This window comes from Streptomyces barkulensis, from assembly GCF_002843305.1.
In the GTDB taxonomy this organism is placed as follows: Bacteria; Actinomycetota; Actinomycetes; order Streptomycetales; family Streptomycetaceae; genus Streptomyces; species Streptomyces barkulensis.
This window is the reverse complement of the sequence record NZ_PGSG01000117.1, coordinates 1-49,951: the sequence shown is the minus strand read 5'-3', so window position 1 is coordinate 49,951 and position 49,951 is coordinate 1. Positions and strand designations below refer to the sequence as shown.

General features: G+C 73.5%; 47 protein-coding genes. 22 read left to right on the top strand and 25 right to left on the bottom strand.

The features are described from left to right. The 5 genes from CUT83_RS27650 to CUT83_RS27625 form a co-directional block, all read left to right on the top strand. Nucleotides 1–1,295: acyl-CoA carboxylase subunit beta (locus CUT83_RS27650; RefSeq protein WP_241524832.1), on the top strand; the 1,295-nt coding region annotated here is incomplete at its 5' end. Between the two features lie 11 nt (nucleotides 1,296–1,306). Then, nucleotides 1,307–1,576 (top strand): acyl-CoA carboxylase subunit epsilon, encoded by a 270-nt coding sequence (locus tag CUT83_RS27645; RefSeq protein ID WP_158239062.1) that lies wholly within the window; start codon nucleotides 1,307–1,309, stop codon nucleotides 1,574–1,576. Next, on the top strand, nucleotides 1,573–2,283 hold the full coding sequence (locus CUT83_RS30175; RefSeq protein WP_158239061.1) for a nuclear transport factor 2 family protein: 711 nt from the start codon (nucleotides 1,573–1,575) through the stop codon (nucleotides 2,281–2,283). The genes CUT83_RS27645 and CUT83_RS30175 overlap by 4 nt, the downstream gene beginning before the upstream one ends. Before the next feature lie 156 nt (nucleotides 2,284–2,439). Next, complete coding sequence (locus tag CUT83_RS27630; protein WP_101258540.1) at nucleotides 2,440–3,519, top strand: alpha/beta fold hydrolase; 1,080 nt, start codon at nucleotides 2,440–2,442, stop codon at nucleotides 3,517–3,519. Further along, nucleotides 3,452–3,697, top strand: a complete 246-nt coding sequence (locus CUT83_RS27625) for a hypothetical protein (RefSeq protein ID WP_101258539.1) — start codon at nucleotides 3,452–3,454, stop codon at nucleotides 3,695–3,697. Before CUT83_RS27630 ends, CUT83_RS27625 begins: the two co-directional genes overlap by 68 nt. A 56-nt stretch (nucleotides 3,698–3,753) precedes the next feature. Here CUT83_RS27625 and CUT83_RS27620 read toward each other — a convergent pair whose 3' ends face one another. Further along, nucleotides 3,754–4,392, bottom strand: coding sequence for a TetR/AcrR family transcriptional regulator (locus tag CUT83_RS27620; protein WP_101258538.1), 639 nt, complete (start codon nucleotides 4,390–4,392; stop codon nucleotides 3,754–3,756). A gap of 172 nt (nucleotides 4,393–4,564) precedes the next feature. On the opposite strand from CUT83_RS27620, the gene CUT83_RS27615 reads away from it, so the two are divergent. Then, nucleotides 4,565–4,903 carry a VOC family protein gene (locus CUT83_RS27615; protein ID WP_158239060.1) on the top strand — a complete coding sequence of 113 codons (339 nt, stop codon included), beginning with the start codon at nucleotides 4,565–4,567 and terminating at the stop codon, nucleotides 4,901–4,903. A 61-nt stretch (nucleotides 4,904–4,964) separates the two neighbouring features. Here the strand turns inward: CUT83_RS27615 and CUT83_RS27610 are convergent, their stop codons facing one another. The 3 genes from CUT83_RS27610 to CUT83_RS27600 form a co-directional block, all read right to left on the bottom strand. Then, a complete protein-coding gene (locus CUT83_RS27610) occupies nucleotides 4,965–6,002 on the bottom strand; it encodes an LLM class flavin-dependent oxidoreductase (protein ID WP_101258536.1) in 1,038 nt (345 codons plus the stop codon). Between the two features lie 146 nt (nucleotides 6,003–6,148). Continuing rightward, entirely contained in the window at nucleotides 6,149–6,469 is a 321-nt protein-coding gene (locus tag CUT83_RS27605) for a VOC family protein (RefSeq protein WP_093852318.1), read from the bottom strand. A 155-nt stretch (nucleotides 6,470–6,624) separates the two neighbouring features. Next, nucleotides 6,625–7,218: an NADPH-dependent FMN reductase gene (locus CUT83_RS27600; protein WP_093852317.1), complete on the bottom strand. Its 594-nt coding sequence runs from the start codon at nucleotides 7,216–7,218 to the stop codon at nucleotides 6,625–6,627. An 84-nt stretch (nucleotides 7,219–7,302) separates the two neighbouring features. Here CUT83_RS27600 and soxR point away from each other — a divergent pair, with 84 nt between their 5' ends. Then, on the top strand, nucleotides 7,303–7,758 hold the full coding sequence (gene soxR / locus CUT83_RS27595) for a redox-sensitive transcriptional activator SoxR (RefSeq protein WP_093852316.1): 456 nt from the start codon (nucleotides 7,303–7,305) through the stop codon (nucleotides 7,756–7,758). Nucleotides 7,759–7,839: 81 nt separating this feature from the next. Here the strand turns inward: soxR and CUT83_RS27590 are convergent, their stop codons facing one another. The 12 genes from CUT83_RS27590 to CUT83_RS27535 form a co-directional block, all read right to left on the bottom strand. Further along, nucleotides 7,840–8,430, bottom strand: a complete 591-nt coding sequence (locus tag CUT83_RS27590; RefSeq protein WP_101258535.1) for a DsbA family oxidoreductase — start codon at nucleotides 8,428–8,430, stop codon at nucleotides 7,840–7,842. Next, entirely contained in the window at nucleotides 8,427–9,452 is a 1,026-nt protein-coding gene (locus CUT83_RS27585) for a Gfo/Idh/MocA family protein (RefSeq protein WP_101258534.1), read from the bottom strand. The genes CUT83_RS27590 and CUT83_RS27585 overlap by 4 nt, the downstream gene beginning before the upstream one ends. Further along, complete coding sequence (locus CUT83_RS27580) at nucleotides 9,449–10,873, bottom strand: NDP-hexose 2,3-dehydratase family protein (protein WP_240957958.1); 1,425 nt, start codon at nucleotides 10,871–10,873, stop codon at nucleotides 9,449–9,451. Before CUT83_RS27580 ends, CUT83_RS27585 begins: the two co-directional genes overlap by 4 nt. After that, complete coding sequence (gene rfbH / locus CUT83_RS27575) at nucleotides 10,870–12,174, bottom strand: lipopolysaccharide biosynthesis protein RfbH (protein ID WP_101258533.1); 1,305 nt, start codon at nucleotides 12,172–12,174, stop codon at nucleotides 10,870–10,872. The genes CUT83_RS27580 and rfbH overlap by 4 nt, the downstream gene beginning before the upstream one ends. 7 nt (nucleotides 12,175–12,181) lie before the next feature. Then, nucleotides 12,182–13,192 carry a dTDP-glucose 4,6-dehydratase gene (gene rfbB / locus CUT83_RS27570; RefSeq protein WP_101258532.1) on the bottom strand — a complete coding sequence of 337 codons (1,011 nt, stop codon included), beginning with the start codon at nucleotides 13,190–13,192 and terminating at the stop codon, nucleotides 12,182–12,184. Further along, entirely contained in the window at nucleotides 13,189–14,244 is a 1,056-nt protein-coding gene (locus CUT83_RS27565) for a glucose-1-phosphate thymidylyltransferase (protein ID WP_101258531.1), read from the bottom strand. Before CUT83_RS27565 ends, rfbB begins: the two co-directional genes overlap by 4 nt. 13 nt (nucleotides 14,245–14,257) lie before the next feature. Continuing rightward, nucleotides 14,258–14,851, bottom strand: a complete 594-nt coding sequence (locus CUT83_RS27560) for a dTDP-4-dehydrorhamnose 3,5-epimerase family protein (RefSeq protein ID WP_101258530.1) — start codon at nucleotides 14,849–14,851, stop codon at nucleotides 14,258–14,260. Between the two features lie 2 nt (nucleotides 14,852–14,853). Continuing rightward, entirely contained in the window at nucleotides 14,854–16,011 is a 1,158-nt protein-coding gene (locus CUT83_RS27555) for a DegT/DnrJ/EryC1/StrS family aminotransferase (protein ID WP_101258529.1), read from the bottom strand. Between the two features lie 236 nt (nucleotides 16,012–16,247). Then, the gene (locus tag CUT83_RS27550) at nucleotides 16,248–17,180 is read right to left on the bottom strand and encodes a hypothetical protein (protein WP_101258528.1); all 933 of its coding nucleotides are present in this window, start codon (nucleotides 17,178–17,180) and stop codon (nucleotides 16,248–16,250) included. 129 nt (nucleotides 17,181–17,309) lie between these two features. Continuing rightward, entirely contained in the window at nucleotides 17,310–18,446 is a 1,137-nt protein-coding gene (locus CUT83_RS27545; protein WP_101258527.1) for a nucleotide disphospho-sugar-binding domain-containing protein, read from the bottom strand. Nucleotides 18,447–18,492: 46 nt separating this feature from the next. Further along, the gene (locus tag CUT83_RS27540) at nucleotides 18,493–19,743 is read right to left on the bottom strand and encodes an MFS transporter (protein WP_101258526.1); all 1,251 of its coding nucleotides are present in this window, start codon (nucleotides 19,741–19,743) and stop codon (nucleotides 18,493–18,495) included. A gap of 241 nt (nucleotides 19,744–19,984) precedes the next feature. Beyond that, nucleotides 19,985–20,578: an NADPH-dependent FMN reductase gene (locus CUT83_RS27535; RefSeq protein WP_101258525.1), complete on the bottom strand. Its 594-nt coding sequence runs from the start codon at nucleotides 20,576–20,578 to the stop codon at nucleotides 19,985–19,987. A 767-nt stretch (nucleotides 20,579–21,345) separates the two neighbouring features. Here CUT83_RS27535 and CUT83_RS27530 point away from each other — a divergent pair. Beyond that, nucleotides 21,346–22,044: a YczE/YyaS/YitT family protein gene (locus CUT83_RS27530; RefSeq protein ID WP_101258524.1), complete on the top strand. Its 699-nt coding sequence runs from the start codon at nucleotides 21,346–21,348 to the stop codon at nucleotides 22,042–22,044. Between the two features lie 65 nt (nucleotides 22,045–22,109). On the opposite strand, the gene CUT83_RS27525 is transcribed toward CUT83_RS27530, so the two are convergent. From CUT83_RS27525 to CUT83_RS27505, 5 genes are all read right to left on the bottom strand, one after another. Further along, nucleotides 22,110–22,868 carry an SDR family NAD(P)-dependent oxidoreductase gene (locus CUT83_RS27525; RefSeq protein WP_101258523.1) on the bottom strand — a complete coding sequence of 253 codons (759 nt, stop codon included), beginning with the start codon at nucleotides 22,866–22,868 and terminating at the stop codon, nucleotides 22,110–22,112. 198 nt (nucleotides 22,869–23,066) lie between these two features. Beyond that, the gene (locus CUT83_RS27520) at nucleotides 23,067–24,179 is read right to left on the bottom strand and encodes a winged helix DNA-binding domain-containing protein (protein WP_101258522.1); all 1,113 of its coding nucleotides are present in this window, start codon (nucleotides 24,177–24,179) and stop codon (nucleotides 23,067–23,069) included. 138 nt (nucleotides 24,180–24,317) lie between these two features. Beyond that, nucleotides 24,318–25,355, bottom strand: coding sequence for an MDR family NADP-dependent oxidoreductase (locus tag CUT83_RS27515; protein ID WP_101258521.1), 1,038 nt, complete (start codon nucleotides 25,353–25,355; stop codon nucleotides 24,318–24,320). Further along, nucleotides 25,352–26,644, bottom strand: a complete 1,293-nt coding sequence (locus tag CUT83_RS27510) for a cytochrome P450 (protein WP_277347718.1) — start codon at nucleotides 26,642–26,644, stop codon at nucleotides 25,352–25,354. Before CUT83_RS27510 ends, CUT83_RS27515 begins: the two co-directional genes overlap by 4 nt. Nucleotides 26,645–26,743: 99 nt before the next feature. Next, complete coding sequence (locus tag CUT83_RS27505) at nucleotides 26,744–27,865, bottom strand: epoxide hydrolase family protein (RefSeq protein WP_093852299.1); 1,122 nt, start codon at nucleotides 27,863–27,865, stop codon at nucleotides 26,744–26,746. Between the two features lie 250 nt (nucleotides 27,866–28,115). On the opposite strand from CUT83_RS27505, the gene CUT83_RS27500 reads away from it, so the two are divergent. From CUT83_RS27500 to CUT83_RS27445, 12 genes are all read left to right on the top strand, one after another. Beyond that, complete coding sequence (locus tag CUT83_RS27500; RefSeq protein WP_101258520.1) at nucleotides 28,116–29,339, top strand: cytochrome P450; 1,224 nt, start codon at nucleotides 28,116–28,118, stop codon at nucleotides 29,337–29,339. A 7-nt stretch (nucleotides 29,340–29,346) separates the two neighbouring features. Next, complete coding sequence (locus CUT83_RS27495) at nucleotides 29,347–30,558, top strand: CaiB/BaiF CoA transferase family protein (protein ID WP_101258519.1); 1,212 nt, start codon at nucleotides 29,347–29,349, stop codon at nucleotides 30,556–30,558. Continuing rightward, nucleotides 30,440–32,242 carry an MFS transporter gene (locus tag CUT83_RS31250; RefSeq protein WP_241524834.1) on the top strand — a complete coding sequence of 601 codons (1,803 nt, stop codon included), beginning with the start codon at nucleotides 30,440–30,442 and terminating at the stop codon, nucleotides 32,240–32,242. The genes CUT83_RS27495 and CUT83_RS31250 overlap by 119 nt, the downstream gene beginning before the upstream one ends. A gap of 228 nt (nucleotides 32,243–32,470) precedes the next feature. Further along, nucleotides 32,471–34,108, top strand: a complete 1,638-nt coding sequence (gene cimA, locus CUT83_RS27485; RefSeq protein ID WP_093852291.1) for a citramalate synthase — start codon at nucleotides 32,471–32,473, stop codon at nucleotides 34,106–34,108. 53 nt (nucleotides 34,109–34,161) lie between these two features. Next, nucleotides 34,162–35,199 carry a ketoacyl-ACP synthase III family protein gene (locus CUT83_RS27480; protein ID WP_101258517.1) on the top strand — a complete coding sequence of 346 codons (1,038 nt, stop codon included), beginning with the start codon at nucleotides 34,162–34,164 and terminating at the stop codon, nucleotides 35,197–35,199. A 312-nt stretch (nucleotides 35,200–35,511) separates the two neighbouring features. Continuing rightward, nucleotides 35,512–36,576 (top strand): aromatase/cyclase, encoded by a 1,065-nt coding sequence (locus CUT83_RS27475; RefSeq protein ID WP_101258516.1) that lies wholly within the window; start codon nucleotides 35,512–35,514, stop codon nucleotides 36,574–36,576. Continuing rightward, complete coding sequence (locus CUT83_RS27470) at nucleotides 36,563–37,195, top strand: antibiotic biosynthesis monooxygenase family protein (RefSeq protein WP_101258515.1); 633 nt, start codon at nucleotides 36,563–36,565, stop codon at nucleotides 37,193–37,195. Before CUT83_RS27475 ends, CUT83_RS27470 begins: the two co-directional genes overlap by 14 nt. A gap of 109 nt (nucleotides 37,196–37,304) precedes the next feature. After that, entirely contained in the window at nucleotides 37,305–37,550 is a 246-nt protein-coding gene (locus CUT83_RS27465) for an acyl-CoA carboxylase subunit epsilon (RefSeq protein ID WP_101258514.1), read from the top strand. A gap of 146 nt (nucleotides 37,551–37,696) precedes the next feature. Further along, nucleotides 37,697–39,451 (top strand): fatty acyl-AMP ligase, encoded by a 1,755-nt coding sequence (locus CUT83_RS27460; protein WP_101258513.1) that lies wholly within the window; start codon nucleotides 37,697–37,699, stop codon nucleotides 39,449–39,451. After that, on the top strand, nucleotides 39,451–41,178 hold the full coding sequence (locus CUT83_RS27455; protein WP_101258512.1) for an acyl-CoA dehydrogenase family protein: 1,728 nt from the start codon (nucleotides 39,451–39,453) through the stop codon (nucleotides 41,176–41,178). Before CUT83_RS27460 ends, CUT83_RS27455 begins: the two co-directional genes overlap by 1 nt. Before the next feature lie 47 nt (nucleotides 41,179–41,225). Continuing rightward, nucleotides 41,226–42,467, top strand: a complete 1,242-nt coding sequence (locus CUT83_RS30590; protein ID WP_093852284.1) for an acyltransferase domain-containing protein — start codon at nucleotides 41,226–41,228, stop codon at nucleotides 42,465–42,467. Between the two features lie 61 nt (nucleotides 42,468–42,528). Next, the gene (locus CUT83_RS27445; protein ID WP_206282629.1) at nucleotides 42,529–43,392 is read left to right on the top strand and encodes a 4'-phosphopantetheinyl transferase family protein; all 864 of its coding nucleotides are present in this window, start codon (nucleotides 42,529–42,531) and stop codon (nucleotides 43,390–43,392) included. A gap of 86 nt (nucleotides 43,393–43,478) precedes the next feature. Here the strand turns inward: CUT83_RS27445 and CUT83_RS27440 are convergent, their stop codons facing one another. The 4 genes from CUT83_RS27440 to CUT83_RS27425 all read right to left on the bottom strand — a co-directional run bounded on the left by CUT83_RS27440 (nucleotide 43,479) and on the right by CUT83_RS27425 (nucleotide 48,259). Beyond that, the gene (locus CUT83_RS27440) at nucleotides 43,479–44,093 is read right to left on the bottom strand and encodes a response regulator transcription factor (RefSeq protein WP_101258509.1); all 615 of its coding nucleotides are present in this window, start codon (nucleotides 44,091–44,093) and stop codon (nucleotides 43,479–43,481) included. Nucleotides 44,094–44,143: 50 nt separating this feature from the next. Next, nucleotides 44,144–45,409 (bottom strand): sensor histidine kinase, encoded by a 1,266-nt coding sequence (locus CUT83_RS27435; protein ID WP_101258508.1) that lies wholly within the window; start codon nucleotides 45,407–45,409, stop codon nucleotides 44,144–44,146. A gap of 103 nt (nucleotides 45,410–45,512) precedes the next feature. After that, nucleotides 45,513–47,894: a TOMM precursor leader peptide-binding protein gene (locus tag CUT83_RS27430; protein ID WP_143688635.1), complete on the bottom strand. Its 2,382-nt coding sequence runs from the start codon at nucleotides 47,892–47,894 to the stop codon at nucleotides 45,513–45,515. Then, nucleotides 47,891–48,259, bottom strand: coding sequence for a hypothetical protein (locus tag CUT83_RS27425; protein WP_093852281.1), 369 nt, complete (start codon nucleotides 48,257–48,259; stop codon nucleotides 47,891–47,893). The genes CUT83_RS27430 and CUT83_RS27425 overlap by 4 nt, the downstream gene beginning before the upstream one ends. Before the next feature lie 239 nt (nucleotides 48,260–48,498). Here CUT83_RS27425 and CUT83_RS27420 point away from each other — a divergent pair, with 239 nt between their 5' ends. Next, the gene (locus CUT83_RS27420; protein WP_101258507.1) at nucleotides 48,499–49,293 is read left to right on the top strand and encodes an AfsR/SARP family transcriptional regulator; all 795 of its coding nucleotides are present in this window, start codon (nucleotides 48,499–48,501) and stop codon (nucleotides 49,291–49,293) included. Between the two features lie 117 nt (nucleotides 49,294–49,410). Beyond that, the coding region (locus CUT83_RS27415; protein ID WP_277622948.1) for a carboxyl transferase domain-containing protein at nucleotides 49,411–49,951 on the top strand (541 nt) is incomplete at its 3' end.

The following is a 49,951-nucleotide window of genomic DNA, read 5'->3' as shown; positions in this document are numbered from 1 at the left end:
GCACCGTCTTCGTCTACGCCCACGACTTCCGGATCTTCGGCGGGGCGCTGGGCGAGGCCCACGCGCAGAAGATCCACAAGATCATGGACCTGGCCGAGGCCGCGGGCGCGCCGCTGGTCTCCCTCAACGACGGGGCCGGCGCCCGCATCCAGGAGGGCGTGACCGCCCTGGCCGGCTACGGCGGCATCTTCCGCCGCAACACCAGGGCTTCCGGGGTGATCCCGCAGATCTCGGTGATGCTGGGCCCGTGCGCGGGCGGGGCGGCCTACTCCCCGGCGCTGACCGACTTCGTGTTCATGGTCCGCGACACCTCGCAGATGTTCATCACCGGACCCGACGTGGTCAAGGCGGTCACCGGCGAGGAGATCACCCACAACGGGCTGGGCGGCGCCGACGTCCACGCCGCGACCTCCGGAGTGGCGCACTTCGCCTACGACGACGAGGAGAGCTGTCTGGAGGACGTGCGCCACCTGCTGTCGCTGCTGCCGTCCAACAACCGCGAACTCGCCCCCGTCGAGCCCTCCGACGACCCGGCCGACCGGCTCACCGAGGCCCTGCTCGACCTGGTGCCGACCGAGGCGGGCCGCGCCTACGACGTGCGGGCGGTGATCGAGGAGATCGTCGACGACGGCGACTGCTTCGAGGTGCACCCGGCGTGGGCCCCCAACATCGTCTGCGCGCTGGCCCGGCTGGACGGGCATGTGGTGGGCGTGGTCGCCAACCAGCCCTCCGCCATGGCGGGGGTGCTGGACATCGAGGCCTCCGAGAAGGGCGCGCGGTTCGTGCAGTTCTGCGACGCCTTCAACATCCCGCTGGTCACCCTCGTCGACGTGCCCGGCTTCCTGCCCGGCGTGGACCAGGAGCACGACGGGATCATCCGGCACGGCGCCAAGCTGCTGTACGCGTACTGCAACGCCACCGTGCCGCGGATCTCGCTGGTGCTGCGCAAGGCCTACGGCGGCGCGTACATCGTCATGGACTCGCGCTCGATCGGCGCGGACCTCGCCCTGGCCTGGCCGACCAACGAGATCGCGGTGATGGGCGCCGAGGGAGCGGCGAACGTCGTCTTCCGGCGCGAGATCAACGAGGCCGACGACCCGGAGGCGGTGCGCCGGCAGCGCATCAAGGAGTACCGGGCCGAGCTGATGCACCCCTACTACGCGGCCGAGCGCGGCCTGGTCGACGACGTCATCGACCCCCGCGAGACCCGCTCGGTCCTGGTGCGCTCCCTGGAGATGCTGCGCTCCAAGCACGCCGACCTGCCGTCGCGCAAGCACGGCAACCCGCCGCAGTGAGGAGGAACCCCGTGACCGCACATGCCGACCCTTCCCCGCCGGACACCGGACCGCGGGCCCTCGTGCGGGTCGAGAGGGGGACGCCGACGGACGACGAACTGGCCGCGCTGGTCGTCGCCCTCATGGCCCGCGCCTCCCGCGCGGAGCCGGCGGAGGGGGAGGAGGAGCGCCGCCACCGGGCGCGCTGGCGGCGTCCGGAGCGCGTCACGGGCCACCGCGCTCCGCGCAGCTGGAGGGACGAGACGCACCGCGCCGTCCCGGCCGCGGGAGGCCGCCGATGAGGAGACGCGGCCTCGGGGTCGTCCGTGCCGTCGCGGCGGCGGCGGCCGCGGCCCGGCTGCCGGTCCCGGCCGCCGGACCGGGCGGGGCCCCGCGGGCCCCCGGCGGCCCGGACCACCGGTGCACGGACCACCGGTGCACGGACCACCGGTGCCCGGGCCACCAGTGCACGGACCACCGGTGCACGGCCGGGCCGGGGGAGCTGTGGGCCGAGGTGGAGTCGCTGCGGCGCCGGGTCCGCGAGCTCGGCGACCGGATGGAGATCCAGGCGCTGATCGACCGCTACGTCACGCTCCTGGACACCCAGGACGAGGACGGGTTCGACGAGTCCTGGCCCGCCACGGTCTTCACCGACGACGTGCGGCTGCGCTTCCCCATCGGGAGCCACCGGGGCCTGGAGGGCGTGGCCGGTTTCCACCACCGGGCCAAGGCGAGGTTCGACCGGACCCTGCACACCGCGTCCAACTACGCGGTCCGGCTCGACGGCGACCGGGCCCGGGTACGGCTCCACATGACCGCGACCCATGTGCACGGGGACAAGCCGACGGGGCCGTTCTTCGGCATCGGCGGACCCTGCGGCGGGCTGGCGGTGCGCACGGAGCGGGGCTGGCGCCTCGCGGAGTGGGAGTACGACCTGACCTGGGCGTCGGGACCCGGCCCGAACGGCACCCCGCTGGTGTGGCGGGGGACCCACTACACCCCGTCCTGACACCCCGTCCGGGCGCCCCGTCCTGACACCCCGTCCGGGCGCCCCGTCCCGGCACCCGGCCGGGTACCCCGTTCCGGCGCTCCCTTCCGGGGGTGCCGGAGCTGGGCGCCCGGACCGGGGCCGTCCCTTCCGCGTGCTCCGAGGAGGACTGATCACATGCCCGATTCACCGGACACCGGTGTTCCGGATGTCCGCGAGACCGTTCTCGACGCCGCGGGCGTCCCGCTGTCGGCCCTGGTCGCCGAACCGGCGGAGCGACCGCCCAGGGCCGTGCTGGTCGCCTTCCACGGGGGCGGGATGAGCGCCGGCTACTTCGACAGCCGGGCCCGTCCCGGGCTCTCGCTGCTGGAACTGGGCGCCCGGCTGGGGTACACGGTGCTGGCGGTGGACCGCCCCGGCTACGGCCTGTCCGCCCCCCACCTGCCCGAGGGGCAGCGTGTGGCGGACCAGGCGGAGACCGTGCACACCGCGCTGGCCGGGTACGCGGCCGCCCACGACACCGGCGCGGGCTTCTTCGTGGTCGCCCACTCCAACGGCGGCAAACTGGCGCTGGCGCTGGCGGCCCGCTCCGCCGGCGGTGACGGGCCGATCGGCCTGGACGTCTCGGGCCTCGGCTGCAGCCTCGCCGTCGAACCGCACCGGATCCCCGGCCCCGGCGGGCACGGCGACTGGCGCCGCCACTGGGGGGCGCTGCGGCTGTACCCGCCGGACGCGTTCCGCCTGGGCGGCGGGCTGGTCAGGCCGGTGCCCGCGCTGGAGGCCCGGGAAGGACCGCTGTGGCCGCGGATGTACCCGCGGATCGCGTCACGTGTCACGGTGCCCGTCCGCTTCACCTTCGCCGAGCAGGAGCAGTGGTGGCGCTGCGACGAGGAGGCTCTGGCAGCGCTCAGGGCCCCGCTGACCGCCGCCCCGAGGGTGCGCGTCGACTTCCAGCCCGACGCGGGGCACAACATCGGCCTCGGCTGGGCGGCCCGCACCTACCACCTGCGGGTCCTGGGCTTCCTGGAGGAGTGCCTCCTCGCCCGGGACGCCGCCCCCGCCGGCCGGCCCCGGCCCGCGACCGCCCGCGGCACGGGACCCGGCACGGGACCCGGCACAGGTCACGGCACGGAATCCGGCACGGGACCCGGCACGGAGAAGAGTCCGTCCACAGGAGAGGAAGAACGGGATGTCCCTGAGCGTCGAGGAGGCGGGCCGGACCGCGCAGAGGCCCCGGCCGCCCGGCTCACGCGGTGAGGCGGCCCGCCGCGGCGGTCTCGCGGAGGCGGACGCGGTCGGGCCGGACCGCACGGCGGCCGGCGCCCGGGCCCGGGAGGGGTGCGGCTGCCGGGAGGCCGAGGCGCAGCGGCCCGCGCTGCTGGCGGGGGAGGAGGGGGAGTATCCCGACCCCCATGTCTTCCGCGGCCTCGACTGAGCGGCCTCCCCCCACGTCCGGCCCGCCGTCGCGCCGCCCGCCCTCACCGCCCGCCCTCACCGCCCGCCGTAGAGGCGGAGGAACGTCTCCACGCCGGAGGAGATGAGCGCCTCCGCCTCCTGCCGGGGCAGGGGGCGGGCGCCGTGGAAGGACCGCTCGTACACCTCCATGGTGACGAGTTGGACGAAGTGGGTCGCGGCGAGCCCGGGGTCGGGCGCGTGGATCCGGCCGGCGGCCGTCCACGCGGCGAAGTGCTCGCCGAGCCGGGCCCGGGTGTACTGCGGCCCCTGTGAGCGCCAGTCGGCGAGGACCTCGTCCGGCAGCCGGGAGGCCTCGGTGAAGATGATGCGGACGAGGGCGAAGTGCTCCCCGAAGCCCTCCCGGGGCGTGGTGAGGTCGTGTCCCAGGCCCTCGAGCGCGGCACGGACGTCGTCGGGGTCGGTGAGGTGGCGGTCGACGAGCGCCCGCTGGTACTCGGCCACCGCGCGGGTGCTCTCCCCCAGCACGGCGAGGAAGAGCCGCTCCTTGTCCTGGTGGTGGTTGTAGATGGTGCGCTTGGACACCCCGGCCTCCGCCGCGATGGCGTCGACGCTGGCGCCGGTGTAGCCCTCACGGCCGAAGACGGTGCGCGCCGCGGCGTCGATGGCGGCTCTCTTGGCCGGGCGTCCGGTACGGGTGACCGTGTCCGACGGCATGGCCGGCTCCTCTCGCTGATGGCCCGGTTCACATTTTGCTATGCACGGTGTAGTTTACTTTTTGTGGACGGGGCGGCGGAGGAACGAGTCCCCCGCTGTTCCGCCGTGCCCCGTCCATCATGGCGAGTCGCCGTGCTCTGAACCGGATGGGGGCGTGGAAAGGAACCACGGCATGTTCGGCAAACTGACGGTCACCAAGATCTTCTGCGAGGACCTGGACGCCATGGTCGCGTTCTACCGCGACCGGCTCGGTCTGGCCGTGCGCGAGGAGTACCCCGGCACGGCCGTCGTCCTCGACACCGGTCACGGAGGCGAGCTGATCCTGGCCAGGGGGGACCGGCCCGCCGAGGGGGACCGGCCCATCAGCATCGCCTTCACCGAGGTGGACATCCCCGCGGCGCGGGAGGCGCTGGCGGACCTCGGCGCCACCGGCATCGTCCCGCACAAGACGGGCCGGCGCTTCGAGGTCCGCGACCCGGAGGGCAACAACGTCATCTTCGTCGACGCCTGACCGGCCGCGCCGGGCCGCCGTCCCCTCCTCCTCCCCGGAGCGGGCGGCGGCCCGGCGTGCCTCAGTCGGTGAGCGCCAGCTCCACGTCCGGTATCACCGGAGCGTCCAAGGCGGCCGGAGCGTCCGGGGCCGCCGCGTCCCGGCCGGAGCCGAGCAGCGCGGGCAGCACCTCGGCGCACAGCTCCATGTGCCGGACCACGATGTCGTCCGGCATCCCGGCGATGCTCGCGAAGAGGATGACGTGCTCCACCGGGAGCCCCCGGGCGAGGTCCCCGATGTGCCGCGCCGCCTGCTCCGGTGTGAGCACCCGGTGCAGCTCCCGCAGCTCGTCCTCGTCCCGGTCGGGGTCGAGCAGCTCCGGCTCCGGCTCGTCGCGGCCCTCCGCCCAGCCCAGCCGGTAGCTGTTGCGCTGGTGGACGATGTGCGGCACCAGGCGCGGCCACACCGCCTCGGGGTCGTCGGCCAGGGTGAGGAACAGTACGCCGCCCGCACGGGCGGCGTTCACGTCGTGACCGCCCTCGGCCAGTCCCGCGCGGTAGTGCTCGAACATGGGCCGGGACAGGTTCAGGTACCCCATCCCCGCGCGTCCGGCCATCCGGGCTCCCCTGGGGCCGTAGAAACCGCCCCACACGGGCACCGGACTCTGCAGCGGTCCCGGGGTGACGGCGCGCTCCTCCCACAGCCGGCGCACCTCCCCGACGGCCTGCCCGGCGCGGGAGACGCGGCGCTCGTAGGGGACGCCGAAGAGCTGGAACTCCGGCTTCCGGTAGCCGGCGCCGACGCCGAGCTCCAGCCGGCCCCCGCTGATGAGGTCGACCAGCGCCGCCTCCTCCGCCAGATGGGCGGGTTCGCGCAGCGCGGGGAGGACGACCGAGGTGCCGATGCGGGCGTGCCGGGTGCGGGCGGCGGCCGCGGCGGCCATGGTCAGGGGCTGCGGCAGATAGCCGTCCTCGAAGCGGTGGTGCTCGGTGAACCACAGACCGCCGATGCCGCGCCGGTCGGCCTCCTCGCAGAACTCCAGGGTGCGCGCGTAGTGGTCCGCCCACGGGCGTTCCCACCGCACGGGGTTGCGCATGTCGAAAAGCAGGCCGATCTTCATGCCGACTCCGTCTCAGGATTTCGGAAGAGCGAGAGAAGCGAGAGAAGCAAAACGAAGACACCCAGGACCGGTGGTCCTGGGTGTCTTCTGTGCCCGCGGGGGCGCCGGGGCCGTTCTCCGCGGCTCCCCGGCGCCCCCGCGGAGATTCAGTTGCTGGTGAACTCCACCACGTTGCCCTCGGGGTCCTTCATGTGGAACTCGTAGCCGTCCGGGTGCCTGGTGATCTCACCGGGGCCCAGGTCGCCCAGCGCCGCGTGCGCCGCCTCGATGTCGGTGTGGGTGAAGGCGTAGGTGACGGCGGGCTTCTCCGCCTGCTGGAGGATGAGGCGGGTCCCGGCCTCGGTGACCAGCACCTGCTCGCCCTCCTTCTCGGCGAGGGTCTTCATACCGACGCGGTCCCTGTAGAACTCCGTCATGGCCTTGAGGTCACGGCAGTAGATGACCGTCAGGGAATTGTTCGCGTACATGGTGGACTCCCTTGTGGGAAGTGGAAGTGGAATTCCCCGTCGCGAATACGGTAGGGGGCGGAATCTGAATTCTTCGTCCGGGCGGCGTCAAATCTTCGCAGGTACCGGACGGACGCCGGGCAGACACCGGGCGGGCGCTGCACGGGCCGCCCGGATCACCCCTCGTAGGGGCGCTCGGCGCGGCCGCTCCGGAGGGTGGTGCCCCACCAGTCGAGCTGCTCCAGCATCCGCTTGGCCGCGGAGGCGGCCGCCTCCTGGTCCTTGGGCAGACCGTCCTCGCCGAAGACGTCCCAGGCGTTGTGGAAGCTCAGGGCGTCCCGGACGGTGACCGTGTGCATCTCGGCGAACACCTGGCGGAGCTGCTCGGCGGCCCGGACGCCGCCGGCCTGCCCGCCGTAGGAGATCAGTCCGGCCGGCTTGGCCTGCCACTCCTCACGGAACCAGTCGATCGCGTTCTTCAGCGACGCGGGGAAGCTGTGGTTGTACTCGGGGGTGACCACCACGAAGGCGTCGGCGGCGGCCAGGCGCCGCGACAGCTCCTGCTCGTGGGGGGCGGCGGCCGGGTCGGTCTCCTCGCCCCAGCCGGGCATCACCAGGGGGAGCGGCACGTCGGCGAGGTCGATCACGTCCACCTCGTACCGGCCGTGGGCCCGGGCCTCCTCGGCGAACCAGTTCGCCACCGTCGGCCCGAAGCGGCCCCGGCGGACGCTGCCGATGATCACGGCGAGGCGCAGCGGCATGTCGGTCATCACGGTCTCCTCGGTCGGTTGGCTCTCGCGATGACCCAACGTTCCAACTTGAACCTAAGGTGAAGTCAAGTCAGTCTGGTGTGTATGACGTCCCTCTCCTGGAAGACGCAGGAACTGACCGTCGGTGAGCTGTCCGCGCGCAGCGGCGTGTCCGGCTCGGCGCTGCGCTTCTACGAGCGCAACGGCCTCATCCACAGCCGCCGCACCACCGGAAACCAGCGCCGCTTCAGCAGGGACACCCTGCGCCGCGTCGCGTTCATCCGGGCGTCCCAGCGGGTCGGGATCCCGCTGGAGCGCATCCGCGAGGTGCTCGGGATACTCCCGCAGAACCGCACGCCCGACCGCGAGGACTGGGCGCGGGTGTCGGAGTGCTGGCGCAAGGACCTCAACGAGAGGATCCTCCAGCTGGAGGAGATCCGCGACGACCTCGACGACTGCATAGGGTGCGGCTGCCTGTCCATGGAACGCTGCGGCCTGGTCAACCCGATGGACATCGCCGGCGAGGAGGGGCCGGGGCCCCGGCGGCGCCTCAACCACTGATCGACCGCTGAACGGGTCCGGGCCCGCGCCCCGGAAGGCGCGGGCCCGGGTGTGCGGGCGCGGGCGTGCGGGCGCGGGCGCTCAGGCCGCCCGGAGCGCCGCGGCGAAGGCCTCCTCGGACTGCTCCCCCGTCAGGGTGGGCCCGCCCTCGAACTCGAAGACCGGGACCGCGCGCACGCCCAGCGCGCGCACGCTCTCCAGCTCCTGCCGCAGTTCGGCCTCGCCCCCTTCGGACACGGTCACCCCGGCCTCCTCGGCCAGCCGGGCGAGGACCCCGGGGTCGCCGAGGTACAGCCCGTCGGTGAAGTGGGCCCTGAACAGCCGCTCGACCATCTCCTCCGCCCGCCCCTGGGCCGCCGCCTGGGCGATCAGCCGGTGCGCGTGGAAGGTGTTGGCCCCCACGGCCCGCTCGTAGCGCAGGTCCAGGCCCTCCCGCGCGGCGGCCTGGGCGATCCGCCGCGCGCTCTCCAGCGCGCCCGGTCCGAACGCCTCCCGCAGGGCGTCGAGCAGCGGCTCGGGCTCGTCGGGGGCGTCGGGGGCGAGCTGGAAGGGCCGGAACTCCAGCTCCGCCGTGCCGCCGCCCTCACGGTGCCGCCGCAGCACCCGGGCCAGCCGGGTGTACGCGATGTAGGAGTGGGCGCAGACGACGTCGAGAACCATGGTGATCTTCATCGGTCCACCTCTCTGTTGGCTGCCATCATCGTCAAAGGGGCCGACATCACCGGCTGGTTCACGCCACTTCCGGCCGCCCGGACGGCCTCCAGCAGTTCGGCCTCCCGCAGGCACTCCGGCCCGGCCACCACCTCGCCCGCGCGCACCGCGGCGGCGAAGGCGTCGAGGGTGCGGACGACCTGGTCCTCGGGCGGCAGCCGCGGCTCCTCGCGCTCCGTGCCCCGCTCCACGAGCACGGCGGGAGCCTGGTCGGGGCCGGGGGTGAAGGCCCGGTCGACACGGATACGGCCGCGCGAGCCGACCAGTTCGTAGCAGGAGCGGTAGCCGTGGTCCAGGCCGAACAGCAGCTGCGCGGTGACCCCGCCGGGCGTGCGCAGCAGCGCGGCGCCGGAGACGTCCACACCGTGGCGCGGATGCGTCTCCAGGTGCGCGCCGAGCACCGACAGCTCGTGGCCGAGGAAGTGCAGCGCGGCCCGCACGGGGTAGACGCCGGTGTCCCACAGGGCGCCGCCGCCCAGCTCCGGGCTGTGGCGGATGTCGCCCTCGGGCCGGGCCGGCACCGTGAACTCGGCTCGGAAGGAACGCAGTTCGCCGATGGCGCCGCCGCGGACCAGCTCGCCGACCGCCCGGTGCTGGCCGTGGTGGACGAACATGACGTTCTCCATCAGCGCCAGCCCCCGGGCGCGGGCCAGGGAGAGGAGCGCGGCCGTGCGGTCCCGCCCGGTGGTCAGCGGCTTCTCCGCCAGCACGTGCTTGCCCGCCCGCAGCGCGGCCTCGACCCAGCGGGCGTGCAGTGCGGCCGGGAGCGGCACGTACACGGCGTCGATCTCCGGGTCGGCCAGCAGTTCCAGGTATCCCGTCGCCCGGCAGCCGTAGGGCCGCGCGGTCTCCTCGGCGCGCCGGGGGTCCCGGGCCGCGACGGCGGCCGGCCGGACGTGGGGGGAGGCCGCCATGGCGGGGAGCATCCGGCGCCGGGCGATGTCCGCGCAGCCCAGCACGCCGATCCGGACCGGTTCCGTCACAGCTCCACCGCCCCCGTGTTGACGCAGGCGAGCAGCGTGCGCGCCTGGACGTTGACGTAGTGGCCGTGCCGCACCAGGGCGTTGAGCTGGTCGACGCTGACCCAGCGGTAGCCGGGCGGCGGCGCCGTGCCGGCCCCGTGCCCGGCCCCGGCTCCGCCCTCGTCCCCGCCCCCGTCCTCGTCCTCGTCCGACACCACCAGGTAGCGGGACTCGGCGTTGAGGAACCGGCCGCCCTCCTCGGAGTGGACCGCCTCGTACAGGACGCTCTCCGGCCGGGCTTGCAGCACCCGGTCCAGAAAGGCCGGCCGGTCGGCCCCGGCGAGGTGCGCGTAGTTGTCCGGCGTGTACTGGACGGTCGGGCCGAGCTCGACGGTGTCCAGGAAGCCGCCCTCGACGCGCGCGTGGACCAGCACGTGCGGCACGCCACCGATCCTGCGGGTGAGGAACGCGGTCACCCCCAGCCCGACCGGCTCGAACAGCGGCTGGGTCCACCCGGTGACCTCGCGGTTCCCGGCCTCCACGGAGACGGCCACCACCTCGAAGTACCGCCCGGCCTCGTGGCGGATCGCCCACTCGTCCCGCCGCCACCCGGTCACCCGGTCCAGCGGGACGCGCTCGGCCCGCACCTCGTGCCGGGACCGCTCGGCGGTGAACCAGGACAGCAGTTCGGTGTCCGAGTGCAGCGCCCCCCGCCCGTCGCGCCCGGCCGGGGCGCAGGCCAGGACGGTGCGGGCATCCATGTTGACCACGTTGTCCCGGCGCAGCAGCTCGCCGATCTGCCCCAGGGTCAGCCAGCAGAAGTCCGGATCCACCGGTACGTCGCCGGCGGCCTCCACCAGCATGTTCCGGTTGGACTTGCGGAAGAACCAGGAGCCGTGCTCGGACTGGAGCACGTCGGCGAGCACCCGCCCGCGGCCCGGCGAGACGAAGTGGTCGATGTACTTGACCGGCGAACCCCGGTGCACCCCGGTGTAGTTGGAGCGGGTCGCCTGCACGGTCGGGGAGAGCTGGAGCAGGTTCCTGTTGCCCGGCTCCATCTTCGCCTGCATCAGGAAGTGCAGGACGCCGTCGAACTCCTTGGCGACGATGCCCAGGATGCCCACCTCGGGCTGCTTGATGATGGGCTGCCGCCACTGGCGCACCGGCCCCTCGTCCACCTCGGCGTGCAGCCCCTCGACGGTGAAGAACCGACCGCTGTCGTGGACCAGGTTTCCGGTCCCCTCCTCGAAGGACCAGCCCCGCAGCCGGTCGAAGGGGATGCGCTCGACGGAGAAGCGGTGCGCCTCGGCCCGCCGGGCGAGCCAGCCGGCGAACTCGTCGGTGCGCATCTGGGCCCCGGCGCCGCGCTCGGCGGCGGAGCGGGCCAGGCGAGCGGGCAGCGCGGTGTCCTCCCGCGGCCGCAGCGGGACCGTGGTCGTCACCGGTTCCTCCCCACGAACTCCTTCACCGAGGAGACGACGTAGTCGATCATCTCGTCGGTCAGCCCCGGGTAGACGCCGATCCAGAAGGTCTGCTCGGTGATCAGATCGCTGTTGGTCAGATCGCCCACGACCCGGTGCGGTCGGTCGACGTACGCCGGCTGGCGGGTCAGGTTGCCCGCGAACAGCCTGCGGGTGCCGATCTTCCGGCTCTCCAGGAAGTCCACCAGCGCGGCCCGGCTGAACGGGGCCCGGGGGTCGACGGTGATCACGAATCCGAACCAGCTCGGCTCGCTGCGGGGCGTGGCCTCGGGCAGCAGCAGGTGCGGGACCCCGTCCAGACCCTCGCGCAGCCGCCGCCAGTTGCGCCGCCGCGCCTCGATGAAGCCGTCGAGTTTGTCGAGCTGGGTCAGGCCCAGGGCGGCCTGGAGGTCGGTCGCCTTCAGGTTGTAGCCGACGTGGGAGAAGATGTACTTGTGGTCGTAGCCCTTGGGGAGCTTGCCCATCTGGTACTCGAACCGCTTGAAGCAGGTGTTGTTCTTCCCCGGCTCGCACCAGCAGTCCCGGCCCCAGTCGCGCAGCGACTCCACGACGCGGGCCACCTTCAGGTCCGAGGTCAGCACGATGCCGCCCTCGCCCATCGTCAGGTGGTGGGCGGGGTAGAAGCTCACCGTGGAGAGGTCGCCGAAGGTGCCGGTCAGCCTGCCGTCGTAGGTCGAGCCCACCGCGTCGCAGTTGTCCTCGACGAAGAACAGACCGTGCTCACGCGCCAGTTCGGCGATCTCGGCGACCTCGAAGGGGTTGCCGAGGGCGTGCGCGATCATGATCGCCCTGGTCTTCGGACCGATGGCCCGGGCGACGCGCTCGGCGGTGGTGTTGTAGATCCCCATCTCCACGTCGACGAAGACCGGGATCAGGCCGTTCTGCACGATCGGGTTCACCGTCGTCGGGAAGCCCGCCGCCACCGTGATCACCTCGTCGCCGGGCTTCAGCCGGCGGTCCCCCAGCACATGGGAGGTCAGGGCGGTCAGGGCCAGCAGGTTGGCCGAGGAGCCCGAGTTCGTCAGATGGGCCTTGCGCCGTCCCAGCAGCCGGGCGAAGCGGGACTCGAACATGCGGCACCGCCGTCCAGCGGCGATGCTCATGTCCAGCGCGGCCTCCACCAGCGCCGCCCGGTCGTCGGCGTCCAGCACCGCCCCCGAGGGCCATATCTCGGTGACACCGGGCACGAAGCCGCGGTCGCCCTGGACCTCCAGGTGGTACTTGCGGGTCTCGTCCAGGACCAGAGCCCTGTGCTCACTCATGTTCGGCTCACTTCTCCCTCGTCAAGGCGTGCCCCGTGGAGCGCTCGTCGCCGCCGTGCTTGGCGGCCTTCCACCAGCCGGGGTTGGAGCGGTACCACTCGACGGTCTCCGCCAGCCCCCTTTCGAACTCGATCCGCGGCGCGTAGCCCAGCTCCTCGCGGATCTTGGTCTCGTCCAGCGAGTAGCGCAGGTCGTGGCCCTTGCGGTCGGCGACCCGGCGGACCATGGACCAGTCGGCGTCGCACAGCCGCAGCAGCCGCTCGGTGACGGAGCGGTTGGTCTGCTCGTTGCCGCCGCCGACGTTGTAGACCTCGCCGGCGCGCCCCCGGGTGAGGACGAGCTGGACGGCGCGGCAGTGGTCGTCCACGTGCAGCCACTCCCGCACGTTGCGCCCGTCCCCGTAGAGCGGCAGGGGCTCGCCCTCCAGCAGGTTCGTCACGAACAGCGGGATGAGCTTCTCCGGGTGCTGGTACGGCCCGTAGTTGTTCGAGCAGCGGGTGATGGACAGGTCCAGTCCGTGGGTGCGCCAGTAGGCGCGCGCGACCAGGTCGGAGCCGGCCTTGGACGCGGCGTAGGGCGAGTTGGGGGCCAGCGGCCACTCCTCCGTCCACGAACCCCGCTCGATGGAGCCGTAGACCTCGTCGGTGGAGACGTGCACCACCCGCTGAACGCCCGCCTCCAGACAGGCGTGCAGCAGGTTCTGGGTGCCGCCCACGTTGGTGCGCACGAACTCGGCGGCCGACTCCAGCGACCGGTCGACGTGGGACTCGGCGGCGAAGTGCACCACCGCGTCGTGGCCGGGCAGCAGCTCCCGCAGCAGCACCGGGTCGCACACGTCGCCCCGTACGAACTCCAGCCGCGGGTGGCGGGCGGGCAGGTTGTCCCGCCGCCCGGCGTAGGTCAGTTTGTCCACAACGGTGACCCGGGCCCCCTCGTACCCGGCGTAGCCGCCGTCCAGGAGGGTGCGGACGTAGTGCGAGCCGATGAAGCCCGCTCCGCCGGTGACCAGGATCCTCATGCCGCCACCTCGATCCGGGTGTGGTCCCCGATGACGAGCCGGTGCCGCGCCGAGGCGCCCACGCTGGCGTTGCGGCCGATGAGCGAGCCGTGCAGCCCGGGCAGATCGGCGATCGACGCGCCGTCGAGCACGATGGAGTCGGTCAGCCGGGTGTTGCGCAGCACGCAGTCCCGGCCGATGGACGTGCCGGGGCCGAGGTCGCTGCCCTCCACGACCGAGCCCGCGCCGACGATCGCCGGGCCCGTGATCCGGGACCGCACGATCCGGGCGCCGGCCTCGATCACCACCGGGCCGGTGACCTCGCTGTGCGCGTCGACCTCGCCGGCGGCGTACGGCCGCAGCGTCTCCAGCAGACGGCGGTTGCACTCCAGCACGTCCTCGACGCGCCCGGTGTCCTTCCAGTAGCCGCCGTACACGCTTGCCCGCACGTCGCGGCCCTCGGCCACGAGCAGCTGGATGGCGTCGGTGATCTCCAGCTCGCCGCGCGCGCTGGGCTCGATCGCGGCGACCGCGCGGTGGATGGCCGGGGTGAAGAAGTACACCCCGATCAGCGCCAGGTCGCTGCGCGGCCGGGACGGCTTCTCGACCAGGCGCTCGACCCGGCCGTCGGCGTCCAGCTCGGCCACCCCGAACGCCCGCGGATCGGACACCTTGTGCACCACCACCTGCGCGTCGGGCCGCCGCGCGGTGAACTCCTCGGCGATCGGGGCGATCCCCTCGGGCAGCATGTTGTCGCCCAGGTACATCACGAAGTCCTCGTCGCCGAGGAAGGGTCTGGCCAGCGCCACGCAGTGCGCCAGCCCCAGCGGCCTCTCCTGCGGGATGTAGGTGACGCGCACCCCCATGGACGAGCCGTCGCCGATCACCTCGGAGATCTGGGCGGCCCGGTCGCCGACGACGATGCCGACCTCGGTGACGCCCAGCGCGCGGATGTTGTCCAGGACATGTGCCAGGACCGGCTTGTTCGCTATCGGTATGAGCTGTTTGGGCATGGAGTAGCTGAACGGGCGCAGACGGGTGCCCGACCCGCCCGACAGCACCAGGGCCTTCATGGCAGTTCTCTCCTCACAGCGGTACGCGGCGGGGGCCGTCCTCCTGTCGGCGGGCCAGCAGCCCGGCCGACAGCGCCTGTGCCACGGAGGGCGCCTCGGCGTCCTTGTCCGACAGCAGGGGCGGTTCCGTGAACCCCCAGGGCAGCGCGAGATCAGGATCCAGTGGGTTGATGTCTATCTGCGTGCCGGGCACATAGGTGCTGGACAGCACGTAGCAGATGCAGGTGTCGTCGGTCAGTGCCAGGAAGCCGTGGCCGACGCCCTCGGGCACGTAGACCGCCCGGCCCGAAGCGGCGTCCAGCTCCCGCACGGAGTACCGGCCGAACGTGGGGGAGCCCACCCGAAGGTCGACCACGATGTCGCGCAGCGCTCCCCGTACGCAGGTGACGTACTTGGACTGGCCGGGAGGGCGGGCCACACCGTGGATACCGCGCAGGGTGTTGCGGCGCGAGGTGGAGTAGTTGATCTGCCGGGGCGTGAACGGGTGCCCCAGGACCTCCTCCAGGAGGTCGGTGCGCAGTCCCTCGTAGAAGTTGCCGCGCCGGTCGTGGAGCTGCTCGGGCGTGACGACGTACGACCCGGGGACGGCGGTCTCCTCGACGCGCACGGCTACTCCCCGCCGGCCGGCTCCGCCGACCGGTTCTCCACGGCCTTGCGCAGCTCGTCGGCCACCGTCCGCACGTCCGTGTCGTCGAGTCCCTGGTGCAGCGGCAGCAGCAGCGTGGTCTCGGCGGCCTCCTCGGCGCCGGGCAGCCGGAGGTGGCCCGCCCCGTAGGCGGGCACCCTGTGCAGCGGCGGGTAGCGGAAGGTCGTGTAGATCCCCCGGTCCAGCAGGTCGGCGGCGACCCGGTCGCGGACGGCCGGGTCGAGCCGCACCCAGTAGAAGTAGTAGGAGCCGGTGTGCCCCTCGGGCAGCGGCGGGGGCAGGCGCACGCCCGCGGCGTCGGACAGCAGCCGGTCGTAGGTCTCGGCGACCTCGCGCCGCCGGGCGATGTTCTCCGGCAGCCGCCCGAGCTGGACGCTGCCGATGGCCGCGGTGACGTCGTTGCCGATGATCCGCCGGCCGAAGTTCCGCACGTTCAGCTCCCACCAGCGGTGGGACACCTTCGCCGCGGAGAAGCCGCTGGACTGCTCCAGACCGTGGTACGCCAGGGTGCGGGCCCGGCGCGCGAGTTCCGGGTCGCGGGCGTAGAAGGCGCCGCCGTCCCCGGTGACCAGCACCTTCATGGAGTCGAAGCTCCACACGGCCAGGTCGCCGAAGGTGCCGCAGGCGGTCCCGTCGGCACGGGAGGCCACGGCGCAGGCGGCGTCCTCCACGAGCTTGACCCCGCGTGCGCGGCAGAGCTCCGCGATGGCGGCGATGTCGCCCGGGTACCCGCCGTAGTGCAGCACCAGCACCGCCTTGGTGCGGGCGGTCAGCGCGCTCTCGACCTGGGCGGCGGTCGGGTTGAGGGTGCGCGGGTCCACGTCGCAGAAGACGGGGCGCGCCCCGGTGGCGGCGACGGCGTTGGCGGCGGCGACGAAGCTGACCGAGGGCATGACCACGTCGTCACCGGGGCCGAGCTCCAGCAGCTCGGTGGCGAGGAAGAGCCCGGCGGTGCACGAGTTGATGAAGACGACCTGCTCGGGGTCCGCCCCGATGTGCGCGGCGAACTCCGACTCGAAGGCCTTGGTGCGCGGCCCGTGCCCGAGCCAGTTGCTCTCGAACACCTCCGCGACGGCCGCTAGTTCCTTCTCGCCCAGACTGGGCTGGAATACGTTGATCATGCCTCTCCTCGAGGGGTGGGCCCCGCCCTCCGGGCGAGGCGCTCGGTGGTGCGGCGGACCGGTACGGCGCGGACCGCGCCGCGGCGCCGCGGGAACGCGTGCGGGACACGGCCGGGAACCACGAACGGGAAGACGAACGGGAAGACGAACGGGGGACGAGCCGAAGCAGGGGCGGAAACACGAGCGGGGCCGCGGCCAGTGGCCGCGGCCCCGCGGGGACCGGAGAGGTCCGCCGGTCAGCGCACCTCGAAGATCTCGTACTGCCCCTTCTTGAGGAACATCACGCCGTCATCGGCGTCCTTGAACCAGTTGATCACCACGTGCGGTCCCGGCTCCAGCGGCAGCTCCACCACCTGGGAGCGGCCGGGGGAGAGCGGGAGGGCGCCCGGGCCGTTGCCGAGCGGCCCCGGATCGTCCGGGAACCGGCCGTGGTCGCCGAACTGGTCGAACCAGGCCACCAGGTCCTCCTCGGTGACCCCTTCCTCCAGCGGGAAGACCACGGCCTCCGCGAGCTGCCGGGCGGGCATGTGGTTGCGGAACAGGACCGGCCGGCCGGCCCGCACGGTGCCCGACACGGTGAAGCGGGGCTCGCCGCCGTCCATCGTGGCGGTCAGCGTCGCCGAGGCGCTCGGGACGCGTCCCGAGAACGCCCCGGAGACCACGAGCCTGCGCACCCGCGGTTCGGGGGAGTTGACGTGGTGGTAGTCGAAGAGGAAGTAGGTCCCCGGCCGGAGGATCTGGGTGAAGGACGCCGGCAGGTCGGGGTAGACCACCGTGCCGCCGAGCAGCGTTCCGGCCTCCTCCAGTTCCCTGCTGCCACTGATGATGGCCTCGGGGTCCGTCGAGATGACCTTGCCGATCGCGGCCCGGAGCTCCTCCCACGGGACTCCCTCGTGGGGGCGGGCCAGGCCGACCCAGCCGGTGAAGTCCTGCGTCGTCGTCGTGCGGAAGGTGGTCGGGCCCGGGGTCGCGGTGCTCGGCGCGGACATGCCGTCCGCGGTGGAGTGGATCTCCAGGACGCGGCTGTCCAGGGTGCCGTGCTGCGCCCCGGCCCGGGCCGGGACGGGCAGCCGCTCCGGGGCCGCCGCCGCGGGAGCCGTCTGGGATACGGCCAGCAGGACACCGCCGAGCACACCGGCCCAGACGCGGCGCAGTAAGCGTTTGTGCACCGGATGCCTCCTCGAATGGGTTCTTGAACGGGTCTTGGACGGGCTTGAGCGGGTCTTGGACGGGTCTTGGACGTGCTTGGGCAGGCCCGGACGGGCCTGGACGGCTCCTGCGGGTGGCCCGCGGGCGGCTCAGCGCGCGGCCAGCTTCTCCAGCTGCGGGACGAACTCCGAAGGCGGCGGCAGCTCGGCGAGCTCCCGGGCGAGCGCCCCCGCCCGCTCCCGGTAGGAGGGCTCGGAGAGCAGCTCGCGGCACGCGGTGGCGACGGCCTCGTCCGTGGCGTCGTCGGGCGCCAGCGAGATCGCCGCCCCGTAGTCGGCCAGCCGCCGCACCGGGGGCAGGAAGGCGAGGGTCTCGGAGACGACGAGCTGGGGGACGCCCGCGCTCATGGCCGTCATGGTGGTGGCGCCCCCGGCGTGGTGGACCACCAGGTCGCAGGTGGGGACCACGACGTCCAGCGGCAGCCAGCCGGTGCGGACGCCGGGGAGCACCCGGCGCAGTTCGGACGCCAGCTCCTCCGGGGCGGGGATGACGATCTCCACGTCCAGCGGGGCGATCCGCTCGGCCAGTCCCCGCAGGAACTCCAGGCTCCGCTCGCGGCTCGCCCGGCTGCCGGCCGTCAGGCACACCCTGGGGCGTTCGGGCCGGGAGTACATCCACGGCTCGGCCTTCCGCTGCAGGTTGCCCGGGGTCCAGCGCATGAGCTGCGCGTCGGGGAAGGCGTCGGGCGGGGTGAGGCTCGGCGGGTAGATCTCGATGCGCAGGTCCGGCTCCGGTATCCGGTCCAGTCCCAGCTCGCGCAGTTCGGGCTCCAGGACCGGCAGCGCCCCCTCGTCCGTCCACCGCCAGTCGCCCGAGTCCCAGGCGACCCGTACGTACGGCACCCCCAGACGGGCGGCGATCAGCGGCGCCGCGTAGCACATCGTGCCGCCGACCACGATGTCCGGCCGCCACTGCCCGGTGAACGCGCGGAGCGTGGCGTAGCCCTCGGCCCCCAGGTGGGCGAACCAGCCCCCGGTGAAGCGCATCTCCTCCTCGAAGCCCTTGACGAACGTCCGGGGGTCGCCGTTCCGGTCGGTCCACACGTAGTGCCAGATGTCGTGCTCGGCCATGGAGACCGCGGGGATCCCGTTGCCCGACACCGAGGGCATCATCGGTTCGTTCGCGGCCATGAAGACCTCGTGTCCGCCGCTGCGCAGCGCGTTCGCCAGCGGCACCAGTCCGAAGACGATCGCGGGACTCCCGGCGCCGATGAACAGTGCTCTCACTATCTCCTCCAGGTCTCGCGGTGGTCGGCGGCGCCGCGGCGGGCTGCTACGCCTCCTTGGTGGTTCCGGCGGCCGGCACCGCGGGGTCCTTCGGGGTGTCCTGCTCCCCGGCGGTCTCGCCGGGGTCGTTCAGCCTGACGACCAGGAGGACGACCAGCAGGACCAGCGCGATGCCGGCGGCGGCCAGGTATCCGGTCCTGACCGATGTGGTGTCGACCAGCGGCCCCAGCAGCAGGGGCGAGACGAACTGGCCGGCGAAGCTGGCGGTGCCCGACAGCGCGGTCGCCTGACCGCGCAGGTCCGGCGGGGCCGAGTCCCCGATGAGCACGGTCACGGCGGGCATCTGCAGTCCCATGCCCAGGCCGAACAGGCCCATGGCGACCGCGATCAGCACGGGCGATCCGGTGGTGGACATGATCGCGAAGGCGGTCACCCACAGCAGTGCGACGAGCTGGAGCAGCCTGCGGTAGCCCAGGCCCGCCCGGGCCTTGGCGTAGGCGAGGCCGACCAGGGTCATGGCGACGGAGTTGGCCATGCTGACGAGGGCCACGATGAACGGCGCCCGGACACCGACCTCGCCCAGCCGGATCGGGGCGAACACGGCCAGGCTGTACAGCAGCAGGGACGCCACGATCAGCATGGCGTAGTACCCCAGGATCGCGGGACGGCGGCGCAGCAGCGGCAGGATGCCGCCGCCCTTCTCGTCCCGGTCGGTCCCGGCCGCGGCGGCGCGCGGCAGCACCAGCAGCGTGGCCAGGCCGAGCGGGATGCCGAGGGTGTAGATGGCGAAGGGGGTGTGCCAGGAGAACTCGCCGAGGGCGCCGGCCAGGAGCGGCCAGGCGACGCCGCCCAGGCTGATGGCGGTGGACCGCCAGCCCATCACCTTGTCGCGCGCCGTTCCCCGGTAGTAGGCGAGCAGGGCGACCGTCGTGCCGGTGAAGACCGCCGCGGCCCCCAGGCCGAAGACGAACCGGCTGGCGATCAGCGCGGCGTAGGACTCGGTGACCATTCCGGCGCCGCCCGCCACGCCGTACAGGACGAGCCCTCCGGCCAGCGGGACGCGCACTCCCCAGCGGTCGATCAGCCATCCCGCGAGGGGGCTGGCCAGGGCGGTGGCGAGACCGTGGGTGGTGATGATGAGACCCGCGGCGGTACCGCCCACGCCGAGATCGCTGCGTATGACCTCCAGCACGGGCGCGACGACGGCACCGGCCATGATGGTGAGGGTCGACGCGAGCAGCAGTATGACCAGTGGGGCCGGGCGGCCTACGCTCCGGCCTTCCTCGGGAGGGGTCATCGAAGGGCTCCATTCGGTGAGCGGTGGGTACGCCGATACAGACCCTCCAACTTGAACGTAACTTCAAGTCAACCCGGGAACGTGCCGTGGTGCCGGAGGGGCGAACGAGTCGGGGGAGACCCACGCCCGGCGGCCGGGGGGCGGTGCCCGGCCCGGAGGGGAGGGGGCCCGGGCGGCTCCGCGCCGCCCGGCCGCCGGGCGGCCGGCGTCAGCCGGTGCGGGGGTCGGCCGGTGCGGCGGGTCAGCCGGTGTAGGGGGTCCTGGCGCGTGCCTCGCGCAGCGTCCGTCCCCACCACAGGAGCTGGTCGAGGAGGGCCTTGGCCGCGGGCTCGCTGCCCTCGGGGCTGACCGGCCTGCCGTCCTGCTCGAACTTGTCCCAGGCGTTGTGGAAGCTGAGCATGTCGCGCACCGTGAGCGCGTGGACCTCGGCGAAGATCTGCCGCAGGTGCTCGGCGGCGCGCAGGCCGCCGCCCATGCCGCCGTAGGAGACCAGGCCCACCGGCTTGGCCTTCCACTCGTCCAGGTACCAGTCGATGGTGTTCTTCAGGACGGGGGAGGTGGTGTGGTTGTACTCGGGCGTCACGACCACGAACGCGTCCGCGGCCTCGAGCCGCACGCGGAGGCTCTCGTAGACCTCCTTCGTCCCGGCGTCCGGCTCCTCGCCGAAGGGCGGCATGACCAGCGGCAGCGGGTGGTCCACGAGGTCGATCAGATCGACGCTCACGCCACCGTGCTTCTCGGCCTGGCCCGCGAACCATCGGGCCACGGTCGGCCCGAACCGTCCACCGCGCACGCTCCCGATGATGACGGCCAGCTTGACGGCATCTTCCGACATATTCCACTCCGGGTTTCTGGCAGGGCAGGCTGCCTCGATGTGGCGCTCCGTTGCGCAACCGCCGAAAAGGAGGTTGCGAGCACAGCAGTAATTCTCTTCGGAGGCGATCGGATTCAACAAGAAATCTGACGAAGAATTGCAGTTCGGATGTGCGGGCCGCGGCGGCGGCCGGGTGTTTTCGCCGGTCGGCCGTTTCCGGGGCGGAAGGGCGGAAGGGTGGACGGGCGGACGGGCGAGGGCGCGGTGCTCCCGCGCCGGCCTGCACGAAGAGCGGAAGGCGCCCCTCCGGAAAACGGCGGCGCGGGATCGGCGGGGTTTTCCGGAGGGGCGGACCATGCGGTGTCCGAACGGCCGGGGTACAGAGCAAGGGAACCTAGTGGACAGGTTCTTCGGGTGGGTCGTGCCGCGTCAAGGGTATTCGCAGGGGACGACCGCAAACCTGTGTCAGGAAAATTAGATTCATCAAATCCGTGTCAATCGACGTCAGATTCTCTCAAATTCTCCGCGAGATTCCCCGGGGGCGGCCGGGGCCGACCGGGGTCGACCGGGGCCGGCCGGAGGCCGGGGTCCGCCGGAGGCGGGGGTCGCCGGGAGCGGAGGCCGGGTGGCCGGAAATGCACGGTTCACAGAAGAAACTGCACCGTGTAGTTTACTTGGCGTGGGCGGGGCCGCCGAGGCCCGCTCCCCGGGGCCGCCGTGCCCCGCCCACGCCTTCGGGCCGTCCGCGGCCCGCCTCCCCGTGACCGACCGACCAAGGGACCGGTGTCATGTCGCATCCGCTCACCCCCGCACGTCCCTCCGACACGGGACTGCGCGGGAGGCTCCCCCGCTACGCCCTCTACCTGGTGGGCTGCGTGGTCTTCGCCTCCGGCGCCACGCTGTTCATCCACTCGGGACTGGGCGTCGACCCCCTCGACGTCCTCTCCCTGGGGATCCTGGAACACGTGCCGCTGACCATCGGGCTGGCCCAGGCGATGATCGCCGCGGTCTGCGTCGCCCTGTGGTCGGTGTGGAACCGCCGCCGCCCGGTGGTGATGCCGTTCGTGACGTTCCTGCTCTGCGGCAGCCTCATCGACCTGATGCGGCTCGCCGACCCGCAGTGGATCCGGCCGGTGCCCGCGCTGGCCCTGGCGGTGCTGCTGTGCGCCTACGGGTCGGGCCTGATCATCATGAGCGGCACCGGGATACGCGCCATGGACCTCATCGTCATCTCGCTCCACCAGCGCATGGGAGTGCCGTTCTGGGCGGCGAAGGCCGGGGTCGAGGCGGTACTGCTCACCCTGGGCTGGCTGCTGGGCGGTCCGGTCGGCGTGGGGACCCTGGCCTTCCTGGTCTTCGTCGACGGACTGATCCAGCCCTTCATGGCCTTCAACGCGCGGGTCCTGAAGCTGACCAACCACGGTCTGGCCGCTCCCGCGGCCGGATCGTCCCGCTCCCTGCGGCCGGTCCTGGGCAGCGCCCGCTGAGCGCACGCCCCCGCGCCCCGGGCCCCGCGCGGGGCCCGGGGCGCGTGCGGGGCCCGGAACGGCGGTCAGGCGACGTCCATGCCGCCGTCGAGGGTGATGATCTGGCCCGTCACCAGGGAACTGGAGGGCTCGGCGAGGCGGGTGATCCAGGGGGTGACGTCGTCGGTCTCGCCGACGCGGCCCAGCGGCACCTGGTGCTTCACGCCCTCGAACAGGCCCTCCACCTGCTCCGGGCCCAGCCCGTTGGCCGCATACGCCTCGGTGCGGACGAAGCCCGGGGCGACCGCGTTGACACGGATGCCCTTCGGCGCCAGCTCGGCCGCCCAGCTGCGGGTGAGGCTGTGGACGCCCGCCTTGCTCGCGGCGTAGACCGAGGATCCCGGGGAGGCGTTGTGGCCCGCGCGGCTGGAGACCAGCACGATGCCGCCCCCGGGGGAGCGCAGCATCGGCAGCAGCTTCCCGGTGAGCAGCAGCGGTCCGACCAGATTGATGTCCACGACCTCGCGGACGGCCTGGGCGGACAGGGCCTCCAGCGGGCTGAAGCGGAAGACGCCCGCGTTGTGCACCAGGACGTCCACCGTTCCCCCGAGTTCGGTGACGGCGGCGGCCACGGCCTCGGCCCCCGTCTCCTCGCGGACGTCGGCGGTCACCGTGACGACGGCGGGGTGCAGGGCGGCGACCTCCGCCAGGCGCTCGGCGCGGCGGCCGGTGACGACCACGTGCTTCGCGCCGAGGTCGGCGAAGGCCAGGGCGGCGGACCGGCCGATGCCGGTCCCGCCTCCGGTGACGACGACGGTCTGATCGGCGAAGGGCTTGTCCGACATGCGTGCTCCCTGTCTGGGCCGGATGGGTGGACACCCGGTTGGACACCCGGTTGGACGGGCCGGTTGGACGGCCGGCCGGGTGGACGGGCCGGGTGCGGTCGGCGGCCAGTACAGCCCGGGCCGCTGCACCGCCGGTCGAGCCCGGCCGGAGGGCGGGGAGCGCACGGCCGGACGGCCTGCCGGCCGGGCGCCGCACCCTCAGGGGGCCTCGAAGCGGATGTCGCGGGCGCCCGCGTCGTCGGCGGCCGCGGCGAGCAGGCGCTCGGCCTCCCCGGCGAGCGCCTCGCGGTCCGCGGCCTTCAGCGCGGCGAAGGGTTCGAGGACCAGCGTGGCCGCCTTCTTCCTCCGGTCGATCCGCCAGGTCCCGGCCACGAAACCGTCCACCAGGAAGGTGGACTTCACCAGGCCGTTGCGGGTGATGATCAGCCGGCGCTGCTCGTCGGTGAGGATCCGGGTGCGGTCGGCGTGGGAGAGCAGGACGTTGTCGAACTCCGGCAGCAGGCGGACGGGCGCCGGGGCGTCGGGGCCGGGGCGCGGGGCGTTCGGGAGGTCGAAGAGCTCCCGGCCCTTCTCGTCGCGGAAGACGGCCAGTTCGGGGCGGAGGTCCTTGAACACCGCGGCCATCCGGGTCATGCCGGACCAGGTCTGCATGTCCGCGGCCGTGGCCGGGCCGAACGCCGCCAGATAGCGCCGCACCACCTGACGCGCCGAGTCGTCGGCGGACAGCGGCTCGCCCAGCCAGGCCTCGGCGGTGGTGTGCGCGGCCTGCCCGCTCTCGCCCCACAGGCCGCGCGGCGGCACCTGCACCAGCGGCTCCAGGGCGCGTACGACGTTGGCCAGGGCGAAGGCGTCCCGGTCCGGCCACCGCTCGGCCAGCCGCTTGCCCAGCTCGCCCAGGGTCAGGGGCTCGGACTCGACCAGACGCCGGCCCTCGGCGGCCACCTCGGCGAGGTCCAGTCCGGTCAACTGGCGCCCGAAGGAGCTGCTCAGACCGCGCGTCAGGGAGGTGTGCAGCACCGGGCGCAGGGCCAGGCAGTCGCGGGCGGTGACCAGGTGGATCGTGCCGCGCATCAGCACCAGGCGCACCGCCTGACGCTTCCTCACCAGATCGGCCAGATCGTCGAGGCGGAAGCCGGCGATACGGGTCCACAGGCCCAGATAGGGCGGGTTGGGGGCCTGGGCCTGCATGCCGACCAGGTGCTCCAGGACGTCGGAGGCGGAGGCGGCGGTGCGCTCCAGCAGCCACTGCCGTGCCAGCAGTGCCCGGTTGAGCGCCCGCCGGTCCAGCACGCTCGGCGTTCCGGTCGTCATAGGGGTCCTCTCCTGTGGTGCGGCTTCGGTGGTGCGGCTTCGGTGGTACGGCGAACGCGCGGCGGTGCCCCCGCGACGTGGAAGGACGTCGCGGGGGCACCGCCGCGCGGTGGGGGTTCGGGGAGGGCGGGCGGAGGTTCAGGACAGCTTGACCAGGACGGTACCGCTGTAGCGGCGCCGGAGCAGATCCACGAACGCCTGCGGCAGCGCCTCCACTCCGCCGTCGACGACCGTGTGCGGGAAGACGATGCGGCCCTCCCTCAGCCATGCGCCGAACCGCTCGTTCCAGCCGTCGATCTGGTCGGGGGTGTGGAGGGTGGCGAAGCCGCGGAACGACAGGTCCCGGCTGATCGCGGTCATCAGCGGCAGGCGCGGGCTGCCGCCGTCCCCGCCGTGCTGCCCGGCGAGCGCGCCGCACAGGGCGAACCGTGCGCCGCGGTTGGCGAGCCGGACGGCCGCCTCGAACTGCTCGCCGCCCACGTTGTCGAAGACCACGTCCAGGCCGTCGGGGGCCAGTTCGGCGAGCTGCTCGGCCACCGGGCCGTCGTGGTAGTCGAAGGCGGCGTCGAAGCCGATCTCCTTCACCAGGAAGTCGATCTTCTCCCGGGAGCCGGTGCTCCCGATGACGCGCTTCGCGCCGCGCAGCTTCGCGATCTGCCCGGCCAGCGCGCCGACGCCGTTGGTGGCGCCGGAGACGAAGACCGTCTCGCCCTCGCCGGCGCCGACGGTGTCGACCATCCCGTGCCAGGCGGTGGGGCCCTGGGAGAGGAAGTACTCCGGGCCGGGCAGCAGACCGCGGTCGCGGCGGAAGAACTCCTGCGCGGAGCCGACCGCGTACTGCCGCCAGCCGGAGAAGTGCTCGACGAGGTCGCCGACGGCCAGGTCGGGGCTGCTGGACCGCACGACCGTGCCGACGGTGCGGCCCCACATCGCCACTCCCGGCTGGAAGACCGGGATCGGCAGCTTCGTGGCCGGGTTCATCTGGTCGCGGGCGACCGAGCCCAGGGTCATCCAGTCGTTGCGGACGACGACCTGGCCCTCGCCGGGCTCGGACAGTTCGCTCTCGCCCATGGCGAAGTGGTCGAGGGTGACCTCGCCCTCGGGGTCCGGGTAGGCGGCCAGCCGCACTTCGAGGCTGGTGGCGGGCAGGGTGTCGGGCAGGACGGCGGTGCTCATGAGGTGCTCCTTCGCAGTTCCACAGGGAGGGTGAGCGGGTTGTGGTTGACGTCGCCGGTCCGCCAGGGGATCTCGGCGGCGGGCACGGCGAGCCGCGCCCCGGGAAAACGGCGGGTCAGCTCCTCCAGTGCCACGGAGAGTTCGAGGCGGGCCAGGGGAGCGCCCAGACAGTGGTGGATGCCGTGCCCGAACGCCAGGTGCGGGTTGTCCGCACGGGAGGGGTCGAGGTGTCCGGGGTCGGCGAAGACCGCCTCGTCGCGGTTGGCGGAGGCGAAGGAGACGAACACCGCGTCGCCCGCGGGGACGACCGTCCCGCCGACGGCCACGTCCTCGGTGGCGAGCCTGGGCAGGCCGGAGGTGTCGTCCGCGTTGAGGTTGACGGTGCGCAGCAGCTCCTCGACGGCCGCCGGCACCTCCCCGGGGTGTTCGCCCAGCCGGCGCCACAGCTTCGGGTGGTGGGCGAGCAGGGTGAGGGTGAAGTTGGCGATCTGCCCGGCCGAGGAGTCGAATCCGGCCCCCAGCAGGGTGTACCCGAGGCCGATCAGCTCCTCCTGGCTCAGCCGGTCCTCCCCGAGCCGGGCGGCGGCCAGCGCGGACAGCACGTCACCGGCGGAGCCGGGCGAGACGGCGGGTTCGGCGCGCCTGGCGGCCACCAGGGAGGCGATGTAGGCGCCGAGGCTCTCGCGGGCCTCCACCGCCTGCTCCTCGGGCGCCGACAGATCGGCGAACCGCCGCACCCAGGTGTGGAACCGTCCGCGGTCCTCCCCGGGCACGCCCAGCAGTTCGCAGATGACGGCCATCGCCAGCGGGGCGGCGAACCGCGCCACCAGGTCCACCGGTCCGCCCCGGTCCGCCTCCGGTTCCAGGTCCCGCAGCAGCTCACCGGCCAGCTCGCGCACCCGCGGCCGCATGCCCTCGATCCGCCCGGGCGAGAACGCCTGGGAGGCCAGGGCGCGCAGCCGGGTGTGGTCGGGCGGGTCGAGGGAGACGATCATGCCCGGCGGGGCCTGGAACAGGCCGCTGAAGCGCGGGGCGCCGGGTGCGTACATCGCGGCCCGGCTGAACCGGGGGTCCTCCAGCACGGCCCGTACGTCCGCGTGCCGGGTCACCAGCCAGGCGTGGCCGCCGCCGGCCGTCCCCACCCGTACGACGGGCCGCTCGGCGCGCAGCCGCGCGTAGGCGGGGGCGGGGCCCCGGTAGCTCGACCCCGGGAACGGGAAGGGTGGCAGGGGCTCGGGGGCGTGTGCGGCCTCGGAGGAGGTGCCGGCAGGGGCCTGGTGGACGGTCACGGCGTCGCCTTTCACGGTCTCGGCTCGCGGTGCGGTGCGGTGCGGTGCGTGGGCTGCGGTGCGGGTGCGGGTGCGGTGCGCGGCCCCGGGCGGCGGGCGTCAGCGCAGCGGGCGGAAGAAGGAGCGCAGCTCGCCGACGAGCAGTTCGGGCTGCTCCAGGGCGGGGAAGTGGCCGCCGCGGTCGTGGTCGGTCCATCGGCGCAGGTCGGTGAAGCGGCCCTCGCACCAGGCGCGCGGCATCCGGCCGTCCTTGGGGAACAGCGAACAGGCGGTGGGCACGCCCACCGGGCCCAGCGCCATCTTGTTGTGGCTCTCCCAGTAGACGCGGGCCGAGGAGGCGCCGGTGGCGGTGAACCAGGCGACCGACACCGCGTCCAGGATCCGGTCCCGGGGGATCACCTTGTCCAGGTCGCCGTCGTGGTCGCTCCAGGCCCAGTACTTCTCCACCATCCACGCCAGCTGCCCGGCCGGCGAGTCCGTCAGGCCGTAGCCGAGGGTCTGGGGGCGGGTGGCCTGGAGGACGGAGTACGCGCCCTCGCTCTGCTGGAACTCCTTCAGCGCGGCCAGCCCGGCCAGGTCCCGCTCGTCCAGCTCCACCTGTTCCTGCGGCGGGCGCGCGAAGGGCATGGCGATGTGGATGCCCGCCAGACGTTCCGGGCGGGTCTCGCCGAGGATCGCGGTGAGGAACGAGCCCCAGTCGGTGCCGTGCGCGGCGTAGCGGCCGTAGCCCAGCCGGGACATCAGCTCGTCCCAGGCGGCGGCGGTGCGCTCGATCGTCCACCCCGCCTCGGCCGGCTTGTCGCTGAAGGCGAAACCCGGCAGGGAGGGGCAGACCACATGGAACGCGTCGGCCGGGTCCTCGGGGTCGGTCAGCGCGCCGACGACGTCCAGGAACTCCACGACCGAGCCGGGCCAGCCGTGGCTGAGCAGCAGCGGCATGGCGTCCGGGTGCGGGGAGCGCACGTGCAGGAAGTGGACGCCCAGGCCGTCGATCTCCGTGCGGAACTGCGGCAGCGCGTTCAGCCGCGCCTCGGTCGCGCGCCAGTCGTAGCCGTCGCGCCAGTGGCCGGCCAGCTCCTCCAGGTACTCCAGGGGGACGCCCTGGGACCAGTCGCCCACGGTCTCGGCCTCGGGCCAGCGGGTCCTGGCCAGCCGTTCCCTCAGGTCGGTGAGGTCCGCCTCGGGGACCGCTACGCGGAAGGGCGTCACTGCCGTGCTCATCGGCGTTCCTCCAGGACTGGACTGGGCTGGCTGGACTGGGCTGGCTGGACTGGGCTGGCCGGACCGGTTGGGCCGGCTGGGTCGGGCCGGGACGGGCCGCCCCACCGGACGGGCCGCACGCTACGGACGCGGCCTAGAGACCGGGTCGAACAGCGCCCGGGGCGGAGGAAGGGCGGTTCGAGCCCTGTTCATGCCTCTCTCCAGAGGCGGGTGTCAGCGTCGCAGCCGTCCTGACGAGGAGGGACCAGCGATGAGCACACAAGCCGAACAGACCGGTGCGGCAGCGGAGGAGACCTTCCCCTACGAGCGGAAGTGCCCGTTCTCCCAGCCCGAGCAGTACGCGCAGTTCGCCGACGAGCCCGTGAAGCAGGTCCCGCTCACGACCGGACTGAAGGTCTGGGCGGTCACCGGGCACGAGAACATGCGCCAGCTGCTGACCGACCCGCGCACCAGCGCCTCGCGCAAGGAGGCGAACTTCCCCTTCTACTTCGACGCCCCGCCGGAGTTCCGCACCGAGACGTCCTTCATCGGCTACGACCCGCCCGAGCACACCAAGGTCCGCCGCAAGGCCGCCGTCACCTTCACCAACCGGCGTGTGCAGATGCTGCGCCCGCAGATCGAGAAGATCGTCGACGAGGCGATCGACGCGATGATCGAGCAGGGCCCCGGCGTGGACATGCACCACGCCCTCTCCCTGCCGGTGCCGATGACGGTGATCTGCCTGCTGCTCGGCATCCCCTACGAGGACCACGAGTTCTTCCAGGTCAACGGCACCACCCTGCTGGGCGGCACCGCGACCATGGCCGAGCGCCAGGCCGCCCTGGTGGACGTCAACGACTACCTGTTCGACCTGGTGGCCAAGAAGGAGAAGGAGCCCGGCGACGACCTGCTCAGCCGGGCGATCGCCGAGTACCGCGAGTCGGGCGAGGAGTACGAGGCCCGCGATCTGGTCAACCTGTGCCGGCTGCTGATGAACGGCGGGCACGAGACCACCGCCAGCATGATCTCGCTGGGCACCGCCTGCCTGCTGGAGCACCCCGAGCAGCTGGAGCAGCTGAAGGCCGACCCCGAGCTGATCGGCCCGGCGGTCGAGGAGCTGGTCCGCTACCTGACCATCGGCGACGCGGCCGTGCCGCGCGTGGCCACCGACGACATCGAGCTGGCCGGCGCCACCATCCGCAAGGGCGACGGCATCCTCTGCCTCGGTCTGACCGCCAACCGCGACGCCGAGGTGTTCGAGGACCCCGACGAGCTGATCCTCGCCCGCGGCAACCGCCGCCACTTCGGCTTCGGCCACGGCCTGCACCACTGCATCGGAGCGGACCTGGCCCGGCTGGAGCTCCAGCTGGTGTGGGGCAGGCTCTTCGAGCGCATCCCGACCCTGCGGCTGGCCAAGCCCTTCCAGGAGATCCGCTCCAAGGAGCGCGCGATCATCTACGGCCTGTGGGGACTCCCGGTCGCCTGGGACGAGTGAGCCGGTGATGGGCCCTCTGGAGGGGCTGAGGGTCGTGGAGCTCGCCGCGATCGGGCCCGCGCCCTTCGCCTGCATGATGCTCGCCGACCTCGGCGCGGACGTCGTACGTGTCGACCGGTCCGACGGCCGCCGCTCGTTCCCGGACTGGCACGTGGTGCTGGACCGCGGGCGGCGGTCGCTCGCGCTGGACCTGAAGGACCCCCGGGGCGTGGCGGAACTGCTGTCGCTGGTGGAGGCGGCCGACGTGCTCGTCGAGGGCTTCCGGCCCGGGGTCGCCGAGCGGCTGGGGATCGGCCCCGGGGAGTGCCGCGCGCGCAACCCCGCCCTGGTGTACGCGCGGATGACCGGCTGGGGCCAGGAGGGGCCGCTCGCGCGGGAGCCCGGCCACGACATCAACTACCTGGCCCTGACCGGGGCCCTGCACGCGATCGGGCGGGCCGGCGGGCCGCCCGTGCCCCCGGTGAACCTGCTGGGGGACTTCGGCGGCGGCGGGATGCTGCTGGTCGTCGGGGTGCTGGCGGCGCTGCGCGAACGCGAGGCCTCCGGTCTCGGGCAGACCGTCGACGCGTCGATCGTGGACGGCGTCGGCGCGATGCTCGGGATGCTGGTGGGCATGGCCGGCAGCGGCCAGTGGCGCCATGAGCGCGGGACGAACCTGCTCGACGGCGGCGCCCCCTTCTACCGCTGCTACGAGTGCGCCGACGGCCGCCACATGGCCGTCGGGGCACTGGAGGAGCGCTTCTACACCGCCCTGCTGGACGGGCTCGGCCTCGATCCCGGATCGCTCCCGGACCGCGACGACACGGCCAACTGGCCCGTGCTGGAAAGGCTGTTCGAGGAGCGCTTCGCCCGGTACGACCGCGACACCTGGACGGCCCGCTTCGCCGGGACCGAGGCGTGCGCCACCCCGGTGCTCACCGTGGAGGAGGCGGCCTCCCATCCGCACCACCTGGCCCGCGGCAGCGGCCCGACCGCGCCCGCGCCGCGCTTCAGCCGGACTCCACCGGGACCCCAGCGGGCCGAGTCAGGCTGGGGCCGGCCGTCCGCGGCCTCATTTCGCCGTACGTCCCCCGAGAAAACCAGAGAGGTAGGCCATGACGATTTCGTCGGAGCACGTCCCGTCCGTGGAGACGGAGGTGGAGAGGCCGAGGGAACAGGCGGGGGCTGGTACGCCGGCCGACGGGTCGGCCGGCGCCTCGGCCGAAGCCCCCACCGATGAGGTGAAGCTCGACCCCCTGCGCTGGGCTGCCCTGCTGGTACTGCTGGTCTCGGCCTTCATGGACCTGCTGGACGGCACCATCGCCAACGTCGCGGCCCCCTCCATGCAGCGCGAACTGGGCGCCGGCTACTCGGCGATCCAGTGGATCCTGGTCGGCTACCAGCTGGCCTTCGCCCTGCTGCTGATCCTCGGCGGCCGCCTCGGCGACATCTTCGGCCGCAAGAAGGTCTTCCTGATCGGCGTGGCCGGCTTCACCCTGACCTCCCTGACCGCGGGGCTCGCCCAGGAGCCGTGGCAGCTGGTGGTCTCCCGCGTGCTGCAGGGCGCCTTCTCCGGGATCATGGTCCCGCAGGTGCTCTCCATCATCCACGTCACCTTCTCCAACAAGGAGCGGGGCACCGCCTTCGCGCTGCACGGCCTGGTGGGCGGTCTGGCCGCCACGCTCGGCCTCGCGCTGGGCGGGCTGATGGTGCAGTGGAACCTGTTCGGCCTCGACTGGCGGCTGATCTTCCTGGTCAACGTCCCCGTCGGTCTCTTCGGCCTGTTCTACGGCTCGAAGGTGATCACCGAGTCCAGGGCGCCGCAGGCGCTGCGGCTGGACGTCACGGGCGTGCTGCTGGCCACCGTCGGCATGCTGATGCTGATCTTCCCGCTGCTCCAGGGCCGCGAGATGGGCTGGCCGACGCTGGGCTTCGTCTCCATGGCGGGATCGCTGCTGGTGCTGACCGGGTTCGTCCTGTGGCAGAAGCACAAGATCCGCAAGGACGGATCGCCGCTCGTCGAGCTGGGGCTGTTCCGCACCCGCAGCTTCTCCTCCGGCCTGGCCGTGAACCTCATCTTCTACATCGGCATGGGCATGTTCACCATCGGCTGGACGCTGTACATGCAGATCGGCATGGGCTGGTCCCCGATGCGCGCGGGCCTCACCAGCCTGCCGTTCTGCCTCGGCGCCTTCATGACCGCGACGACGTCGGTGATGATCCTGGTGCCGAAGTTCGGCCGCAAGGCGCTCCAGGTCGGCGCGGTCGTCCTGGTCGCCGGCCTGGGCGCGTACATCTGGGTCGCCGGGGAGTACGGCAGCCAGGTCACCTCCTGGCACCTGGCCATCCCGCTGTTCCTGATCGGCCTGGGCTTCGGCACGGTGGCCACCCCGCTGCCGCTGATCGTGACCTCCGAGGTGCCGCACAAGGACGCCGGTTCCGCGTCCGGCCTGGTCAACACCAACACCCAGCTCGGCTTCGCCATCGGCGGCGCGCTGGTGAGCGTGGTCTTCTTCGGCGGGCTCGTCGGCAACACCGGGGCCGCGGTGGACGACCAGGCGCCACAGCTGCGCAAGGATCTGGTCGCCGTCGCCGGGCTCTCCCCGGAGCGGGCCGACGAGGCCGTCGCGGCCTACCGGACGTGCACGGTGGACCGCGCGGGCGAGAAGGACATGGCCATCGTGCCCGAGAGCTGCTCCTCGGCGACCGTCCTGAGCGAGCCGGCCGTCGCCGAGACCCTGGAGCCGTACGCGAAGGACACCACGGGCGTCTCCTTCGCGGCGAGCTTCCAGACCCTGCTGTGGACCTTCATCGGCATCACCGCGGTGGTGTTCTTCCTGCTGTTCGCCGTCCCGCGGCGACTGCGCCAGGACGGCCCCGAGGACGCGGTCACGGAGGAGCGGGCGGCCGGCGCGACCGCCTGATCCGACCGGAGAGCCTCCCCCGCGAACGGCGGGGGCGGACCGGAGCCCCGGGCCCGGTCCGCCCCCGCTCCGTGCTGTCCCGGGCCGTCCGCGCCCCGGACCGTTCCGGGTGTCCGCGCCCCGGCGGAGCTGCCGACCGCCTCTCAAGCCCCCTTCGAGGCGGTCCCCGGACGGTGGGCCGTACCCGCCGCGGTAGTCGGCCGCCGGCGGCACCAATGAGGAGGGACGATGGCCGATCGGCGCTTCCAGCTCTACGACACGACCCTGCGCGACGGAACACAGCAGGAGGGCCTGGCGCCGACGGTCGAGGACAAGCTCGCCGTCGCACGCCACCTGGACGCCTTCGGGGCGGGCTTCATCGAGGGCGGCTGGCCCGGAGCCATCCCCAGGGACACCGAGTTCTTCCGCCGGGCGCGCACCGAACTGAACCTGCGCAACGCGGAACTGGCGGCCTTCGGGGCCACCCGCAGGCCCGGCACCCTGGTCACCACCGACCCGCAGGTGCGGGCGCTGCTGGAGGCCGAGACCCCGGTGGTGACCCTGGTGGCCAAAGGCCACACCCGGCACGTCGAACTCGCCCTGCGCACCACGCTCGCCGAGAACCTGGCGATGATCGGCAGCACCGTACGGCATCTGGTGCGGGCCGGCCGCCGGGTCTTCGTCGACGCCGAGCACTACTTCGACGGCTACCTCGCCAACCGCGAGTACGCCCTGGAGGTCGTCCGCGCCGCCGCCGAGGCCGGCGCCGAGGCCGTCGTGCTGTGCGACACCAACGGCGGCTCGCTGCCCGACGGCATCGGCGCCGTGGTGGCGGACACCCTCACCGCCACCGGCGCGCGCCTGGGCATCCACTGCCACGACGACTCCGGCTGCGCGGTGGCCAACACCCTGGCCGCCGTGGACGCCGGCGCCGACCATGTGCAGGGCACCGCCCACGGCTACGGGGAGCGGTGCGGCAACGCCAACCTGTTCACCGTCGCCGCCAACCTGGTCCTCAAGCGGGGCCGCACGGACGTCGTCCCCGCCGAGCGGCTGCGGGAGATGGCCGAGACGGGCCGCGCCATCGGCGAGCTGACCGGGGTGCACGCCCACCCGGCGGCCCCGTACGTCGGCGCCTCCGCCTTCGCGCACAAGGCCGGGCTGCACGCCTCCGCCCTGCGCGTGGACCCCGACCTGTACCAGCACATCGACCCGGCCCGGGTGGGCAACGCCATGCGCACCCTGGTCTCCGACATGGGCGGGCGCTCCTCCATCGAGCTCAAGGCCCGGGAGCTGGGCTACGAGGTCTCGGCCGGCTCCGAGCCGGTGGCGCGGGCCGCGGCCCGGGTCAAGGAGCTGGAGGGGCGCGGCTACAGCTTCGAGTCCGCCGACGCCTCCTTCGAGCTGCTGCTGCTGGAGGAGCTGGCCGGCGGCGGTCTGGAGCACCCCTTCGAGGTGGACGCCTGGAAGGTCGGGGTCGAGGAGCGGTCCGGCGGCGAGGTGCGCACCGAGGGTTCGGTGCGGCTGCGGATCGACGGCACGCCACTGGCCGCGACCGGCACGGGCAACGGGCCCGTCAACGCCCTGGACCGGGCGCTGCACCAGGCGCTCGACCCGTTCTTCCCCGAACTGGCCCGGCTGGAACTGGCCGACTACCAGGTCCGGGTGCTGGGGAACGGCTCGGGCAGCGCCGCCGCCGCACGCGTCCTGATCACCTTCACCGACGGACGCCGCCGCTGGGGCACCGTCGGCGTGGACGGGAACACCGTCGCCGCCTCCTGGCGGGCCCTGCTGGACGCGGTCCGCTACGTCCTGCTGACCGAGCGCGGGGCCGACCACCGCGCCCACCGCCGCGCCGCGGTCCCCGCGGTCGCGGCCGCGGGCTGACCGCGCCGTCCCGGACGGCACCGACGACACCCGGACGAGATGGGGAGTGGACCGTGCGAGTGGAAGACATCTACATACGGGGGACCGGGGTGCGGCTCCCCTCGTCCCTGCCGGTGGCCGACGCGGTGGCGTCGGGCGCCTGCCCGGAGCGGGTGGCGTCGGCCACCGGCATGGTCTCGGTGGCGTACTCGCCGGACGAGTCCGCAGCCGAGATGGCCGTGCACGCCGCCCGCACCGCCCTGGGCAGGGCGGGCGGCAGCGGCGGCGACACCGATCTGATCCTGCACGCCGACACCTACCACCAGGGCCAGGACCTGTGGCCCGTGGCCTCCTACGTACAGCGCGAGACGCTCGGCAACAGCTGTCCGGCCATCGAGATCCGGCAGATGTCCAACGGCGGCATGGCCGCCCTGGATCTGGCCCACTCCTACCTCACGGCCGTCCCCGGGCGCCACGACGCGCTGCTGACCACCGCCGACCGGTTCTGCGAACCCGGCATCGACCGCTGGCACACCGACCCGGGCACCCCGTACGCCGACGGAGCCACCGCGCTGGTGCTCTCCCGGCGCGGCGGTTACGCCCGGCTGCGTTCCCTGGCGATGCTCGCCGACCCCGAGCTGGAACCCCTGCACCGGGGCGACGAGCCGTTCGGACGGGCGCCCTTCTCGCACCGCGTCCCGGTGGACTTCGAGGAGGCCAAGCGCTCCTTCGTGGCCCGGGTGGGCATGTCGTACGCCGTCACCCGAGCCCACGCCGGGCAGCAGACCGTGCTCAAGCAGGCGCTGGCCGACGCCGACCTGGAACTGGGCGAGGTGGACTGGGTGGTGCTGCCGCACTTCGGGCGGCGCCGGCTGCAGTCCATCTACTACCAGCCGTTCGGCATCGACCCGGCCCGCACGGCCTGGGAGTGGAGCCGCACGGTCGGGCACCTGGGCGCGGGCGACCAGTTCGCGAGCCTGGACCACCTGGTCGTCTCCGGCCGGGCGCGGCCCGGCGACAACTGCCTGCTGGTCGGCGTCGGGGCCGGCTACAGCTGGGGCTCGGCGGTCGTGGAGATCCTGGACCGCCCCGAGTGGGCGCACGGCGCCTGAGCACACCGCCTGAGCACACCGCCTGAGCACACCGCCTGAGCACACCGCCTGAGCACACCGCCCGAGCACACCGCCCGAGCACACCGCCCGGGCACGCCGCCCGGGCACGGCGGCGCTGAACCCCGAACCCCCCGAACCCCCCGAACCCCCCGAACACGGCGGGCCGGCGCCGCCCGGCCCACGACCCCCGCCCGGCGGTCCGCCGGGCGGGCTCGAACATCCCTCCTCCGGCGCTCCAGCCCTGCTCGAGCGCACCCTGCCAATCTGACACAGGCGCCGTGTGAGCGGCGCGACCCGAAGGGAAGATCCGCCATGGTGCCGAACACCGCCACCGCCGTCGCCGAAGCCGCCGGAACCGGGACCGCCGGGGCCACCGGGACCGCCCGGACCCATGTCACGGAGCACGCCGTCGTCGTCGACGCGCCCGCGGACACCGTCTACGGCCTGGTCGCCGACGTCTCGGCCTGGCCGCAGGTCTTCGGCCCCACCATCCACGTCGAGGTGCTGGAGGAGCACGCCGACGAGCAGCTCCTGCGGATCTGGGCCACGGCCAACGACCAGGTCCGCTCGTGGACCTCGCACCGCATCCTCGACAGCCGCGCCCGCACCGTCTCCTTCCGCCAGGTGGCCTCCGCGCACCCGGTGGCGTCGATGGGCGGGAAGTGGCTGGTGGAGCCCAACGACGACGGCGGCAGCCGCGTCGTCCTGCTGCACGACTACACCGCCGTGGACGACGACCCGGCGGCGGTCGAGCTGATCGAGCGGGCCGTGGACCGCAACAGCCGCGCCGAGCTGACGGCCCTGAGGAACGCCGCCGAGCGCAGCGGCGGCGCGCGGGAGGACGGCGGGCGGACGGGAGCGGAGGACGGCGGGCTGCGCTTCACCTTCAGCGACTCGGTGGACATCACCGGCTCGGCCGAGGACGTCTTCGCCTTCCTCGACCGCGCCGACCTGTGGCCCGAGCGTCTGCCCCACGTCGCCCGCATCGGCCTGGAGGAGTCCCCCTCCGACGGCGGCGGCTCCACCGTCCAGCGCATGGACATGGACACCCGCAGCCCGGACGGCTCCCTGCACAACACCATGTCCGTGCGGGTGTGCTTCCCCGACCGGTCCGTCATCGTCTACAAGCAGCTGCGGGTACCGGTGGTGATGAGCGGGCACACCGGCCGCTGGGAGATCGAGCCCCATGGAAAGGGCGTGCGCGCCACCTCCTGGCACACCGTCACCCTCGACCCCGAGGGGGTGCGGCAGCTGCTGGGCCCCGACGCCACGCTCGCCGAGGCGCGCACCAAGGTCCGGCAGGCCCTGGGCGCCAACAGCACCACCACCCTCCGGCACGCCAAGCGGTTCGCGGAGGACCTCCATGACCGACCGTGACCTCAGCAGTCCGCTGACCACAGTCCACCGGTTCACCGTCAAGGGGGACCCGCGCCGGTTCGAGCAGGAGTTCCGGGAGCACTCCCAGTACCTGCGCGGCCGGCGGGACTTCTCCTATCTGGTGACCGTGCGGCTGCTGGACTCCCCGGCCTCCTACGTCCACGTGGGGCACTGGCGGAGTCTGGAGGGCTTCATCGAGACCGTGCACACCGAGACGTTCCTCGAACACGTGCGGTGCCTGGAGCCCATGGTGGACACCGAGGCCGACCAGGCGGTCAGCGTCGACCGCCTGCTGGTGCGCAACGCGCTGCCCGGGCACGACAACGTGGTGCTGCTGCCGTGCACCGTGCTGGGCGGGGTGCGGGAGTTCGAGAAGGAGGCCCGTGAGCTGTCCAGGTTCCTGGCCGGCACCGGCGGCTTCGGCGGCTTCGACCTGCTGCGCTCGACCTTCCGGCCGCAGCGGTACCTGGGCATGGCGTGGTGGGCCGACACCGGGGCCTGCGACCGGGCCCTGGCCGACGCCGAGCGCGCCGGGGCGTACGGCGGGCTGGGCCGGGTGGCGCGCTTCCGCGCCGAGCGCACCCGGCACATCGCCTACGAGCGGGGGCTCGCGGACTGAACACGGCCGCCGGGCACGACGGGCCGGGCCCTTGGGGGCCCGGCCGCGTCCGTTCCGGCCGCGTCCGCCCCGCGAGCGCCCCTCGAGCCGCGGGGCGCACCCTGCCCGCATGGCCAACGACACACCACAGGCCCTGCTGACCGTCGTACGGGGGAACCCCGACGCGGGAGAGCTGGCCGCCGTCACCGCCGTACTGCTGGCGCTGTCGGCCCACCGGACCCCCGCGGACGCGGGCGGCCCGGGAGAGCCGGACGCCGCGGCGGACGCCGGCGACCCGGAGGCGTCCGCGGACCGCGCCGGCTGGCCGGCCGGGCGGACCGGCTACCGCCCGCCCACGGCATGGTCGCGGGCATGACGGGGAGCCGGCCCGGCGGACCGGGTGCGCCCGGCGGTCCGGGGGATGTCGAGTCCGGTTCGAGAGGACGTTCGTACCTTCCCGGAGAAGTCACACGGGCCGGTGCCGCGGGCACGGCGGCCACGACGGCACGCGAGGGGGAGGCGATGAACGGTTACCGGAGCTTCACCGATCTCATTCTGTCCAGGGTCCGGGAGACGCCCGGGCGGGCGGCGCTCGTCCTGCTGGGCGAGGCCGGTGGTCCCGGCGGCGAGCAGACCGCCGAGACCGTCTCCTACGGGGAGCTGGACCACGAGGCCAGGAAGCTGGCCGGCTGGCTCCAGGAGCACGGCGCGCGGGGCGAGCGGGTGCTGGTCCTGCAGTCCTGCCGGCGGCTGTTCGCCGTCAGCCTGGTGGCCTGCCTGTACGCGGGGGCCGTCGCCGTCCCCGTGCCGCCCGCGGGCGGCCGCCGCCACCACGAGGAACGGGTGACCGGCATCGTCAAGGACGCCGCCGTGCGGTTCGCCCTGACCGACTCCGCCGACGCCCCCGAGGTCTCGCGGCTGCTGGCCGGCGCCGGGTACGGGGACGTCGCCTGCCTGCCGGCGGACGCCGTCCCCGGGGCGGGGCCGTGGCACCGGCCCGACCTCGGACCCGATTCCGTGGCCTTCCTCCAGTACACCTCCGGCTCCACCCGCGACCCCCGCGGCGTGGTGGTCACCCACGGCAACGTCCTGGCCAACCAGGCGGCGATCGGCCGTGCCCTGGGCACCCGGCCCGGCGACCGGCTGGGCGGCTGGCTGCCCTTCCACCACGACATGGGGCTCGTGGGCCAGCTCCTGCACCCGCTGTGGCTGGGCGGCACCGCCGTTCTGCTGTCCCCCACCGCCTTCGTCAAGCGGCCGGTCCGCTGGCTGGAGGCGATCTCCCGGTACGGCGTGCGCGTCAGCGGCGCCCCGGACTTCGCGTACGAGCTGTGCCTGCGCCGGATCACCGACGAGCAGCTCGCGGGCCTGGACCTGTCCGGCTGGGAGGTCGCCGTCAGCGGCGGCGAGCCGGTGTGCGACCGGACCCTGCGCGCCTTCACCGAGCGGTTCGCCGCGGCCGGGCTGCGGCCCGGAGCGCTCACCCCCTGCTACGGGCTGGCCGAGGCCACCCTGCTGGTGACCGGCGCCGTGCGCGGGCCCGGCGGGGATCCCGCGCGGCTGGTGGTGGACGCCGCCGCGCTGGAGCGCCACGAACTGCGCGAGCCGGCCTCCGGCGCCGCGCGGCGCACCCTGGTCTCCTGCGGCCCCGCCGCCGACGGCGAGGTGCGCGTCGTGGAGCCCGTCGGCGGCGAGGTGCTGCCCGAGGGCCGCATCGGGGAGATCTGGCTGCGCGGCCCCGGTGTCGCCCGCGGCTACTGGGGCCGCCCGGCGGAGACCGCACTGGCCTTCGACGGACGCACCGCCGACGGGGACGGCGGCCACCTGCGCACCGGGGACCTGGGCGCCGTCGTGGGCGGCGAGCTGTACGTCACCGGCCGCCTCAAGGACATGATCGTGGTGGCCGGCCGCAACATCTACCCGCAGGACCTGGAGCGCACGGTGCAGCGGGTCAGCTCGCTGTTCGGGGCCGCCACCGCGTTCGCGGTGCCCGGCGAACGGGACCGGATCGTCGTCGTCCAGGAGCTGCGCGCCCGCGGCCGGTACGACATCGACCTGGCCGCGCTGACCGCGGCGGTGGGCAACCGCCTGACCGAGGAGTTCGAGGTGCGGCCCGGCGGGGTGCTGCTGGTGCGCCCCGGCACGGTGCGCCGCACCACCAGCGGCAAGGTGGAGCGCGCCGCGATGCGCGGTCTGTTCCTCCGCGGCGAGCTGCGGCCGCTGCACGAGGAGATCCTTCCCGAGGTCAGGGAACTGATGACGGCCGGGGCACGGTGATGGGGGCGTACGGGGACCGCGCCGACGCGCTGGAGCGCGCCTTCGGTCCGCTGGACGATCCGGCCAACCCGCTGGGCCAGGACGCGATCCTGGCCGCCGACGCGGCGGGCCGGGTGCCCGCCGGCGCGGAGGAGGTCCTCGACGCCCACCGCTTCAACGCCGAGTTCGTGCCCGCGGAGCTGGGCGGCGGACTGTCGCGGATGGACGGTCTGGGCCGGGTGCTGCGGCCGGTCTTCCGCCGGGACGCCTCGCTCGGCTTCGGCCACGGGCTCAACTGCTTCTTCGCCGCCGCACCCGTCTGGATCGGGGGCAGTGCCGGGCAGCGGGCCGAGGTGGCCGGGCATCTGCTCCAGGGCCGCCGCGTCGCCGTGGCACGGCACGAGGTGGCGCACGGCAACGACTTCGTCCGCGAGGAGTTCACCGCCCGGCCCGCCGGCGGCGGGTTCCTGCTGAACGGCAGCAAGTCGGTGATCGCCAACGCCTCGCGGGCCACCGGACTCGTCGTCTTCGCCCGCACCGGCGAGGGCGGTGGCGGACGCAGCCACTCGGTGCTGCTGCTGGACCGGGCCGGGCTGCCCGAGGGCCGGCTGACCGACCTCGCCAGGCGTCCCACCAACGGGATGCGCAGCGCCGAGTTCGGCGGGCTGCGGGCCACCGACTGCCCGGTGCCGGGCGGGGCGCTGGTCGGCGAGGCCGGCGGCGGCTACGAGCTGTCCCTGCGCTCCTCGCTGCTCATCCGGGGCCTGATCCCGTCCATCGTGCTGGCCGGGGCGGACACCGCGCTGCGCACGGTGACCCGGTTCGCGGTCCGCCGCCGGGCCGCGGGGCGCTCCCCGCTGGACGTCCAGCATGTGCGCGACGTCCTCACCGGCGCCTTCCTCGACCTGCTGCTGAGCGACTGCCTGGCCCTGGTGGCCACCCGGGGACTGCATCTGATGCCCCGGCAGACCAGCGCGTACGCCGCCGCGGCCGCCTATCTGGCCCCGAAGATCGTCGCGGAGTCGATGGACGAGATGTCCGCCGTCCTGGGCGAGGAGAGCCTCGCCCGGGACGGCGCGTACGCGATGTTCGCCAAGCAGCTGCGCGATCTGCCCGTCACCTCGCTGGGCCATGCGGGCAGCGCGGGCCGCCAGGTCAGCCTCCTGCCCCAGCTGCCCTTCTTCGCGCGGCACGTGTGGTTCAACGACGCCGAGGCGCCCGCCGCGCTGTTCCGGCCCCACGGGGACCTGCCGCCGCTGGATCCGGCCGGGCCCGCCCTGCTGGGCGACAGCGATCCGCTCGCCGCGACCCTGGTGGCCACCGACGGCCTGCTGGGCTCCGACGGCCTGCCCGGGGAGGCCCCGGGGGACCGGGGGGCGCTCGGCGCGCTCACCCGCGCCCTGGTCGCCGAACTGGGCGAGCTGCGCACGGCGTTCGCCGGGATCGGGGCGGACGACCGCGCGGCCCTGGTGGATCCGCGCAGCTTCGCGCTGGCCGACCGGTACGCCCTGGTGCTGGCCGCGGCCGCCTGCCTGGGCGTGTGGCGGGAGCAGCGGTCCGGCGGCGCGGCCGGAGCCTTCCTCGCCGACCCCGCCTGGCCCACCGCGGCCCTCTACCGCCTGTGCCGGCGGCTGGGGCTGCCGCTCCCGGAGCGGCCGGCCGCATGCGAGAGCCGGGTGCTCGCCGAGGTCCTGGCACGGCTGCACGGACGGCGCAGCTACGACCTCTACGGCACGGGTCTGGCCTGACCGCCCCCGCACCGCCCCCCTTCGAATCGCTGAATAAGGAGCGCGAGATGTCCGTACCCCCCCGCCGGGTGCGCGAGCAGGCGTACGCCGACTGGCTGACCGAACGCCTGGCCCACTACCTCGGCCGGCCGGTGGAGGAGGCCGTGTCGTTCGCCGAGCACGGCCTGGACTCCGTGGCCGCGCTCAGCCTCTACGGCGACATCGAGGAGAAGTACGGCCCGCTGATCGACCCCACCGACGTCTGGGCGTACCCGACCGTGCGCGCCCTGGCGCGGTATCTGGCGCTGCGGGACCCCCGGCCCGGCGGGGACGGCCGGGTGCGCGCGGCGTTCGTCTTCACCGGGCAGGGCTCCCAGCATCCCGGTATGACCGCCGGTCTGTACCTGCACTCCACGGGGTACCGCGCGCATCTGGACGCGGCGGCCGACGCGCTGCTGCCCTACACCGGCCTGTCGGTCGTCGACCTGATCCTCAGCGGGGACGCGCGGATCCACCAGACGGCGTTCGCCCAGCCCGCCCTGTTCGCCGTCGAGTACGCCCTGGCCCGCACGCTGGAGGAGTCGGGGGTGTGCCCGGTGGCGGTGCTGGGCCACGGCATCGGGGAGTTCGCCGCCGCCACCGTCGCCGGGGCGCTGACACTGGAGTCGGCGGCCCAACTGGTCTCCTTAAGAGGGGCGTTCATGCAGTACCTGCCCTCCGGCGGCGGGATGACGGCCACCTGTGCCCCCGCCTACGAGGCCGCCGAGCTGCTGTCCTGCGAGCCCGGGGTGAGCATCGGGGCGGTCAACGCGGCGAAGGCCACCGTGCTGTCCGGGGAGATCGCCGGTCTGGAGCGGATCCAGGAGAAGCTGGCCGCGCGCGGCATCGCCGCCACCCCGCTGAAGGTCACGCACGCCTTCCACTCCCCGCTGATGGCGCCGGTCCTGCCGCGCTTCGAGCAGGTGGCCCGGAGGCTGCCCGGCGGCGCGCCGAGGGTGCCGTTCTACTCCACGGTGCGGGGCGGCTACACGGGCGAGCCGCTCTACTCCCCCTACTGGTCCCTCCAGATCACCTCCACGGTGCGGTTCGCCGACGCGGCCCGGCAGCTGCTCGCCCAGCAGGCCCCGACCCATGTCGTCGAGATCGGCCCCAAGGCGGTCCTCACCCCCTTCGTGCGCCGCATGGGCGGCAGCCGGGGGCCGGTCTGCCTGGCCATGTGCCGGGGGCCGGAGAGCAACGCGGTGGACCTCGCCGGGGTGCTGTCCGAACTGGACGCCGGCCCGCTCTCCCTGTCCCTGGCGGAGGGCTGAGGTGGCGCCTTCCGCACGGGCCGCGGGAAGCGGTGAGCACGGGGGAGGGGGGCCGGGCCTTGTGGAGGTCGCGGGCCCCCACGGCCCCTGGGACCGGGTCCGGGGGGAGCTGGCGCACCGGGGGACCGCGGTGGTGGCCGGGCGCCTGCCCGACTGGCGCCTGCCGGGCGGGGAGGCGGCGCTGCGCCGGATGCTGGGCCGGGACTGGCACCGCTACGAGGCCATGTCCCAGCCCCTCATGAAGGAACGTTTCTCCGCTTCCCGGCTGCTGCTGCGGCACGTGATCGCCGCGGCGATCGACACGGTTCCGGAGCAGGTGGACCTGGCGTACCAGCCCGGCGGGCGGCCGTATGTGCGCGGCTGCGACCAGATCGACATCAGCCTGAGCCACACCCGCCGGACGCTGGTGGCCGGGATCACCCGCAGAGGCCGGATCGGGGTGGACGTCGAGTCGGCGGACCGCCGGATGGCCGGCACCGGCTCGGAGTCCCAGGGCTGCACCCCGTACGAGCTGGCCCGGCTGGACGAGGGGGAGGCGGGCGAACGCAACGCCACGCTGGTGCGGTTGTGGACCCTGAAGGAGGCGTACAGCAAGGCGCTCGGCCAGGGACTGCGCTTCCGGTTCACCGAGTTCGGCTTCGACCTGGGCGCGGACCGGATCCGGCTGGTGCGGCCCGACGGCACCCCGGCGGACGGCGGCGAGTGGACGTTCGGCACCGGAGTGCTGGGCGGGGATCCGGACGGGGATCCGGACGGCGGGCGGGACGGGGATCCGGACGGGGGGTACGTCGTCGGCACCGCCGTGTACGACTCCGGGTTCGGCGAGACCTTCGACCTGTCGGTGCGCACCGCCCTGGACGCCGGCCTCCTCGACGCGCTGCTCGGCGCGGCGGCCTCGCCGACCGCCTTCGAGGCGGACCCGTGAGCGGCCCCGTGAGCGGACCCGTGAGCGGCCACCGGCCGCGGCCCCGCAGGACACACGGGGCATACGGGGCACACGGGGCACGCGGCTCAGGGGATCCAGCCGGCCTCCTCGGCGATCCGCACGGCGTCGATGCGGTTGCGGGCGTTGAGCTTGGCGACGATGGTCGTCAGGTAGTTGCGGACGGTCCCCTTGGACAGGTAGAGGGTGCCGGCGATCTCGGCGGCGTCGGCGCCCTGCGCGGCCAGCCGCAGCACCTCCAGCTCCCGGGGGGAGAGGGGGTTGTCCGGGCAGTCCCAGGCGGACAGGGCCAGCTGCGGGTCGATGACACGCTGGCCCTGGGCCACGGAGCGCACGGCGTGGGCGAGCCGGTCGGAGGGCGCGTCCTTCAGCAGGAACCCGGTGACGTGCGCGGCCAGGGCCCGGCGCAGGGTGCCCGGACGGCCCAGGCTGGTGAGGATCAGGGTCCGGCAGCCGGGAAGCCGCTCGTGCAGCTCGGCCGCCGCCGTGAGGCCGTCGACACCGGGGAGGTCGACGTCCAGCACGGCCACGTCGGGCCGGGTCTCCAGCGCCCGCTCCACGACGAGGTCCCCCCGGTCGACGGCGGCCACGACGCTGAAGTCGGGCTCCAGCTCCAGCAGGGCGACCAGTGCTCCCCTGATCATGTGCACGTCCTCGGCGAGCAGGATCTTCACCGACAGCATTGGCCCCCCAGACCAGGAAGGCGCCCGGCCCCCCGGACCGGACGCTTGTGTCAGGCCGCGGATCTCGCGGCGTTCGCCGTGCCCAGCCCCCCGGCCTCCGGCGGATGCGCCGCCGCCACGGGATGCGCGGGGGCCTGCGCGACGAGGTGGAACCGGCCGTCCTCGCGTACGCCCGCCTCGACCCGGCCACCGATCGCCGCGAGCCGGTCGCGGAGGTTGCCCAGGCCGCTGCCGCTGTGCGCGGAGCGGTCCGGACGCTGCCCGGCCACCCCGTCGTTCACCAGGCTGAGCATGACGGTCTCTCCCTTCGACTCGACCGATACCACGCAGGTCTGGGCCTTGCTGTGACGGAGGATGTTGGTGACGCCCTCCCGCAGCGCGGTCGCGAGCACGGTGTCGGTGACCGGGTGCAGCCGGCCGCAGGAGACGTCCGTCCGCGCCCGGATGTCGGCCGTCGCCAGGATGGCGGCGGCCGACTCCGCCTCCGCCGCCAGCGACATGTCGCGGTAGCCGCTGGCGACCAGCCGTACGTCCGACAGCGCCTGCCGGGACACCTCCAGGACGGAGGCGATCTCCTCACGCGCCCGGTCGGGCCGGGAGTGCACCAGGCGGTACGTCAGCTCGCTCTTGAGCGTGATGGCCGACAGGCTGTACCCCAGCAGGTCGTGCAGGTCGCGGGCGAACCGCAGGCGCTCCTCGGTGACCGCCATCCGGGCCATCTCCGCCCGCGACGCCTGCACCTCGGCCACCAGATCGCTCAACCTCGCCGTCCCGTAGAGGATCAGTCCCGCCATCATGGTCGAGGTCGTCAGATAGACGACCGTCACCCAGTCCAGACCGGCCGAGACGGTCATGGCCAGCATGGTGCCCGCGATCACGCCGTAGGAGGGCCAGGCCACCCTGCCGGGCAGCAGGAGCAGCAGCGAACCGGCCAGCGGGCCGGCCATGCTCCCCCAGTTCAGGCCGAAGAAGAGGAACGGCAGATAGGTCAGCACGGCCTGCGCCAGCAGGGTCGCGCAGCGGCGGCGCAGTGACCAGCGCTGCGCGCGGGGGGATATGTGGAGGAACTGGAAGACGAAGACCGCGGCCACACACCCCAGGCACAACAGCACCTGGCTCCGCTCGGCGCCGCTGCGCAGGACGTTGAGCAGCGAGATCCCCGAGTAGTACAGCAGGGTGGCGACCGTGATCGTCCTGGCCAGCTTCGGCGCGAGCAGTTCGCGGTGGCGCGTCTGCGACCGCGGGGGAGACGTGCTCCGGGCCCCCGCTCGAACGGGAGCCCGGAGGGAGGAGACGCTGTCCGGGGTGTCGTGCACCTGGCTGCTCCTCGGTCAGAAGCCATGACGTTGAACCACGAGTTGACCGCATCGTATTGGCCATCGGCTGACTCTGGCCACCGACGAGGAGCAGCGTCCGAAATCAGACGAACAGCGGGATCGGATTCAGGTTCTCGTAGGCCGTCGGCCGCTCGAGTCGGCCGAGTGTCACCGGTATGTCGAACAGACGGCCCGGCGCGAAACGCGCCCAGAAGTGGCGCAGACCGGGGGCGATCACCCTGACCACCGGAACTCCCACGTCAGGGCGCGTCTGATCGAGCACCAGCAGCTCCGTTCCACGGGCTTCGAGAAGGGAGCGCGCTGTCTCCACATCGTCGTGCAGATCGTGACGAGGGGTGTGCGCGTAGTCATGGGGGGCCAGGGGGGTCGTTGACTGGCTCGGAGCCAAATATGGCTGGTTTCTTATGGTCGCTCGGGTCCACCACTCCACCAGTTCGGCGGGCGCGGCACCATATCCGGCCCCTTCTCCGGCTTCTCCGGCGTTCCCGCCGACGCGGACCACCGAGGCGGCCAGCTGCCCCATCTCCGTCAGCGCGCGGCGCAGCGCCAGCCGGGGGTCGAAGTGGGCGCCGAACCCCAGGACGATGTCCTGCGCGGGCTTGTCCGTGCGCCGCGACAGCGCCGCCATCACGGGAATGCCCAGGTCGGAGGTGAGATCCAGCACCCACAGATCCCGCCCCATCCGCGCGTATACCTCCCGCAGCCCGGCGAGCCAGGGTTCGTCGAAGGCGTCCAGGTCCACGGCCGGCTGACGGGTGCGGTTGTACCACCACAGGGCCACCGCGTCGCGCTCGACCAGCTCCAGGAAGCCCTGGACGACGGCGTCCTCCAGACTGCTGCCGGCCGCGTTCCCGTTGGAGTCGGCGCGGGGCCCGCCCGCGTCCGGGGAGGCGCGTTGGCCGAAATACAGCATGGAGGTCGGCAGCAGCCGGTGAGTTCGGGCCGTCAGGGACCACACGGGCGTCCACTCCACCGGACGGTCGGCGTCGAAGGGGGCGCACACCTGGTGGAAGGGGGAGGCGGTGGCGTTCCAGCGCCCCCGGTCCCGGAACTGCCGCTCGTCGAAGAGCTGGCACGCGTTGGGGTGGATCGCCTGCTCCCCCAGGCCCCGCAGGCTGTCGTACACCACGGGCTCGTCGCCCTGGCGGGTGGCGCTGTAGCGCTCCACCGCCTCGCACAGGGCGCCGACCTCGGCCTCCAGAGCGGTGACGCCCTTGCCGCCGCTGAGACTGCGCAGCCCGCCGCGGAGGTCGGCGAGCGTGTGGGCGTCCAGCGCCAGGTTGTGGCCCGAGACATAGGAGTTGAGGCCGTCGGGCAGCCGGTCGTCCCGCCGGACCTCGCGCACGATCCCGGTGACCGGGTCCACCAGATGCCCGTACCGCTTCAGGACCTCCTCGGGGGTGAGGGCGCGGTCGTTGCTCCCGCCCCGCGCCGCCTTCGGCCGGGGCGCCAGGGCGACCGGCCGCCGCACCAGACCGGAGACCAGCGACGGGTCGCCGCACTCCGGGCACTGGGGGCGCCGGTGCACCGTGTGATGGCCGGTGTCCAGGGTGAGGGTGTCCAGGACACGGACGGCGCCCTGGCCCTCGTTGCGCACCCCCGCCAGCCACTTGGCCGCCTCCAGCACCGCCATCCGCAGGCCCATCCCCCGCCCGGCCGCCAGGGAGGCGGACGGGCGGGGCAGGGGAGCGTCACTGCCGATGGCCCGCTGGAGCGGCACCTCCGAACGGCGGTGGATGCGGATCCGGTGCGCCAGACAGGACCAGCAGGGCCCCGCGCCCGGCCGGAACACCGGCCCCACCCAGGGCTCGGGGCCGTAGGGGCCGGCCAGCAGCCAGGGCAGTCCCCGCTCGCGGTGCCAGGCGTCCACGGACCGCAGTCCGGGCGCCAGGTAGTCGTCGCAGAGCACCAGCGAGAAAACGTTACTGCCGGGCCCGCCGTCACCGTCGGCACGGTCACCGTCACCGGCGCCCTCCCGCCCGGCCCGCTCCCCCTCGGGCGCGGGGAGCGGACCCAGCACCCTCAGCCCGGACTCCTCGCAGGCGGCGCGGGCCTGGTCGCCGTCCACCCCGCCGACGGTGACCAGCCGTACGGCGGTGCGGGCCAGCGCCGCGCCCGCGGCGCCGCCGTCCAGGCCGGCCAGCTCCCAGTAGGCGGCCGCCGAGACGTCGGTCCCCTCACCGGGAGCGGACCGGTAGCCGACGAGGTTGGCCCGCGCCAGTTCCCCGATGATCCGGCCGGCCTCCGCCGGAGGGACCAGGGAGCCCGCCTCGCGCAGCACCCCGGCCACCGTGCGGGTGCCGTCCAGCAGCGGGGCGAGCGCCTCGGCGGGCCGGCCGTACAGCGCCCTGACCCCGCGGGGCGAGAGCAGGTAGACCGCCTCGCCGGGCACCACCTCGGCCCGCAGATGGCGACGGAAGCCCACGAAGGGGCCGCCGTCGGCAGCCTCTTCGCGTTGTCTCACGCTCCCACCGGCCCCGGAACCTCCAGGCGGAAGTCGTCCGCGCGGGTGCAGCCGAAGCAGGCCAGCTGCTCGGCGTCGCGGGTGTCGAGCTGCTCCAGGTCCTCGATGAGCAGCGGGTCGCCGGCGTAGACCGGCTCGGACGCGTACAGTCCGAGCTCCGCGAGGATCGCCACGGAGTCCGGCACGCCGCCGTGGGGCGCCTCGGCGGCGGGCAGGCCGAACCCGGACAGCACCGCCACCGGGTCGGCGGTGTAGCGGGCCTCCAGGCCGGGCTCCAGCCCGGTGCGGACGGCCAGTTCGGCGAAGCGCCGGTCCTCCGCGCCGGTGTTCTCCGTCGAGGCGGTGGCGGACGTGTTGGTTCGCATGTGAAGACCCCCTGTGAGTCGGACGGCCGAGCGTTCGAATCAATCGTGATGATTGTGTGATCCCTGCCGCCGGGGAGCCCAGTGCGGCGTTCACCACCGACCCATGAGATTTTCACGACCCCGCTCATGAGCGCCTCACTGGGCGCCGCTCCCGCACCGTGCGAGCCTCACTCAATGCTCCGAGAGGAACCGTCAGGCGGACTGCCGGCGGATTGAGCTCGACAAGGGGAGAGCACACCATGGAGATCAAGGTTCTGGGTCCGCTCGCGGCGGTGGAGCGGGGAGTGTCTGTGGTCCCGAGCGCCGCCAAGCCGAGGCAGATCCTCGCACTGCTCGCCCTCCAGGCCGATCACGTGGTGACCGTGCCGACTCTGATGGAGGAGATCTGGGGCGAGAACGTCCCGCGCAGCGCCGCAACCACCCTGCAGACCTACATACTCCAGCTGCGCCGCAGGATCGCGGTGGCGCTGGAGGGCGATCCGGCACGGGAGGCCAAGGACGTGCTGGTCACCCAGCACGGGGGCTATCTGCTCCAGGTACAGCCCGGCCAGGTGGACGTCCAGGAGTTCGAGCAGCTCGCCGCGTCCGGCCGGGCCGCCCACGACGCCGGCGACGACCGCAAGGCCTCCGAGATGCTGGGCCGCGCGCTGAAGATGTGGCACGGCCCCGCACTGGTGGACGTGAGGGTCGGCAGTGTCCTGGAGCTGGAGGTCCTGCGCATGGACGAGGACCGGATGGCGGCCCTGGAGCGTCGCGTCGACGCCGACCTGCGGCTGGGCCGGCACACCGAACTCGTCCCCGAGCTGCGGGTACTGGCGGCCCGTCACCCCATGCACGAGAACTTCTGCGCCCAGCTGATGGTGGCCCTGCACCGCTCCGGAAACTCCTGGCGGGCCCTGGAGGCCTACCAGCGGCTGCGCAACACGCTCATCGAGGAGCTGGGCATGGAGCCCTCGCCGAAGCTCCAGCGGCTGCACCACGCGGTGCTCTCCGGCGACCCGCAGCTGGACGCCACGGCGCACGCGGTGCGCTGACCGGCGCAGGCCGGCGGACCGGCAGACCGGCCGGGTGCCGGCCGGCGCGGGACGGGCGCGGGAACGGCCCGGCGGCTGCTCCAGCCGACCTCTAGGCGGCGTTCCTACGTTCGCCCGATGACGATCCTCGACGACATCACGACGAGTGCACCGGCACCGCGGACCGCCCCGGACCAGGACCTGGACCGGGCGCCGGACCGGACGGCGGAACCCGGCCCCGACCTGCGCCGGGCCACCGCGGAACTGCTCCGGCTCAAGGAGGAGGTGGGCCGGGGCCCCGATCCGGACGCCACCCGCCGGCAGCACGCCAAGGGCAAGCTCACGGTCCGCGAGCGGCTGGACGTCCTCTTCGACGAGGGCACCTTCACCGAGATCGAGCCGCTGCGCCGGCACCGCGCCACCGGCTTCGGCCTGGAGGACCGCAAACCGCACGGCGACGGCGTGGTCACCGGCTGGGGCACCGTCCACGGCCGGACCGTCTTCGCCTACGCCCACGACTTCCGCGTCTTCGCCGGCGCCCTGGGCGAGGCCCACGCGCAGAAGGTCCACAAGGTCATGGACCTGGCGCGGGCCGCGGGCGCGCCGCTGGTCTCCCTCAACGACGGGGCCGGCGCCCGCATCCAGGAGGGCGTGACCGCCCTGGCCGGCTACGGCGGCA

Excerpts from the sequence above, each read along its gene's own strand:
- CUT83_RS30175 (WP_158239061.1), top strand. The coding sequence starts at position 1,573 with ATGAGGAGACGCGGCCTCGGGGTCGTCCGTGCCGTCGCGGCGGCGGCG.
- CUT83_RS27630 (WP_101258540.1), top strand. The coding sequence starts at position 2,440 with ATGCCCGATTCACCGGACACCGGTGTTCCGGATGTCCGCGAGACCGTT.
- CUT83_RS27625 (WP_101258539.1), top strand. The coding sequence starts at position 3,452 with ATGTCCCTGAGCGTCGAGGAGGCGGGCCGGACCGCGCAGAGGCCCCGG.
- CUT83_RS27620 (WP_101258538.1), bottom strand. The coding sequence starts at position 4,392 with ATGCCGTCGGACACGGTCACCCGTACCGGACGCCCGGCCAAGAGAGCC.
- CUT83_RS27615 (WP_158239060.1), top strand. The coding sequence starts at position 4,565 with ATGTTCGGCAAACTGACGGTCACCAAGATCTTCTGCGAGGACCTGGAC.
- CUT83_RS27610 (WP_101258536.1), bottom strand. The coding sequence starts at position 6,002 with ATGAAGATCGGCCTGCTTTTCGACATGCGCAACCCCGTGCGGTGGGAA.
- CUT83_RS27605 (WP_093852318.1), bottom strand. The coding sequence starts at position 6,469 with ATGTACGCGAACAATTCCCTGACGGTCATCTACTGCCGTGACCTCAAG.
- CUT83_RS27600 (WP_093852317.1), bottom strand. The coding sequence starts at position 7,218 with ATGACCGACATGCCGCTGCGCCTCGCCGTGATCATCGGCAGCGTCCGC.
- soxR (WP_093852316.1), top strand. The coding sequence starts at position 7,303 with ATGACGTCCCTCTCCTGGAAGACGCAGGAACTGACCGTCGGTGAGCTG.
- CUT83_RS27590 (WP_101258535.1), bottom strand. The coding sequence starts at position 8,430 with ATGAAGATCACCATGGTTCTCGACGTCGTCTGCGCCCACTCCTACATC.
- rfbH (WP_101258533.1), bottom strand. The coding sequence starts at position 12,174 with ATGAGTGAGCACAGGGCTCTGGTCCTGGACGAGACCCGCAAGTACCAC.
- rfbB (WP_101258532.1), bottom strand. The coding sequence starts at position 13,192 with ATGAGGATCCTGGTCACCGGCGGAGCGGGCTTCATCGGCTCGCACTAC.
- CUT83_RS27565 (WP_101258531.1), bottom strand. The coding sequence starts at position 14,244 with ATGAAGGCCCTGGTGCTGTCGGGCGGGTCGGGCACCCGTCTGCGCCCG.
- CUT83_RS27555 (WP_101258529.1), bottom strand. The coding sequence starts at position 16,011 with ATGATCAACGTATTCCAGCCCAGTCTGGGCGAGAAGGAACTAGCGGCC.
- CUT83_RS27540 (WP_101258526.1), bottom strand. The coding sequence starts at position 19,743 with ATGACCCCTCCCGAGGAAGGCCGGAGCGTAGGCCGCCCGGCCCCACTG.
- CUT83_RS27535 (WP_101258525.1), bottom strand. The coding sequence starts at position 20,578 with ATGTCGGAAGATGCCGTCAAGCTGGCCGTCATCATCGGGAGCGTGCGC.
- CUT83_RS27530 (WP_101258524.1), top strand. The coding sequence starts at position 21,346 with ATGTCGCATCCGCTCACCCCCGCACGTCCCTCCGACACGGGACTGCGC.
- CUT83_RS27525 (WP_101258523.1), bottom strand. The coding sequence starts at position 22,868 with ATGTCGGACAAGCCCTTCGCCGATCAGACCGTCGTCGTCACCGGAGGC.
- CUT83_RS27520 (WP_101258522.1), bottom strand. The coding sequence starts at position 24,179 with ATGACGACCGGAACGCCGAGCGTGCTGGACCGGCGGGCGCTCAACCGG.
- CUT83_RS27515 (WP_101258521.1), bottom strand. The coding sequence starts at position 25,355 with ATGAGCACCGCCGTCCTGCCCGACACCCTGCCCGCCACCAGCCTCGAA.
- CUT83_RS27505 (WP_093852299.1), bottom strand. The coding sequence starts at position 27,865 with ATGAGCACGGCAGTGACGCCCTTCCGCGTAGCGGTCCCCGAGGCGGAC.
- CUT83_RS27500 (WP_101258520.1), top strand. The coding sequence starts at position 28,116 with ATGAGCACACAAGCCGAACAGACCGGTGCGGCAGCGGAGGAGACCTTC.
- CUT83_RS27495 (WP_101258519.1), top strand. The coding sequence starts at position 29,347 with ATGGGCCCTCTGGAGGGGCTGAGGGTCGTGGAGCTCGCCGCGATCGGG.
- cimA (WP_093852291.1), top strand. The coding sequence starts at position 32,471 with ATGGCCGATCGGCGCTTCCAGCTCTACGACACGACCCTGCGCGACGGA.
- CUT83_RS27475 (WP_101258516.1), top strand. The coding sequence starts at position 35,512 with ATGGTGCCGAACACCGCCACCGCCGTCGCCGAAGCCGCCGGAACCGGG.
- CUT83_RS27470 (WP_101258515.1), top strand. The coding sequence starts at position 36,563 with ATGACCGACCGTGACCTCAGCAGTCCGCTGACCACAGTCCACCGGTTC.
- CUT83_RS27465 (WP_101258514.1), top strand. The coding sequence starts at position 37,305 with ATGGCCAACGACACACCACAGGCCCTGCTGACCGTCGTACGGGGGAAC.
- CUT83_RS27460 (WP_101258513.1), top strand. The coding sequence starts at position 37,697 with ATGAACGGTTACCGGAGCTTCACCGATCTCATTCTGTCCAGGGTCCGG.
- CUT83_RS27455 (WP_101258512.1), top strand. The coding sequence starts at position 39,451 with ATGGGGGCGTACGGGGACCGCGCCGACGCGCTGGAGCGCGCCTTCGGT.
- CUT83_RS30590 (WP_093852284.1), top strand. The coding sequence starts at position 41,226 with ATGTCCGTACCCCCCCGCCGGGTGCGCGAGCAGGCGTACGCCGACTGG.
- CUT83_RS27440 (WP_101258509.1), bottom strand. The coding sequence starts at position 44,093 with ATGCTGTCGGTGAAGATCCTGCTCGCCGAGGACGTGCACATGATCAGG.
- CUT83_RS27425 (WP_093852281.1), bottom strand. The coding sequence starts at position 48,259 with ATGCGAACCAACACGTCCGCCACCGCCTCGACGGAGAACACCGGCGCG.
- CUT83_RS27420 (WP_101258507.1), top strand. The coding sequence starts at position 48,499 with ATGGAGATCAAGGTTCTGGGTCCGCTCGCGGCGGTGGAGCGGGGAGTG.